This window comes from Streptomyces sp. ITFR-6, from assembly GCF_031844725.1.
Lineage (GTDB): Bacteria > Actinomycetota > Actinomycetes > Streptomycetales > Streptomycetaceae > Streptomyces.
Map to the genome: position 1 here is coordinate 1 of NZ_CP134612.1, position 57,671 is coordinate 57,671.

General features: G+C 70.8%; 26 protein-coding genes and 6 pseudogenes (1 of these 32 running past the window's edge). 12 read left to right on the top strand and 20 right to left on the bottom strand.

Annotated elements, in window-relative coordinates:
- Positions 1 to 612: 612 nt before the first annotated feature.
- Positions 613 to 1,242, top strand: coding sequence for a DEAD/DEAH box helicase family protein (locus RLT59_RS00005; protein WP_399124536.1), 630 nt, complete (start codon positions 613 to 615; stop codon positions 1,240 to 1,242).
- A gap of 368 nt (positions 1,243 to 1,610) precedes the next feature.
- On the opposite strand, the pseudogene RLT59_RS00010 reads toward RLT59_RS00005, so the two are convergent.
- The 5 genes and pseudogenes from RLT59_RS00010 to RLT59_RS00030 form a co-directional block, all read right to left on the bottom strand.
- Positions 1,611 to 1,998 (bottom strand): annotated as a pseudogene (locus tag RLT59_RS00010) (MerR family transcriptional regulator).
- 990 nt (positions 1,999 to 2,988) lie between these two features.
- A complete protein-coding gene (locus tag RLT59_RS00015; protein WP_311301422.1) occupies positions 2,989 to 3,900 on the bottom strand; it encodes an NAD-dependent epimerase/dehydratase family protein in 912 nt (303 codons plus the stop codon).
- On the bottom strand, positions 3,897 to 4,793 hold the full coding sequence (locus tag RLT59_RS00020) for a carbohydrate ABC transporter permease (RefSeq protein ID WP_311301423.1): 897 nt from the start codon (positions 4,791 to 4,793) through the stop codon (positions 3,897 to 3,899). Before RLT59_RS00020 ends, RLT59_RS00015 begins: the two co-directional genes overlap by 4 nt.
- Positions 4,790 to 5,803: a carbohydrate ABC transporter permease gene (locus RLT59_RS00025; protein WP_311301424.1), complete on the bottom strand. Its 1,014-nt coding sequence runs from the start codon at positions 5,801 to 5,803 to the stop codon at positions 4,790 to 4,792. Before RLT59_RS00025 ends, RLT59_RS00020 begins: the two co-directional genes overlap by 4 nt.
- Positions 5,800 to 7,035 (bottom strand): ABC transporter substrate-binding protein, encoded by a 1,236-nt coding sequence (locus RLT59_RS00030; RefSeq protein ID WP_311301425.1) that lies wholly within the window; start codon positions 7,033 to 7,035, stop codon positions 5,800 to 5,802. The genes RLT59_RS00025 and RLT59_RS00030 overlap by 4 nt, the downstream gene beginning before the upstream one ends.
- A 297-nt stretch (positions 7,036 to 7,332) precedes the next feature.
- Here RLT59_RS00030 and RLT59_RS00035 point away from each other — a divergent pair, with 297 nt between their 5' ends.
- Complete coding sequence (locus RLT59_RS00035) at positions 7,333 to 8,697, top strand: enolase C-terminal domain-like protein (RefSeq protein WP_311301426.1); 1,365 nt, start codon at positions 7,333 to 7,335, stop codon at positions 8,695 to 8,697.
- A gap of 73 nt (positions 8,698 to 8,770) precedes the next feature.
- Here RLT59_RS00035 and RLT59_RS00040 read toward each other — a convergent pair whose 3' ends face one another.
- Positions 8,771 to 9,982 (bottom strand): ROK family transcriptional regulator, encoded by a 1,212-nt coding sequence (locus RLT59_RS00040; RefSeq protein ID WP_311301427.1) that lies wholly within the window; start codon positions 9,980 to 9,982, stop codon positions 8,771 to 8,773.
- Between the two features lie 291 nt (positions 9,983 to 10,273).
- A complete protein-coding gene (locus RLT59_RS00045) occupies positions 10,274 to 11,860 on the bottom strand; it encodes a GH39 family glycosyl hydrolase (RefSeq protein ID WP_311301428.1) in 1,587 nt (528 codons plus the stop codon).
- Between the two features lie 354 nt (positions 11,861 to 12,214).
- Between RLT59_RS00045 and RLT59_RS00050 the strand changes: the two genes are divergently transcribed.
- Complete coding sequence (locus RLT59_RS00050; RefSeq protein ID WP_311301429.1) at positions 12,215 to 13,477, top strand: glycoside hydrolase family 99 protein; 1,263 nt, start codon at positions 12,215 to 12,217, stop codon at positions 13,475 to 13,477.
- 672 nt (positions 13,478 to 14,149) lie between these two features.
- The gene (locus RLT59_RS00055) at positions 14,150 to 14,473 is read left to right on the top strand and encodes a squamosa promoter-binding protein 15 (protein WP_311301430.1); all 324 of its coding nucleotides are present in this window, start codon (positions 14,150 to 14,152) and stop codon (positions 14,471 to 14,473) included.
- Positions 14,474 to 14,632: 159 nt separating this feature from the next.
- Here the strand turns inward: RLT59_RS00055 and RLT59_RS00060 are convergent.
- The 5 genes and pseudogenes from RLT59_RS00060 to RLT59_RS00080 all read right to left on the bottom strand — a co-directional run bounded on the left by RLT59_RS00060 (position 14,633) and on the right by RLT59_RS00080 (position 40,815).
- Positions 14,633 to 16,381 (bottom strand): annotated as a pseudogene (locus RLT59_RS00060) (thiamine pyrophosphate-dependent enzyme).
- 13 nt (positions 16,382 to 16,394) lie between these two features.
- Positions 16,395 to 17,978 carry an FMN-binding glutamate synthase family protein gene (locus tag RLT59_RS00065; RefSeq protein WP_311301431.1) on the bottom strand — a complete coding sequence of 528 codons (1,584 nt, stop codon included), beginning with the start codon at positions 17,976 to 17,978 and terminating at the stop codon, positions 16,395 to 16,397.
- A gap of 120 nt (positions 17,979 to 18,098) precedes the next feature.
- Positions 18,099 to 25,646, bottom strand: a complete 7,548-nt coding sequence (locus RLT59_RS00070; protein WP_311301432.1) for a non-ribosomal peptide synthetase — start codon at positions 25,644 to 25,646, stop codon at positions 18,099 to 18,101.
- On the bottom strand, positions 25,643 to 40,192 hold the full coding sequence (locus RLT59_RS00075) for a non-ribosomal peptide synthetase (protein WP_311301433.1): 14,550 nt from the start codon (positions 40,190 to 40,192) through the stop codon (positions 25,643 to 25,645). The genes RLT59_RS00070 and RLT59_RS00075 overlap by 4 nt, the downstream gene beginning before the upstream one ends.
- Positions 40,193 to 40,596: 404 nt before the next feature.
- Positions 40,597 to 40,815, bottom strand: a complete 219-nt coding sequence (locus tag RLT59_RS00080) for an MbtH family protein (protein WP_311301434.1) — start codon at positions 40,813 to 40,815, stop codon at positions 40,597 to 40,599.
- A 797-nt stretch (positions 40,816 to 41,612) separates the two neighbouring features.
- Here RLT59_RS00080 and RLT59_RS39230 point away from each other — a divergent pair.
- Positions 41,613 to 41,858, top strand: a pseudogene (locus RLT59_RS39230) (SDR family NAD(P)-dependent oxidoreductase); the annotation flags it as partial.
- Positions 41,794 to 42,435, top strand: coding sequence for an SDR family NAD(P)-dependent oxidoreductase (locus RLT59_RS00085; RefSeq protein ID WP_399124542.1), 642 nt, complete (start codon positions 41,794 to 41,796; stop codon positions 42,433 to 42,435). The pseudogene RLT59_RS39230 and the gene RLT59_RS00085, both read left to right, overlap by 65 nt.
- Before the next feature lie 89 nt (positions 42,436 to 42,524).
- Here the strand turns inward: RLT59_RS00085 and RLT59_RS00090 are convergent, their stop codons facing one another.
- The 3 genes and pseudogenes from RLT59_RS00090 to RLT59_RS00100 all read right to left on the bottom strand — a co-directional run bounded on the left by RLT59_RS00090 (position 42,525) and on the right by RLT59_RS00100 (position 45,652).
- Positions 42,525 to 43,064, bottom strand: a complete 540-nt coding sequence (locus tag RLT59_RS00090) for a hypothetical protein (RefSeq protein WP_311301435.1) — start codon at positions 43,062 to 43,064, stop codon at positions 42,525 to 42,527.
- Positions 43,065 to 43,237: 173 nt separating this feature from the next.
- Positions 43,238 to 44,635, bottom strand: coding sequence for an IS1380 family transposase (locus RLT59_RS00095; protein WP_311301436.1), 1,398 nt, complete (start codon positions 44,633 to 44,635; stop codon positions 43,238 to 43,240).
- Positions 44,636 to 44,713: 78 nt separating this feature from the next.
- Positions 44,714 to 45,652: pseudogene (locus RLT59_RS00100) on the bottom strand (LysR family transcriptional regulator).
- 94 nt (positions 45,653 to 45,746) lie between these two features.
- Here RLT59_RS00100 and RLT59_RS00105 point away from each other — a divergent pair.
- Positions 45,747 to 46,478 (top strand): SDR family oxidoreductase, encoded by a 732-nt coding sequence (locus tag RLT59_RS00105; RefSeq protein WP_311301437.1) that lies wholly within the window; start codon positions 45,747 to 45,749, stop codon positions 46,476 to 46,478.
- A gap of 36 nt (positions 46,479 to 46,514) precedes the next feature.
- On the opposite strand, the gene RLT59_RS00110 is transcribed toward RLT59_RS00105, so the two are convergent.
- Positions 46,515 to 47,057 carry a hypothetical protein gene (locus tag RLT59_RS00110; RefSeq protein WP_311301438.1) on the bottom strand — a complete coding sequence of 181 codons (543 nt, stop codon included), beginning with the start codon at positions 47,055 to 47,057 and terminating at the stop codon, positions 46,515 to 46,517.
- Between the two features lie 159 nt (positions 47,058 to 47,216).
- On the bottom strand, positions 47,217 to 47,900 hold the full coding sequence (locus RLT59_RS00115; protein ID WP_399124545.1) for a TetR/AcrR family transcriptional regulator: 684 nt from the start codon (positions 47,898 to 47,900) through the stop codon (positions 47,217 to 47,219).
- A gap of 257 nt (positions 47,901 to 48,157) precedes the next feature.
- Between RLT59_RS00115 and RLT59_RS00120 the strand changes: the two genes are divergently transcribed.
- A complete protein-coding gene (locus RLT59_RS00120) occupies positions 48,158 to 50,062 on the top strand; it encodes an RICIN domain-containing protein (RefSeq protein WP_311301439.1) in 1,905 nt (634 codons plus the stop codon).
- 121 nt (positions 50,063 to 50,183) lie between these two features.
- Here RLT59_RS00120 and RLT59_RS00125 read toward each other — a convergent pair whose 3' ends face one another.
- From RLT59_RS00125 to RLT59_RS00135, 3 genes are all read right to left on the bottom strand, one after another.
- The gene (locus RLT59_RS00125; protein ID WP_399126794.1) at positions 50,184 to 51,320 is read right to left on the bottom strand and encodes an IS30 family transposase; all 1,137 of its coding nucleotides are present in this window, start codon (positions 51,318 to 51,320) and stop codon (positions 50,184 to 50,186) included.
- A 121-nt stretch (positions 51,321 to 51,441) separates the two neighbouring features.
- Complete coding sequence (locus RLT59_RS00130) at positions 51,442 to 52,077, bottom strand: carbohydrate ABC transporter permease (protein ID WP_311301441.1); 636 nt, start codon at positions 52,075 to 52,077, stop codon at positions 51,442 to 51,444.
- Positions 52,074 to 53,390 (bottom strand): ABC transporter substrate-binding protein, encoded by a 1,317-nt coding sequence (locus RLT59_RS00135; protein WP_311301442.1) that lies wholly within the window; start codon positions 53,388 to 53,390, stop codon positions 52,074 to 52,076. The genes RLT59_RS00130 and RLT59_RS00135 overlap by 4 nt, the downstream gene beginning before the upstream one ends.
- Before the next feature lie 270 nt (positions 53,391 to 53,660).
- On the opposite strand from RLT59_RS00135, the pseudogene RLT59_RS00140 reads away from it, so the two are divergent.
- The 4 genes and pseudogenes from RLT59_RS00140 to RLT59_RS00155 all read left to right on the top strand — a co-directional run.
- A pseudogene (locus tag RLT59_RS00140) lies at positions 53,661 to 55,370 on the top strand (class I mannose-6-phosphate isomerase).
- Positions 55,367 to 56,290 carry an ROK family protein gene (locus RLT59_RS00145; RefSeq protein ID WP_311301443.1) on the top strand — a complete coding sequence of 308 codons (924 nt, stop codon included), beginning with the start codon at positions 55,367 to 55,369 and terminating at the stop codon, positions 56,288 to 56,290. The pseudogene RLT59_RS00140 and the gene RLT59_RS00145 overlap by 4 nt, the downstream one beginning before the upstream one ends.
- 55 nt (positions 56,291 to 56,345) lie before the next feature.
- Entirely contained in the window at positions 56,346 to 57,362 is a 1,017-nt protein-coding gene (locus RLT59_RS00150) for a LacI family DNA-binding transcriptional regulator (RefSeq protein ID WP_311301444.1), read from the top strand.
- 82 nt (positions 57,363 to 57,444) lie between these two features.
- Positions 57,445 to 57,671 (top strand): annotated as a pseudogene (locus RLT59_RS00155) (alpha-mannosidase); it runs 2,859 nt beyond the window's last position.

Below are 57,671 nucleotides of genomic sequence, written 5' to 3' on the forward strand. Positions count from 1 at the left end.
TTCATCGCTGCGCGACGGGAAAGTGGAACCGGGCTGCTTCGCAGCCCGGCTGAAGCGATGGAAAGCCGCTTCGCGGCTTTCTGATTTCCGCTTCGCTCCGATCCACGGGCCTCCGCTTCGCTCCAGCCCGAACAGCGGGGCGGGTCCGCTTCGCTCCCCACCCGGGTTCCGGCTCCGCCGGAACGGCTGGCTACAGGGTGACGGTGCATCACCGCTGGTCTGTGTAGCATCCCGAGAACACATCTACCCCCGAGCCATGACACCCCATCACCCTGGACCGAGTGCCTACCCCGGACCTGAGGGGTGGCGGATTCCGCCCGCTCCACCCGCACCAGACAGACCATCACTCCCCTGCTCGGGGCGACTCCATCGCCAGGACGAGATCGCCTGAAACTCCCTCTGGTGAACACCGACCCGCTACGATGATACCCGTGCATCAACCTCACATGCGTCACATCATGCATCATCGATGTGCTGTGTAGTATCCCGAACAGATTGCCACTGCCTTTGATGGCCGACCGTTCATTCCTGGATTCTCGGAGATCCGATATGGCGAGTGCAGAGAGAGATTCACGCTCCGACCCTCACCAGATCGAAGCTGTGGATGCTGTCGTGCGCGGGCTTGATATCCCGCCGGGGAAGAAGATCCCACCCGCCGGGCTGCGGGCCACCGTGGTGGCGGCGTGCGGCACGGGCAAGACGTTCATCGCCGCGCACTCCGCGCTCCGCCTGGCCCGCAACGGACGGGTCCTGGTCCTCCTGCCGACCCTGGATTCGCTGACGCAGACCGTGCGGGAATGGCGGGCGGGCGGCCACCACGGCCCGGCAGTCACCGTCTGCTCGCTGGAAGACGACCCGCATCTGTGGGACCTCAAGGTTCGCTCCACCACCAGTGCCCTGCAGCTGGCGCTGTGGCACGGGCGAGGGCCGGTGACCGTCTACGCCACCTACGCCTCCCTGCCCGTCCTGGCAGAAGCCCACGAGGGGACCTACGGGCTGCCCATGGACGTCTTCGACCTCGTGGTCGTCGACGAAGCCCACAGAACAAGTGGATCGGCAGGAAAGGCGTGGGCCGCCGTCCACGACCAGGACGTCATCCTCGCGATGCATGCTGCTCTATATGACCGCTACGCCCAGGATCTGGAAGGAGCGGCCGCCGCGGCTCTCCTGGGCGGAGCGGCAGGACAGGGCAGGGGTGCTGCGGGACCGGTTGCCGCAGGAGCTGGCCTGCTCGATGGATGATCCCAAGGTGTTCGGCCCGGTCGTCTACGTTGTCGAGGACGTAGAAGACAGCATCGAGCATCTGGCGGCGGCAGTGGCCCTCCGGACGTCCGCCCCGGCCCTCCAGCCACCCCGGCACCGGCAGCAGCGGACGGATCTCGCGCCACTCGATGTCCGTCAGATCCGTGCTGTATGCCGGCGCCCGGCCAGGCTGATCGGCCGCGTTCCCGAACCGGTGAGCGAGACAATCGCACGACACGACCGCCGAGTTGAGATCCTCGCCCTCGACCGCGTACAACATAGACAACAGGGCCTCCTGGCGTACTCGGCGTCTCGACAACTCCGAACTGCACCAGAGGCCCTGTCCTCATGCACGGACACGACCAGATTCACCCGCCTCGGCAGCCACTTTCGATCACACCGCACTCAAGATCGATAGGACAACGGCTTCTGAGGCCACCGGCCGGCTTGACGCCCCGGTGGGATTCGGCGTTGATGCGCTGGGCTTCTTCGAGCTGATCCTCAAGGATGACGAGCGGCAGACGGCCCCGATGGGGGGCCGGCATCGACGAGTTCACGGGCGCGGGCAGCGAGACGCAGTTGGTAGCGCGAGTAGCGGCGGTGGCCGCCGACGGAGCGGAGCGGGGTGATGAGGCGGGCTTCGCCTATGGCGCGGAGGAAGCCCTGGGTGGTGTTGAGCATCTCGGCCGCCCGGCCCATGGTGTAGGCGGGGCAGTCATCATCATCGAGACGGCCGAAAGAGTCGTCTGCTGTCATCTGTACCTTCCTGTGGAACACGCGTTAGAGGGGCCCTGGTGCCATTGGCACCAGGGCCCCGAAGGAACTGCTACACCATCTGCCGGCCGTGGAACTGCGCCGACCTTCTGTTTCCGCCGCCCCGACCTGAACTCTGTCGGGGGTGCGGGGATCGCGGTTGCTTGACCGGAGACCACCTCGCTATCGATGTCCTGCGGTACCCGGGCTCAGCACTCCGCCCAGGCGATCCTGATGGCGCTCAACTCCTCCGTTCTTCCCTCGGCTGATCAACTGCGAACTGATCGTGGCTTGATGCAGCCCACGTTCCGGCAGCCAGCCCCGTCGCCCGTCCTGCTTCTGCTCTGGCTTAGAACCCCACTGCCGAACTTCCCGGTAGCGCGCCCGCAGCCTGACGCCTTTACCGAGGGCCCACTGGTACTGCGCACTGCACTTGCGTACTGCGGTACTGCGGTACTGCTGGTGGTGGCCCCTGATCACTGCGGGCCACCCGGTCCGGGGGCAGTCCCGTCGCCTCCTGCAAAAAACCTGGCTTCGGAACTCCACCACCGCACCGACCTGCACCTACGTGTACTGCTTTCCGGCAGTTCATCTCTGCCGGGCCTGGTCGATCTCTTGACTACGGACAAGACATTAGCCCTGGCAAGTCCACATGTCTATCTCCGTCATGACAGATTTCCTGTGATGACGGAGAGTGATGTCCTGCCGTGTGTGGGAGCTGGAAACTGCACTGGACACGTTCGGTGTGAGGGGCGAGGGGCTACCGGAGCGGGCAGGCGGGGTGAACGCGTATGAACAGCACGCCAATCAGCATCAGCTCGACGCCCCCGTACCGGCTGTGGTGCAGGGCGACAGCGCGGTCGGTATCCGTCAGGCGCGGCAGGCCGCCAGTGCCTTCACACCTGGGGCGGGTGGCCGAGATGGCCCTCCCTCAGCGCCGCGTCGGGCGTGGCATCGTCGCGTGAAACTGACGGGCCAGGGGGCGGCCGGTGTTCAGCGCCAGGTGTGGCGAGCCGTGAATCCCAGCCGTTTCCGGCTGCGCGTCGTGTCGAAGAACGCATCGTGGCCGCCGAAGCCTTCGCGCACCCGGGCGTCCGGGTGGTGTGCGGCGAGCAGGCTGAGGCTCGGCTCCAGGGCCGCGCTGTCGGGCGCGCAGACGTTGATGACGTGGTGGCCCTCCAGGTCCGCGTTCAGTGCCGCCGCCACGGAGGCCGCCGCGTCCTCGGTGTGCAGCCAGCCCCATAGTTCGCGGCGGTTGCCCGCCGGGTCGCGGTGCACCTCGTCGAGGCGTTCGCGCAGCCGCTCGCCGGCGCCGACGAAGGGGAAGCGGAGCATGACGGTGGTGGTGCCCCAACGGCGGGTGGTGAACGCTGCGGCCTCCTCCGACATGACCTTGGACAGGCCGTAGGAGTCGACGGTGAGGTTCGGGTGTTCCTCGTCCACCGGCACGTAGGCGGGGTGCAGGTCGCGGTCGGCCCAGGCGAGGCCGACGGCGGAGGCGCTGGAGGCGGCCACCACGCGGGGCACTCCGGTGCGGCCCGCCTCCTGGTACACCAGGTAGGCGGCGAGGACGTTGGCGCGCAGCGTCTCGTCCTCGGCGACGATGCCGGGTGCCGGGTAGGCGGCGAGGTGGACGACTCCGGCGAGCCCCGCCTCCCCGGCCGTCTCGCGGGCGGTGGTGAAGCACTCGGTGACGGTCTTGGCGTCGGCGAGGTCGCCGGTCACGAAGGCCGCGCAGCCTTCGTCCGCCTCCCCACGGTCGCGGTCGGCGCCGACGACGCGGTGGCCGGCGCCGACGAGGTGGGCGACGACCGTCCGTCCGATTCCGCCGGCCGCCCCGGTCACCAGGACAGTTGCCGGCGGGGCCGTGCCGGCCGTTGCTGTCCGTTCGGTTCGCTCGCTCATCCCTTGACCGCTCCCATCAGTCCGTTCACGAAGTAGCGCTGTGCGCAGAGAAACAGGGCGATCACCGGTACCACCATGATCAGTGCCGCTGCCATCAGCGAGTTGTACTGCACGACGTTGGAGGACTGCATCGTCTGGAGCGCGATCGGCAGGGTGTAACTGTGCGGATCGTTCAGCGAGATACGGGTGAGCTGGTACTCGTTCCACGTCGGAATGGCCGTGAGCAGCGCGATCGTGACGATCGCGGGGCGGGCCAGGGGCAGGTAGATGCGGCTGAAGATGCGCAGTTCGCCCGCGCCGTCCATGCGGGCCGCCTCGCGCAGTTCGGTGGGGACGGAGTTGAAGGAGCTGGTGAGCATGAGGATCGCGAGCGGGGCGCTGCCGTTGACGAAGGGCAGGATCAGGCCCCAGTGGGTGCCGAGGATGCTGAGCTTGCTCTCCAGCAGCACGATCGGCAGCAGGGTGACGACGCCGGGGACGAAGAGCAGTACGAGGAAGAGCCGGTACAGCCATTTCTTGCCCGGGAACTCCAGCACCGAGAAGGCGTAGGAGGCGGCCGCGTAGATGACCACGACGAGGACGGTCGTGAGGACGGTGACCTTGACGCTGTTGAGGAAGTAGTCGAAGAAGTCAAGTTTGTTCCAGGTGTCGCTGAAGGTCTGGAGGGTGGGGTGGTGCGGGATGAGGTGCCCGCCCTCCTGGACTTCCGCGTTGGTCTTGAAGGCGGCGGACACCATCCACAGGAAGGGGTAGACGCTGACGGCCGCGTAGGCGGCGAGGATGATGCCGACGACGATGCGGCCGATGGGCCTGCGGCTTTTGGTGCGGCTCTTGTGGGCGGTGCGGCCCGGGGCGCCGGCGCGGCGCGGGGTGCTGAGCGCTTGGCTGCTCATCCCATCCTCCTCATGGCCCGCTGGTTGATGAAGGCGACGACGAGGGCCGCGATGAACAGGAGCCAGCCAAGGGCGCTGGCCAGACCGAGTGTCGGGGACAGCTCGTTGAGGAAGGCGAGGCGGTATGTCTCCAGGCCGAGCACGCTGGTGGAGTCGCCGGGGCCTCCGTTGGTCATGATCAGGAAGGATTGGAAGCCCTGGAGGGAGTCGCGGACGTTCAGCAGGATCACGACGACGGTGATGGGCTTCATGAGCGGCCACACGATGGTCGTCGTGGAGCGAAGCCAGCCGGCGCCGTCGATCTGGGCGGCTTCGAGCAGGGAGCCGTCCAGGGACTGGAGGCCGGTCAGGTAGAGCAGCATCGCGACCGGGACTGCGGACCAGACCATGACGACGATCATGGTGGGCAGGGCGGTGTGGGGGTTGCCGAGCCAGCCCTGCGGTTCCTGGAGGGAGCCGAGGCCGACGGTCTTGAGCAGCAGGTTGATCGCGCCGCCCGGCTCCAGGATGTAGTTCCAGGCGAAGTACACGGCGATGCCGGTCGTGACGTACGGCAGGAAGTAGATGGAGCGCAGGACGCCCTGGAAGCGTTTGACGGAGTTGAGGACGAGGGCGAGGGGGAAGGCGACGAGGACTGTGAGGAGGGGGACGCCGATGACGACCCACAGGGTGTTGGTCGCGGCCTTCTTCACGATCGGCCAGTAGGTGGGGCTGCCGCCCAGCAGGTCGGTGTAGTTCTTGAAGCCCTTCCAGTGCCATTCGGGCCAGAAGCCATTCCACTGGGCGAAGCTGAGCGAGAAGCCGTAGATGATCGTGTAGACGCCCATGAGGGCGAACAGGAGGATCGCGGGGGCGATGAAGAGATAGCCCCAGGCGGCCTGCTTGCGCTTCTCGCGCATTCTGCCGAGCGGTCCGCGCCCGCGGGGCGCCCCGGCCGCAGGGCCGTTGCCGTCCCGGGGTCCGTTGCCGGCGGGGCGCGCGCCCCGCACCGTACCGGTTTCTGTGGTCATTTCTTCTGCTCCGCCCAGTAAGACTTGATCATCGAACTCATCTGGGCACCCGTGCTTTTCGCGGTACGCGATTTCAGCGGGGTGTACTGGGCCAGTACGGCGCCGACCTTTCCGGGGTCGTACAGGCTGGGCCGGTAGGCGGTGTATCCGGCGTTGTATGCTTTCGCGCCGGAGCCGAATGCGGTTTCCATGGAATTCAGGACGGGTCCGAGTGTTTTGCTCTGGTCCTTGTCGAGAGCGTTCGGTGGCACGTCGAGTGCTTGCTTTCCGAAGTCGGCGGCGATTCCGTCACGAGAAAGGAATTTGAGCCACTTCAGAGCCTCGTTCTTGTTTTCCGACTTCTTGGTGACGGAGAGGCCGGTCAGGGAGAACGGGGAGAGCTGGAGGTTGGGAATCGCGGCGTCCTTGGGCGGGGGCACCGGGAAGGTCATGAGGTTGTCGGCGTCGTAGCCGTTCTCGGCGAGGAAGGCGAGGGTGTAGGTGCCGCCGATGTCGAAGGACGCCTTGCCCTGGGCGAAGGCGAGGTCGGCCTCGTCGATGCCCTTGGACTGGGTGCCGGGCACCCAGTACGGGGTGACCTGGTTGTAGGTGTTCAGGACCTTCTGACCGTCTGCGGAGGACCAGCCCTTGGCGGCGCCGGGGCCGAAGAGCGCCTCGAACCTTTCCTTGCCGAGCATCCCGTAGGCCATGGGCTGCATCAGCCATTCCAGGGCGGTCGAGGGCTGCTTGATACCGATGGTCATCCCGCCGTTGGCCGGGTGGGCCTTCTTCATCTTGGCGAGCGCGTCGACGAAGTCCTCCCAGGTGGTGGGTGCCTCGGTGATGCCGGCTTGTTCGGCGCGGCTCTTGTTCATGTAGACGACGCCCTGGGTGCCGACGGTGAGGGGGACGCTGAAGCGCTGCCCCTTCTCGACTCCCTGGGTCTTGGAGCCTTCGGTCAGCGAGTTCCGGTAGACGTCCTCTGTGACGGTGCCGTCGGCCAGGACCTGCGGGAGGTACTGGTCGAGCCAGGTGCGGTCGACGTCCTTGGAGAGGTCCTCCAGGATTCCCGCGCCGCCGAAGGCCAGGTCGTCGCCGTTGGCGTGCACTTCGAGCACGTCGGGGAGGTCGTTGGTGCGGGCGGCGGCCTGGATCTTGGTCAGGAACGCGTCGTCCGGCGTCACCGCCTGGATGTTCACCTTTGTCCCGGTCTCGGCGGTGAACTTCTTGGCGGCCTCCTGCAGGGCGGCCACATGGGACTGTTTAAAGGTCCACATGGAAAGTTCACCACGCCCGGAACCATTCCCGTCGCTCGTCCCGCACCCCGCGAGCAGTACGCCCGTGACGGCGACCGAAGCAAGAATCGAGGAGCGGCGCGTGGTCGGGAGAAATCGTTTCACGTTCCCAGCGCCTTTCTTGAGAGCTGTCCGTTCAGCTCCTGCCGTAGCAGCACATGGAATCTAAATCGACTTGATGTACGATGTCAATAGACGTAACTGCACGGAAAACATTCAGAAACCACAGCCGTGTCACCTTCGAGGAGGACCTCCATGACTCCACCGGAACGAGCAGCGGACGCGGTGACTCCGCACTCCCCCTCGTCCCCCTCACCGGACGCCGGCACCTTGTCCGGTGCCGCCCCGGAGCAGAGTGAGGTGCTTGCGCCCGCCCCGTGGGCCTCTGCCGACTCCGACGCGCTACGCGTTACGGCCGTACGCACCTTCCTGTGTGCCCCGCAGGGCTGCCCGTACGTCATCGTGCGCGTCGAGACCAACCAGCCCGGACTGTACGGTCTGGGCTGTGCGAGCGATCCGCAGCGCACCCGGGCGATCCGCTCGGTGGTCGACGACTACTACGGGCCGATGCTCGTGGGCCGCGACCCCTCGGACATCGAGGACCTGCACCGGCTGCTGCTCAACAGCGGCTACTGGCGGGGCGGTTCGATCGGGCAGAACGCGCTGGCCGGGGTGGACGTCGCGCTGTGGGACATCAAGGGCAAGGTCGCGGGCCTGCCCCTGTACCAGTTGCTCGGCGGCCGGGCCCGACAGTCCGCGGACGCGTACACCCACGTCGACGGCTTCGAGGCCGGGGAGATCGCCGAGAAGGTACTCGCCGCGGCCGAGGACGGCTACCGCCACGTCCGCGTCCAGGTCGCCGTCCCCGGCACCGACACCTACGGCACCGCCCCGCGCGACGAGGCCGAACGTCGGCGCCGGGAGCTGCGCTCGGGCAGCTGGGACTCGCTGGGCTACTTGCGTCACGTGCCGCCCGTCCTGCGGGAGATCCGTGAACGGGTCGGCCCCGACGTCGAGTTGTTGCACGACGCGCACGAGCGGCTCACGCCCTCGCAGGCCCGCGAGCTGGTCCACGAGGTCGAGGACGCGCGGCTGTTCTTCCTGGAGGACGCGCTGGCACCCGAGGACGCGGCCCACTTCGGGCAGTTGCGGGCGGCCGGCTCGGTGCCGCTGGCGGTCGGGGAGCTGTATCACGACATCGGGATGTATGTGCCGCTGCTGGAGGCTCGGGTCATCGACTTCGCGCGCATCCGGATCCCCACGCTGGGCGGACTGACCCCGACCAGGAAACTGGTCGCGGCGGTCGAGCTGTTCGGCGCGCGGACGGCGCCGCACGGTCCCGGCGACGTGAGTCCGGTGGGCATGGCGGCCAACCTGGCGCTCGACATCAGCTCCCCGGCGTTCGGCGTCCAGGAGGCGGCGGCCTTCAGGGAGGCGACGCGCGAGGTCTTCCCGGGCACCCCGGTGCCCGGGAGGGGGCGGCTGCATCCCTCGTCGCTGCCCGGTCTCGGCGTGGATTTCGACGAGTCGGCAGCCGCGAAATACCCGGTGACGGCGCCACTGGAACACGACCGCTGGGCGCTGCTGCGCAACACGGACGGCAGTGTGCAGCGGCCGTAGTACGCGCCCGCACACGAACCCACGGCCCATACAGGTCCGTGGGTTCGTGTGCGTACGGAAGGCGACGGCGGGCTCAGCGCAGCAGCAGGGACATCGGCTGGGCCGACAGGCTGCGGTCGAGGACCAGGGAGGCCGCGCCGACGGCGGCGACGTTCTCGCCTATGGCCGTCGAAGTGACCGTCGTGGGGTGGCTCTGCTTGACGAACGGGGACTGCGCGACCATCGGTTCGATCACAGCGAGCAGCCGGTCGGCCAGCAGTGTCCAGATGGGGCCGCCGAACACGATGGTGTCGGAGTCCAGCAGGGTCGCCGCCGCGCTGACCCCGCGTCCGATGCGTACGCCCCAGCGGTCGATGATGCTGCCGGCGCGCGGCTCGCCACCGGCCGCGAGGGACGCGAGGTGCTGCAGGCTGCGCTGCGCGTCCTGCGGGTCGGTCGGCGTGAACTCATGTCCCAGTACGGCGAGTTCGATGGCCTCTTCGACGAGGGCGCGGGTCGAGCAGGCGGCGCCGAGCCCACCGACCTCACCGACGTTCCCGGAGGAGCCGCGCAGCACCGTGTCGTCGACGACCAGGCCCATGCCCGAGCCGGTGCCGAGGTAGAAGAAGAGGAAGTTGCGGCTCTCGGTGGCCGCGCCCGACCAGCGTTCCGCGACGGCGGCGGCGATGACGTCCTTGTCGAGCAGGGCGGCGTAGCCGGTCTCCTCGCTGAGCCGGTCGCGCAGCGGGACGCTGCCCCAGCCGGGGAGTTCGGGCGGGTCCACGACGAGCCCGCGGGTCACGTCGATGGGACCCGGCGCCGCGATGCCGAGGCCGAGGACCCGGTCGCGGTCCACGCCGGAGTCACCGACCAGTCCGCTCACCGAGGCGGCCATGCCGGCCATGACGGTGTCGGTGTCGCCGCCGCGCGGGGTGGGTTCGCTGCGCTGGGCGACGACCGTGCCGAGCAGGTCGAGCAGGACGTAGGTGATGACCGCGGGGTCGAGGTGCACGCCGATCGCGTAGCGCGCGCCGGGCGCGACCTGGAGGAGGGTGCGGGGTTTGCCGCTGCCGCTGCTCTGCTTGCCGGTCTCGTGGGCGACGCCCTGGTCGATGAGGCGGCGGGTGATGTTGGAGACGGTCTGCGCGGACAGCCCCGTGGCCTCTGCGAGTTCCACGCGGCTGAGGCCCGCGCGGTCCCGGCGGATCGCGTCGAGGACGACGGATTCGTTGAAGTCGCCCATGCGGGGCAGGTTCGTGCCGCGCCGGATCGACGCCTTCCCGGCACTCGCCCTTTTGCTCGTCACTGTGGTGTCTCCTGGACGTCTCCCGCTCCCGAGGAGGACCGCGGTCGTCCGTGCTCTCGTCCCCCGGGTGCGTCGAATCGGTGGATTCTACCGGTCATCGGCCGGTAGCCGTCGCCGTACGCGCGCCGGGGCGGGGTCGGTCCCGGGGGTTCAGCCGCGTACGGCGGCCGGTGGGTGGCGCAGAGGAGATGGCACGGGCCGGTGCCGCCGTCCCGTTGCGTGCCGCCTCCCCTGCGCCCGTCTGGGGTGGCGCGTCCCTGTCGGGGATCGCGCCCGTTCGCGGCCTCGTCATCAGAGCTGCTCGATCAGTGCGAGCGACCAGGGGGCGAGGACGGTGTCGAAGCGCAGGACGCCGTCCTGGCCGGCGAGGACGGTGCGCACGTCGGTGGCGCGGGCCTGCCGGTCGATGTGGGCGAGCTGTTCGCGGGTGGGTGCGGCCGGGGAGCCGAGCGCGTGCCAGGCGCCGATCGCGTTGCCGTGCTCGGTGTCCAGTACCTCCACCCGGAAGGGGGCGCCCGCGGACAGTCCGCCCAGTTCGACGGCGAGTCGGCGGGGGGTGCCCTTGGCCTGGGTGGTCCCGGCCACTTCGCGGCTGTCGAAGGAGGCGGGCACCGACTTGGGTTCCTCCCGCGGGTAGTGGTGGACGAGCGCGGTGAGCCTGCCGCTGGCCGCGTGCCGGGTCAGGATGTGGTCCTCACCCCGTTCGATCAGCTCGTCGCCTAGCGCGTGCAGCATGCGGTAGGCGTGGAAGGTGGGCTTGGGGATGCCGGGCAGCGTGATCATGCCGAAGCCGCCGTGGAACAGCTCGTCGCCGACCCCGCCCTCCTCGAACACGTCCGTGAAGGTCCAGTACGACAGTGAGTGCACGGTGTCGAGGGAGTGCAGCAGCGAGCGCGTCACGTAGGTGGCCGCGGGCAGCGTGTCGTGCGTGTGGTCGCGCGGCGAGGAGGACGAGGACCACTCGGTGAGGTGGATCTCGGCGTCCGGGTAGGCGCTCTTGGCGATCAGTTCGCGCAGCAGCGCGAGATCGACCGGGGTGGCGTCCTTGCCGCGGGTGAGTTTCTCGCCCTGGCCGTGTTCGTCGAGCGCCCAGTCCGTGGGGTACGGGTGGGTGGATACGAAGTCGACGGGCAGCTCGCGCTCGACGCAGAAGTCGAGGAAGGCCTGCATCCACACCGGGCGCCAGTCGAGGTCGTCGATGTCGTCGCGGCCGGCCACGATGCGCCGGGAGACGTCCTCCGACTCGCCACCGAAGCGTTCGTCGGGTACGAAGTTGGAGGTCGCGGGGCCTCCGACGCGCAGCTGGGCGTCCACGTCCTTGACCGCGCGCGCTGTCACCTCGTACAGCTCGAAGTACTCGGAGCGGGTGCCGTGGAAGAAGCCCCAGAGGTTGGCCTCGTTCCACACCTCGAAGTACCAGGAGCGGACCTCGTCGAGGCCGTAGCGGGTGATCCAGTGGCGGGTGATGCGCGCGATGAGGGCGCTCCACTTGCCGAGGTCCGTGGGTGGGGAGCCGTGCGCTCCCCACCAGAAGACGGTGTTGGTCTCGCGGGCCAGGGCGCGCGGGCTGAAGCCGAACTCGACGAAGGGGCGGACCCCGAGGTCGAGCAGGAAGTCGAAGAGCGCGTCGACGTACTGGAAGTTGTAGACGGGTTCGCCGTCCTCGGTCTCCGTGTAGACGAACATGTCGTCGTGGAAGAGGCCGTGGAAGCGGATGTACTCGAACCCGCAGGCTTCGTGCGCCTCTGTGAGCTGGCGCTGCCAGTCGGCGCGCAGACCCTCGTTGGCCCGGCCGGCACCGACGACGCGGCTCCAGTAGTGCGGCAGCGGCGTCGAGGGGGCGTGCGCGAGGGCGCTGACGGAGATGTCGCCCGGCATGATGGTCCTTCCGTCCTGGCGTGCGGGTTTCTCATTAAATCAAAATGATAGACATAAGGCCAGTGAGGTGCGTCGCCGCGACGAAGCGCCCCGCAATGTCGCCAGCGCGCCGGTGACATTGCGGGCAGGTGTGCCGCGGCGGCGCGGGAGGGGTGCGGCAGCAGTTGCCGGTGTTGTGGTCCTCGGGGGTCTTGTCGTGCCCCTGGCGACCCGACTATGTTGCCGGGGCGCCTGTTGACGGAGGGGCGGACTGCCGCCGCCATACCTCTCCCATCCCAGCAGGCGCGGAATCCGTGCGCGGCCGCGCCTCTGGGGACGGCCGTGCCGATGAGGCAGACCGAGAGGGCATCCCCCATGAGTATCTCCCGACGTTCCTTCGTCCTGTCCGGCGCCGCCGTGGCGGCCGCGGCGGCAGGTGGTGTCGCCGCGACGCAGGCGGGCGCGTCTCCCGCGCCTGCCGCGAGCCCGGCCGCCTCCCCCGTGGGTGACGTGGTCGGCAAGATAACCGTCGGCTACCAGGGCTGGTTCGCGTGTAAGGGCGACAGCGCCCCGATCGACGGCTGGTGGCACTGGAGCCCCGACATGAGCAAGGCGCCCGCGCAGGGTGCGAGCAGCGCCAGGTCCTGGCCCGACGTGGCGGACTACACCCACACCTACCCCACCGCGATGGCGGACCTGAACGGCGGTGGCAAGGCCGCTCTGTTCTCGTCCTGGGACCAGCAGTCGGTGGACACCCACTTCCGCTGGATGCAGGAGAACAACATCGACACCGCCGCGCTCCAGCGCTTCAACCCCTTCAGCCCGGAGGGCCCCACGCGCGACGGCATGGCGCAGAAGGTGCGGCAGGCAGCGGAAGCCAACGGCCGGAAGTTCTACATCATGTACGACGTCACCGGCTGGACCTCGATGCAGTCCGAGATCAAGCAGGACTGGACCGAGAAGATGAGGGCCCACACCTCATCCAGTGCCTACGCGCAGCAGAACGGCAAGCCGGTGGTGTGCGTGTGGGGCTTCGGGTTCAGCGACGACGCCCGCCCCTTCGATCCGGCCCCGTGCCTGGATGTCGTCAACTGGTTCAAGGATCAGGGCTGTTACGTCATCGGCGGGGTGCCCACTCACTGGCGCACCGGCACCGAGGACTCGCGGGCCGGCTTCGGGGACGTCTACCGCGCCTTCCACATGATCTCGCCGTGGATGGTGGGACGTATCGGCAGCGCCGAGCATTCCGACCAGTTCTACCGCGACATCAACACCCCCGACCAGCGGGACTGCGACGCGCACGGCATCGACTACCAGCCGTGTGTGATGCCCGGTGACCTCCAGGAGGGGCACCGGGCCCACGGGGACTTCATGTGGCGGCAGTTCTACAACATGAAGCGGGTGGGCGCGCAGGGCATCTACATCTCGATGTTCGACGAGTACAACGAGGGCAACCAGATCGCGAAGACGGCGCCGACCGCCGCCGACGTGCCGTCCGGCTCCGGTGTCAAGGCGCTGGACGAGGACGGCACCACCTGCTCCTCGGACTACTACCTGCGGCTGACCGGCGACGGCGGGCGCATGCTCAAGGGTGAGCTCGCTCTGACCGAGACCCGGCCCACCCCCACCACGGTGTAGTCGAACGGCGATTGTGGCACGGGGCTGACGGCTGGACAGACACGGCGCCCTTGCGGATCTTGAGGAGTAGACACCTTCATGATCCGCGAGGGGTCGTGTTCGTCCGGCTTCGGGGCACCACGCCGGAGCCTGGCTTCACTCCTCCCGACGCGAAAAGCAGGGCTGCTTCGCGGCGTGAGAGAACGGCGGCCCGGGGGGTTCAATGCAGGTATGGAGAAGGCTCTGTGGGACCGACTGCCGGTGGAGACGCGACGGGAGGTGGACAGACTAATTTCGGCCGGGCGGAACGTACAGGCCATTGCGCTGATGCGTGAGCATGCCGGTCCGCCAACGCCTCATCTGCATGAGTGCGTCGATGTGGTGAACCAGCGGTTCAGCGGCACAGGCCGGCGAGTCCGTGACAGTCCCTCGCGTGATGGTGCCGCGTCGCGCCGGTTCGGGGCGCTTAGTGCATGAGCCGGCCGAAGGTTCTCTCGACGGCCCATCGTCGCGGGCTCGCCTTGAAGCCCTTCCGGCATCTGCCCCACCTCGACACAACGGACGTACACTCACTCAGTTGGCCCAAGCGACCCGCTGCCTGAACCCGCGCGCAGCATGGTGAAGCTGCGGGTAGGTGCTGCGTCCTGGAAAAGACCAGGCACGGATGCTCTCTGCCGCAGTACAACAATCGGTATGAGCTGGGTAACGAACGTGATGATGTCGGTCGACGGGGCCGACACCGCGAGTGTGGAGGCGTTGAGCGAGTGGTTGCGGACAGATGCTCCTCGTCGTGCCCAACCGCAGTCCTATGGGGTCGGCTTCCTGAAGCTGCTCACCAGCCCTGAGACAAACCAATGGGGTGGTTGGAAGCACCCTGAGTGCGAAGTGTGGGCGGGTGCCCTGAACCATGCGGACCTCGACGCCTTCAAGCAGCGAGTGTTTGAGACGCCGTGGCGCGAACCGAAGCTGGTGCAACTTCTGGTGATGGATCAGGAGGAAGGGTTCTTTCGCATGTGAATGATCCGAGACAACGGACTGCTTCAGTTCGCCCCGCTGCAGCCCAACGAGGAGGACGCAGGCTTCTACATGGACTGACGAGCTCGCCCCCTGACTCACGCCGACCGCCACGGAACCCCGCTTCCCCATGACGTCACCCATCGCGTCCGTCACGGGCTCTCAGCTCCGGTCCGGCTCGCCCTGGCCGCGTGCGATCTCCTTGACCTTGGCGACGGCGTACCCCCAGCCCTGCGCCACCGTCGGTTTGGCCGGTACGGCGATCTCGTCGGGGTTCGTGAGTACGTCGAGGAGAACGGGCCCCGGTGTGTCGAGGGCTCGTCGTACCGACTCCTCCAGCTCGTCGGGGTCCGTCACCCGGATGCCGGTGATGCCCATGGCCGTGGCCACGGCGGCGAAGTCGGGGTTGTCCAGCTCGGTGCCGAACTCGGGCAGGCCGGCCTGTTCCTGCTCCAGCTTGACCATGCCGAGGCGCCGGTTGTCGAAGACGACCAGTTTGACGGGGAGCTTGCCGGTCTTGAGTGTCATGAGGTCGCCGAGCAGCATGCTCAGGCCACCGTCGCCGCAGAACGCGACCACCTACCGTTGCCGGTCCAGGCGCTGGGCGCCGAGTGCGTGCGGCATGGCGTTGGCCATGGAGCCGAGGTTGTACGAGCCGAGCAGCCGGCGCTCACCGCGCATCTCCACGAACCGTGAGAGCCATACCGTGGCCATGCCGGTGTCGGAGGTGAAGACGGCGTCATCGGCGGCGAGCCGGTCGACCGTCGCGGCGAGTGCCTCGGGCCTGATCCCGTGTTCCGGGTTGTCGAACGCGGCGCGGAGGCGTCCGGCCGTCGGCTCGTCGTGCTTGGGGTCGGCCAGCCGGGCCTGGCCGTCACGCCAGGTTTCGAACTCCTTGCGGGCCTTGTCCAGGTGCTTGCGGTCGCGGCCCTCTCCGGCTCCCAGGCACGTGAGCAGGTCGCGGACCGTGGCGGCGACGTCGCCGACGAGGCCGGCCCGGACCGGGACGCGGCGGCCGATATGGGTGGGTTCGGTGTCCACCTGGATGACCGTGCGCCCCTCGGGATACCACTCGCGGTACGGGAAGTCCGTGCCCAGCAGGAGGAGTGTGTCGGCCTCCTGCATCGCGGAGGCCGCTGCCGGGTTGCCGATCAGCCCGGTCTGGCCCACCTGGAAGGGATTGCCCTCGCCCTCGAACCCCTCCTTCGCCTTCAGGGTCAGCACCATCGGAGCGGCCAGACGGTCGGCCAGCGCCAGGACGTCCGCACGGGCCGCACGGGCTCCCTGGCCGACGAGGAGGGTCACGCGCCCGCCGCCCTCCAGCAGGCCGGCGGCGTTCCGGACGGCGGACTCCTCCGGTCGCGTCACCGCCCCGCTCAGGGAGAAGCGGGCCTCGCGGTCCGTGCTCAGCTTCCGGTCTCCGATGTCACCCGGCACAGTGAGCACGGCAACGCCCTTGCGGCCCACGGCGTTGCGGACGGCCGCCTCCAGTAGCTGCGGCAGCTGATCCGGGGAGGAGACCGTGGCATGGAATACCGCGACATCGCTGAAGAGGGCGTCGTTGTCGACCTCCTGGAAGGACTCGCTGCCGATCTCCGCCAGCGGCACCTGTCCCGCGATCGCCAGGACGGGAGTGCGGCTCTTGGCCGCGTCGTAGAGCCCGTTGAGCAGGTGGATCGAACCCGGGCCGACGGTTCCCATACAGACGCCGAGGCGGCCGGAGAGCTGGGACTGGGCGCTCGCGGCGAACGCCGCGGCCTCCTCGTGGCGGCATCCCACCCATTCCACGTCCTCGGTGAGCCGGATGGCTTCTGTCAGTGGATTGAGCGCGTCTCCGACGACGCCGAACACCTGGCTCACGCCGAGTTCGCTCAGTGCGTCGACGATGACACGGGCAACGGTACGGGGCACAAGGTCCTCCTGGTCAGACTGCGAAGTGGTCGGGGTCCGCGGCTTTCCAGTCGGTGGCCCAGGACGAAGGGGGCGCGGCAAGAAGCTGTCCCGGCGCAAGTAATTCGTACATTTCGTCGAAGGAACGCAGTGTGTAGGGATCGACGCGTCGCTGCAGCATGTGCGGACGCAGGTCGTCGGGGTCCGTGACGCCCATGGAGCCCATGATCTGGAGGGCGCCGGCCACCGTCGCCTCCTGAAACCTCTGGACCCGCACCGACTTGTCGGCGACGTTCAGGGCGCGGGCACGCCGGGGGTCCTGTGTGGTGACGCCCGTGGGACAGGTGTTGGTGTGACAGCGCTGCGCCTGTATGCAGCCCACGGCGAACATCATCGCGCGGGCCGAGTTCGCGTAGTCGGCGCCTTGGAGGAGCCTCTTGACCAGGTCGGACCCCGTGGCGATCTTGCCGCTTGCGCCGATCCTGATCCGGTCCCGCAGTCCGGTGCCGACCAGGGCGTTGTGCACGGTGAGCAGGCCGTCGGTGAGGGGTGTGCCGATGTGGTCGGCGAACTCCAGCGGCGCCGCGCCCGTGCCGCCCTCGGCGCCGTCCACGATGATGAAATCCGGTGTCGTCCCCTCCTCCACCATGGCCTTGCACACGGCGAGGAACTGCCGCCGCGAGCCGGGGCAGAGCTTGAATCCGGCAGGTTTGCCCCCCGCCAGTTCCCGCATCCGTGCCACGAAGCGGACCAGTTCACGCGGTGTGGAGAACACCCGGTGATACGGGGGCTCGGTCACCGTCTTCCCCTGGGGCACGCCTCGTACCCGGGCGATCTCCGCGTTGACCTTCGCCCCCGGCAGCACACCACCGATGCCGGGCTTGGCGCCCTGGGACAACTTGAGCGAAACGCACTTCACATGGTCGTGTGCCGCCTTCTCCGCGAACATGCCGGCGTCGAAGCCGCCGTCCTCCGTCCTGCATCCGAGGTCGCCGGTGCCGATCTCCCAGACGAGGTCTCCCCCGGGCCTCAGGTGGTAGTCCGACATCCCGCCCTCACCCGTGTCGTGCGCGAAATTCCCGCGTGCCGCACCGGTATTGAGTGTCAGGACAGCGTTTGCCGAGAGTGAGCCGAAGCTCATGGCGGAGACGTTGAGCAGTGCCATGTCGTACGGCTGGGTGCAGTCAGGGCCGCCGATCCTGACCCGCGGTGGTGTCTCGGGAACCTCGCAGGGCACCATCGACGGTACGAGGAATTCGTGTCCGGGCCGGTAAACGTCCCGCTCCGTACCGAACGGCTCCTCCGCGTCCGTACCCTTCGCACGTTCGTACACGAGGCTGCGCACGTCCCGGTCGAAGGGGCGGCCGTCGTAGTTCCGCTCCACGAAGTACTGCTGGAGTTCGGGGCGGATCTTCTCCAGGAGGAAACGCGCGTGCCCGATCACGGGGTAGTTGCGCAGCACCGAATGTCCGCGCTGCGTGAGATCCCACGTCCCGAGCAGGCCCAGGAGTGCGAGGAGCACGCAGGCGGTCCACCACCACGGTGAAATCCATACCGCCGCGCTTCCTGCCCCCAGAGCCGCGAGCAGTGTCAGGCCAACAGAAACGATTCGTATCACTGCAGTCGGATTGCCCGGTCCTGGCAGCTCACGCCACCGGGCTTCCCCAAGAGAGTCCAAAAGATCTCCGGGCGGTCCGTGCCGCCCCGGCCGGGTGCCGAGGCGGCGTCCGGCCGCCCGCTACGACCTGGCAGGTGTCCGTGGGACGGGCAGGTAGCCCGTTCCGTGGAAGTACGTCAGGTAACGGATCAGGATCTCGTCCGTGAGGGGTGTCCGGTGGATGCCCACGGCCGCCACGGCTGTGGCTGTCCGGCGGGAGTCGAAGCGGCGGAGGTCCTTGGCCTCCGGCCTGCTCCGTCCTTCGTCGCCGAGGAACAGTTGTGCCGCGTTGTCGGGCTGCGCGGCCACGCGGGCCCGCCACTGCGGGGCGGGTACGGTTCGCAGCTCGTGCCCGAGCCGGGCGGCCGCTTCGAAGACGCGGTCCAGGCCCGGCGCGTCCGGATTGGTGAGGTGATACGTCCGCGCGCCGGCCGGTCCGGACAGGGCGAGGGCCACGACCGCGGCGCTGACGTAGTCGACGGGCACCCAGCCCGTCGAACCGTGGGGCAGGTCGGGCACCGCTCCCGCCTGGAGGCAGCCCTTGATGAGCTGCCACAGCAGGTCGCGGTCCTGGCAGGCCCCGGTGGTGGTGTCGCCGCTGATCCGGCCGGGGCGGTGGATGGTCACCGGCAGGCCGCGTTCGCGGGCGAGGCCGACGAGTCCTTCGGCGACCCACTTGCTCTGCCCGTACCCGTCGGGCAGTCCGGGTGCGGGGCCCGTCGGCGTCGACTCCGTGATGGTGACGGGACCGGGTGCGGGGGCGTATACGCCGGTGGTCGAGATGTAGTGCATTCCGGGTGAGGCGGAGTCGGCGAGCAGACGCAGCAGCTCTTCGGTGCCGGCCACGTTCGCGTCGCGCAGATCACCGTACGCGGCGGCGAAGTTGACGCGCGCGCCGTTGTGCAGGACCGTGCCGAGGCGGCGGACCAGGGCAGTCCTGTCCTCGGGTGACAGGCCCAGGCCCGGGGCGGCGAGATCGCCCGGAACGGGGTGGACGAGGTTCTCGTACCGGGGGCGCCACAGGCCGTAGCGCTCCAGGTTGGCGCGCAGCCGGTGGGCGGCGCTGTGGCTGTCCCGCGCCCTGACGAGGCAGTCGACGGGCCCGTCCGTCGTCTCGATGAGGTCGCGCAGCAGGAACGCGCCGAGGAAGCCGGAGGCGCCGGTCAGCAGGGGCCGGGCGGACGGGCGCAGGGGGCGGCGGGAGGTCGCCTGGCGGCGGGTGCCCGAGATGTCCTTGGCCAGCCGGACCTCGGAGGCCAGGTCCGGTGTGCTGGTGTCCGCCTGGTCCTCCTCCCCCGTTGTGCGTCCCAGCAGACGGTCGATCCCTTCGACGGTGGGTGCGGCGAACAGGGCTCGCAGGGAGGGGCGCCGGCCGCATCGCTCGTCGATGCGCCGGGCCAGGGTGACGGCGAGCAGGGAGTGGCCGCCCAGGGCGAAGAAGTCGTCGGTGACACCCACCTCCGGCACGCCGAGTGTCTCCGCGAACACCTCGCACAGAGTGCGTTCGCGGGCGGTGCGCGGTGGGCGGCCGCCCGCCGGAGCGGCGCGATGAGGGGCGGGCAGTGCGCGCCGGTCGGTCTTCCCGTTGGGGGTGACGGGCAGGGCTGTGAGGCTGAGGTGGGCGGCGGGGATCATGTGGTCGGGCAGGCTCGCCGCGAGGTGTGCGCGCACCTCGTCCTCGTCGGGGCCCGGCGTGCCGTCCGCGGGCACGGTGTAGACGACCAGGCGGCGGTCGCCGGGCCGGTCCTCACGGACGGCGGCGCAGGCCGCGGCCACACCGGGCATCGCGGAGAGGACCGCCTCGATCTCGCCGAGTTCGATGCGGAAGCCGCGGAGTTTGACCTGGTCGTCGACGCGGGAGACGTAGACGAGCTCCCCCTCGGCCGTCCAGCGCACCAGATCGCCTGTGCGGTACATGCGGCCCCCGGTGCGGTCGAACGGGTTGGCCAGGAACCGGGAGGCGGTGAGCGCGGGCCGGCCGTGGTAGCCGCGGGCGACCCCCGCCCCGGAGACGTACAGCTCACCGACCACGCCGGGCGGCACGGGTGCCAGCCGGTCGTCCAGGACGTGGACCGTGGTGCCGTCGACCGGGGCTCCGATGGACACCGTGCGGTCGGGTGCCAGTGGCCCGTCCGCGTGCTGGCGGCCGCTCATGGTGGCGCAGACGGTGGTCTCGGTGGGTCCGTAGGCGTTGACGAGGAAGCGGTCGCGCGCCCAGGCGTGTACCAGGGTGGGCGGGCACGCCTCACCGGCCAGGACCATGGTGGTGCCGGCCGGCAGCGAGTGCGGCGGCATCACGGCGAGTGCGGCGGGTGGCAGGGTGAGGTGGGTGATGCCGCGCTCGCGGACCAGCGCCGCCAGGTTGGGGCCGGGCAGCAGTGCGTCGCGCTCGTCGATCTCCAGGCAGGCTCCGGAGAGCAGCCCCATGCACAGTTCCCAGAACGCGGCGTCGAAGCTGACGGACGCCATGTGCAGGACCCGGCTGCCCGGGGTGACGTTCAGCCGGTCGCTCTGGGTCCGTGCCATGGCGCCGACGCCCCGGTGGGTGACGACGACGCCCTTGGGCCGGCCGGTGGAGCCGGACGTGTAGATGACGTAGGCGGGGTGTGCCGGTCGCGGAGCGGTGCCGGTTCGGACGGTCGTCGGGGCGCCGTCTGCGAGCTGGTCGGCGTACAGGTGCGGCACGGAGGCCGGGGGAAGGCGGCGGTGGATCGCGGGGGTGGTGAGGAGCAGGCGTGGGGCGGCGTCGTCGAGCATGTACGACAGGCGCTGGGCCGGGTAGTCGGGGTCGAGCGGTAGGTAGGCTGCTCCGGTCCTGAGGACGGCGAGCAGGGCCACCACGAGGTGGTGGGTGCGGGGCAGGGCGACAGCGACGCGGTCCTCGGGGCCGATGCCCTGTGCGGCGAGGTGGTGGGCGAGGGTCTCGGCGCGGGCGTCGAGTTCGCCGTAGGTGAGGGTGGTCGTGGCGTCGCGGACGGCCGGTGCGTCGGGAGTGCGCCGGACCCACCGCTGGAAGAGTTCGGGGACCGTCGGCGCGGTGTGGTGCTCGGCGGGCCCGGTTCCCCAGTCGGTGAGGCGGGTGCGCTCGGCGGCGGTGAGTACGTCGTAGGTGTGCAGGGGGCGCTCGGGGTCCGCGGTGACGGCGTCGAGCAGCAGGACGAGCCGGTCGGCGAGGCCGCGGACCGTCGCCTCGTCGAAGAGTTCCGTCGCGTAGTCGGCCGAGGCCCGCATGCCGTCCGGGGCGCCGCTGTCGTCGTACGTCTCGGTGAAGGTGAACGACAGGTCGAACTTGCTGACCCCGGCGACGACCGGTACGCCGCTCACGGTCAGGTCCGGCAGGTCGATGGCGGCGGCGGGCGCGTGGTTCTGCAGGACGAGCATGGTCTGGAAGAGGGGGTGGTGGCTCTGTGAACGCGTGGGGTTGAGCAGTTCGACCAGTCGCTCGAAGGGGACGTCCTGATGTGCGTACGCGGAGAGGTTGGAGTCCTTCACGCGGTCGAGCAGTTGGAGGAACGTCGGGTCGCCTGTCAGGTCCGTGCGCAGCACGAGGGTGTTCGCGAAGAGTCCGACGAGGTCGGAGGCGGCTTCGTCGGTGCGTCCGGCGACTGCCGTGCCCAGCGGGATGTCGTCGCCGGCGCCGTGCCGGGACAGTACGGTCGACAGGGCGGCCTGGAGGACCATGAAGGCGCTGCATCCGCTGGTCCGGGCGAGTTCCGCGATCCGCCTGGAGGTGGTGGGGGCGACGGCGAAGTCGTAGGTGGCTCCGGTGTGCCGGGGTACGGCCGGACGCGAGCGGTCCCACGGCAGCTCGATCATCTCCGGAAGGCCGTCCAGTGCGGCTTTCCAGTAGTCCAGTTGGCGCGATACGACACTGTCCGGGTCGTGCTCGTCGCCGAGGAGGCGGCGCTGCCAGAGGGTGTGGTCGGCGTAGTCGACGGGCAGTGCGGGCAGTGCGGGTTCCTCGGTGCGGACCCGGGCCCGGTAGGCGGCGCCCAGGTCGTGGACGAGAGGCGCGAGGGAGGATCCGTCGGCGGCGATGTGGTGGATCACGAGCACCAGGACGTGGGCGTCGTCGGCCAGGCGCAACAGGGTCGCCTGGAGCGGGAGGCGGTGCTCGATGTCGATCGGCTCCGCCGCGGCGGCTCTGATCCGGTGGCGGATCTTGTCCTCGTCGATCGCCTCCCACGCGAACGGCAGCCGGACGTCGTCCGGTGCGGTGATGTGCTGGTGCGGTCCGGTGTCGCCTTCGGGGAAGACCGTGCGCAGGGCGGCGTGCCGGCTGACGACGTCGTGCAGGGCCAGGCGCAGCGCTTCCGTGTCGAGCGGTCCGCCGATGCGTACGGCGAAGGGGATGTTGTACGTGGCGGAGGGGCCTTCGAGCCGGTGGAGGAACCACAGGCGCTGCTGGGCGTACGAGAGCGGAATGGTGGCGGGTCGTTCCTGCGGGGTGAGGGCGGGGCGGGGCGGGTGGCCCGATTCCGCCAGAGCGGTGGCGAGTGCGGCGACGGTGGGGTTCTCGAAGAGGGTGCGGATCTCGGTCTCGGTGTCGAGGGCGGCGCGGACGCGGCCCACCAGTCGGGTGGCGAGCAGGGAGTGGCCGCCCAGGGCGAAGAAGCTGTCGTCGATGCCGACGCGTGGCACGCCGAGCACGTCGGCGAAGAGACCGGCGAGGATCTCCTCCACCGCGCTGCGCGGCGGACGCCCCTGCGCGACGGGCGGGCCGTCCGGCCTGGGCAGGGCCGCCCGGTCGAGCTTGCCGTTGGAGGTCAGCGGCAAGGTGGCGACCGGCTGGATGACGGAGGGCACCATGTAGGCGGGCAGGTGGTGTCCCACGTGCGCGGCGAGCCGGTCCGGGTCCGGGGCGGGCAGCCCGGGTGCGGGGACGACGTAGGCGGTGAGGGTGCTGTCGCCGGGCAGGTCCTCGCGGACCAGGACGCAGGCGGCGTGCACCGACGGATCGGTGCGGAGCACCGTCTCGATCTCGGCGGGCTCGATGCGGTGGCCGCGGAGTTTGATCTGCTGGTCGGACCTGGCCATGTAGTGGAGGAGGCCGTCGGTGTCCCGGCGTACGAGGTCGCCGGTGCGGTACATGCGCTCCCCGGCTTCGGTGAACGGGTCCGCGACGAATCGGGTGGCGGTGAGGCCGGGCCGCCCCAGATAGCCGCGCGCCACTCCGGTGCCCGCGATGTACAGCTCGCCCTCTGCGCCGGCCGGTACGGGTCGCATCGCCGTGTCCAGGACGTAGGCGCGCACGCCGTCGAGCGGCCGGCCGATCGGGGCCGCACCGGTGGGAGCGTCGGCGGGGTGGACGGGGTGGACGGTGGCGAAGGTGGTCGTCTCGGTGGGTCCGTAGACGTGCAGGACGGTGGTGCCGGGGTGGGCGGCGGCGACGCGTTGCAGGACGCCGGGTGCGGCGGCCTCGCCTCCGGTGGCGACCGTACGCAGCAGGCCGAGGGCGCCCCGGTCCGCTTCTGCGAGGACGTTGAACAGGGCCGTCGTCAGGAACGCCGACGTCAGGCCGTGGCTGGTGACGAGGTCCCTGAGCACGGCGGGCTGGAGTGTGCCCTCGGGTGCCACGACGACGCGGCCCCCGTTGAGGAGCGGGGCCCAGATCTCGAAGGTGGAGGCGTCGAAGACGTACGCCGAGTGCAGCAGTACGGCGTCGGCCGCGCCGTCCTGCCAGGCCCGGTGCGAGGCGAGGGCGGTCACGTCGGCGTGGGTGACGCCGACGCCCTTGGGGAGGCCGGTGGAGCCGGAGGTGAACATCACGTACGCGAGCCGGGCGCCGCCCGTGACCGCGGGGAGGGTGCCCGGCCCGGCCGGGTTCCCTTGCCTGACGCGGCCGGCGGCGTCGACGCTCAGCACGGCTGTGTCCGGGCCGAGTTCTCGTACCCAGGGGTGCGTGCGCGTGCTGTCGTCGACGATCAGGACGCGCACGGCGGCCACCTCCGCGACCCGGCGGAGCCGTTCCACCGGCCAGCGTGGGTCGAGGGGCACATAGGCGGCGCCCGCGCGCAGGGCGGCCAGGGAGGCGGTGACGGTGGCGGCCGAGCGGGCCACGAGGATGCCGACGCCGTCCTCCGCGCCGGTCCCGGCCGCTGTCAGGGCGCCGGCGAGACCGTCCGAGAGGTCACAGAGCCGCCGGTAGGTGAGCTGCTCGCCCGCGCCGGACACGGCCACCGCGTCCGGGTGCCGGGCGGCGTTCCTCGCCACGGCGTCCGGAATGCTCATGTCCGGTGCTTCGGAGGCCAGTTCGGCGCCGCGCCCCTGGGAGAGCAGGGTCTCGCGCTCACCGTCCAGGAGGACGGGCACGGCGTCGGCGGGGCGGTCGAGCCCCTGTGCCATCGCCGTCAGCAGGCGCCGCGTGCGGGCGACCGTCCGGGCGACGTAGTCGTGGTCGAGGACGGCGGCCCGGTAGCCGAAGGTGATCCTCAGGGTGTCGCCGGGGGCGATGGTGAGGGTGAGCGGGTAGTGGGCGGCGTCCGTACCGCTGAAACCGGTGACGGCGAGGCCGGGCAGTCCCCGTTGTGCGGTGCGCAGGGCCTCGTCGTCCATCGGGTAGTTCTCGAACACGGTGAGGGTGTCGAAGAGTTCGTCCAGTGCGGTGACGCCCCGGATCTCGCTCAGGCCCAAGTGCTGGCTGTCGAGGAGCCGGCCCTGTTCCTCCTGGAGCCGGGTCAGGAGCGCGGCCAGGGTTTCGCCGGGCTCGGGGCGGAGCCGTACCGGCACGGTGTTGATGAACAGGCCGATCATCGACTCGATGCCGGGGATCTCCGGCGGGCGGCCCGACACGGTGGCGCCGAACACGACGTCGGGGCGTCCGGTGAGGTGCCCGAGCAGCAGGCCCCAGGCGCCCTGCACCAGGGTGTTGAGGGTGAGGCGGTGGGCGCGGGCCGTGTCGCGGAGCCGGGCCGTCGTGGCCGCGTCCAGTTCGAGCGCCAGGGTTTCGGGCAGCTCGGCGGAGTCCGGCGCGCCCGCGCGGCCGGGTCCGGCGACCAGGGTCGGCGCCTCGATCCCGGCCAGGGCGGTGGCCCAGGTGTCCAGGGCGGCCGCGCGGTCCTGCTGGGCGAGCCAGCCGAGGTAGGTGCGGTAGGGGGTGACGCGCGGCAGGGTGCTGTCGTCGCCCCCGGTGGCGTACAGCTCGAAGAGCTCCCGCACGAGCAGGGGCATCGACCAGCCGTCGAACAGGATGTGATGGCTCGTCATGACGAGGCGGTGGCGCTGCGGCGCGGTGCGCACCAGGGTGAACCGCAGCAGGGGCGGGGTGGTCAGGTCGAAGCGGCGGGTGCGGTCGGCGGCGAGGAACGCGGCGAGGCGTTCCCCGGTCGTGGCCGTGTCGACCCCGCCGGTCAGGTCGAGCTCCTCCAGCGGCACCGGCACCTCGGCGGCCACGGCCTGCACGGGCTCGTCGAGGCCCTCGTGGAGGAAGCCGACCCGCAGGTTGGCGTGCCTGCGCAGCAGGCTGCCGATGGCGGCGCGCAGTGCGGGGACGCCGACGGGGCCTTCGAGGTCGAAGACGAACTGCGCGGTGTAGACGTCCACGGCGTGCGAGTCGTACAGGGCGTGGAAGTGCATGCCTGCCTGAAGCGGCGTCAGCGGTAGTACGTCCTCCAACTGGAAACCGGTCACTTGCGTCCACCCCACTTGTTCTGCAGTCGGTCGATCTGGGCCTGGTTGAGCGACACCAGGGGAAGGTCGGACGGTGTGTAGCCGCCCGCGTCGGGCCGTTCGGCGTGGTCCGCGATGGCACGCAGTGCCCGGGTGAACGCTTCGGTCAGGGCCCCCACGTCCTCCTCCTTGAGGAGGTCGCTGGGCCAGGTCCAGCGGGTCACGAGTCGCGGGCCGTCCGGCAGGTCCTCGGTGTGCGCGTTGATGTCGAGGGCGTGGTGCACGGGCATGTCCGGGTCCTGGCTGCGTGGCCCGCCGCCGTCGAGCAGTACGTCCCAGTCGGCACCCGCCCCACCCTCGGGCGTGCCGTGTGAAGCGGCATACCGTCCCAGGTAGTTGAAGCCGATCTGGGGGTCGGCCCCGGTGGTCAGGTGGGGGCGGGTCGCCGGGTTGAGGTGGCGCAGCATTCCGTGGCCGACGCCGTGGTCGGGCACGGCCCGCAGCTGTTCCTTGACGCGTTTGACCGCGCGTTCGACCAGTGCGGCGTCGAAGCCTCCTGGCCTGCGGGCGTCGATGGGGCCGGGGTCGAGCCGGACGGGGTAGAGGCTGGTGAACCAGCCGACGGTGCGGGAGAGGTCGATGTGGTCGGCGATGTGCTCGCGGCCGTGGCTCTCCAGGTCGATGAGGACGCCGGTGCCGGTGGGCCGGGGGGCGCCGGGGGGCGCGTCCCGCTCCGCCCGCCAGGTGCGGACGGCGAGGGCGAGGCCGGTGAGCAGGATGTCGTCCACACCCGCGTGGAAGGCGCCGGGGGCGGTGGTGAGCAGCGACTGTGTCCAGGTGGCGGGCAGGTGGGTGACGAGGGTGCGGGTGCCGTCGGCGGTGTCCAGGTGGGGGTCGAGCGGCCGGTATCCGAGTTGGGGGTCGGGGGTGCTCAGTACGCCCTGCCAGAGGGGCAGTTCTGCTTCCCGTTCGGTGCTCCGTGCCTGGGACGCGAGGAGGTGCGCCCAGCTTCGGTAGGACGTGGTGACGGCGGGCAGGGCCGTGGCAGGGCTCTCATCCGTGGGGCCGGTTTCGGTGACGGCCTGCCATGCGCGGGCCAGGTCCGCGGCGAGGATGCGCCAGGAGACGGCGTCGACGGCGAGGTGGTGCACGACGAGCAGCAGGCGCCCCCGGGCGTGCGGTCCGGCGTCGCACCAGACGGCTTCGACCACGTTCCCTTCGGCGGGCCGCAGCCGTCCGCGTACCTGTTCGCCGGCCTCTGTGGTGGCGGCGCGTGCGGCTTCGGCGTCGAGACCCGCGATGTCGACGCGGGTGAAGCGGTCGCGGGCCGGGACGGTGCCGGGCGGCAGGGCTTCGAGGACGGGTTCGCCTCCCGCCGGGCGGGTGATGCGCAGGCGGAGCATGTCGTGGTGGTCGATGAGGAGTTGGAGGGCGGCGATGAGGGTGTCCTCCTCGGCTCCCTCGGGCGTGGTCAGTACTCCGGACTGGTTGTAGCCGTCCGTGGTGCCCGGCCGCTCCAGGAGCCAGGCGGCGATGGGTGTCGGCGGCATCTCGCCGGTGCCCTGGTCGGCCCGCGCGGTGGTGTCCTGGCCGAGTGCGGTGGCGGCGGCCGCGATGGCCTCGGGGGTGCGGTGGACGAAGACGTCGCGGGGTGTGACTCCGAACCCCGCCTCCCGGATCCGGCTGACGAGCTGGATCGAGAGGATGCTGTCGCCGCCGAGCGCGAAGAAGTCGTCGTCGGTGCGGACGGCCGGGGTGCGCAGGACGGAGGCGAAGACGTCGCACAGGGCGCGTTCCCGCTCGGTGCGCGGCTGCCCGCCCGGCCGGGTGGCGGTGGGGCGTTCCGGGGCGGGCAGGGCCCTGCGGTCGGTCTTGCCGTTCGGCAGGAGCGGCAGCGCGTCGAGGGCGATGAAGACGGCGGGCACCATGTAGGGCGGCAGGGCGGAGGTGAGCCGGGTTCGCAGTTCGCTGTCCGTGAGGGGCTCATTGTGCCCGCGCCGGCCGGGAACGGTGTAGGCGACCAGGCGCCGCTCCCCCGGCCGGTCCTCGCGGACGAGGGCGCAGGCGGCGGCGATGCCGTCGATCCGGGTGAGCGCGGCCTCGATCTCACCGAGTTCGATGCGGAAGCCGTGCAGCTTGACCTGGTGATCGGCGCGCGAGACGTAGGTGAGCAGTCCGTCGGCGTCCCGTTTGACGAGGTCGCCCGTGCGGTACATGCGGCTGCCGGCGGGGCCGTAGGGGTCGGCGACGAACCGGGTGGCGGTCAGCCCCGGGCGTCCCAGATAGCCGCGGGCGAGTCCGTCCCCGGCGATGTGGAGCTCTCCGGTGACGCCCGGCGGCACGGGCCGGAGCCCGGCGTCCAGGACGTAGGCGCGGGTGTTGTCGACGGGGCGGCCGATCGGCACGCCCGCCTCCCCCGCCGTGGCGGCCCGCTCCCCGCTCCGGTGCTGGTGGGCGGTGGCGTCGATGGTGGTCTCTGTGGGTCCGTACAGGTTGTGCACCTCGACGTGCCAGTCCTGTCCGGCACGCTCGGCCAGGGACGTGGGCAGGGGTTCGCCTCCGCACAGGACGGCTCGCAGCGTCTCGGGCGCCTCCTGCGGGCGGGTCTCGGTGAGGACGACCGAGAGGTGCGAGGGCACGAACTGCGCGAGGGTCACCCCGGCGTCGCGCATGCGGGCGAGCAGTGCGGAGGGGTCGTGGTTGGCGGCGGGCGGTACGGGGCAGGTGGTGCCGCCGTGGAGCAGCGTCAGCCAGGTCTCCCAGACCGAGGCGTCGAAGCTCGGGGAGGTGCGTGCCAGGACCCGGTCGTCGTCGGTGAGCGCGAGGTGGCCGGCCAGCCAGGCCATGTGGTTGGTCAGGGACGCGTGGGTGACGACGACGCCCTTGGGCCGGCCGGTGGAGCCCGAGGTGTAGATGACGTACGCCGCGTCGAGCGGGGCCGGTCCGGCGCCGGGCGGGGCCCCGCGCCCCGTGGACCAGGCCGGCCGGTCGTCCAGCGCGAGGCAGGGGACGTCCGTGGTGTACCGCGCGGCGCGGGTGGTGCCGTGGGTGAGGAGCAGCGCCGGGCGGGCGTCGTCGAGCATGTAGGTGATCCGCGCCTGCGGGTACTCCAGGTCGACCGGCAGGTAGGCGGCCCCGGCCTTGGTCACCGCCAGCATGGCGACGGCCTGGTCGGCGGTGCCTTCCAGGGCGAGGGCGACGAGGTCGCCGCGGCCGATGCCCCGGTCGTGCAGATGGTGTGCCAAGTCGTCCGAGAGGGCGTCCAGTTCGCTGAAGGTGAGCCGGTGCGCACCGTCCCGTACGGCGATCGCCGCAGGGGTTCTGGCGGACTGCCCGCGGAACGCCTCGGGGGCGGTGCGCGCGGTCAGGGTCCGGGCGGGGCCGTGTGCGGCCCGCTCCAGGCTCTGCCGCTCTGCCGTCTCCAGGACCTCGACCGCGTGGACGCGCCGTCCGGGGTCCGCGGCGAGTGCGGTGAGGAGACGGGTCAGTCGTGCGGCCAGGGCGTGAGCGGTGGCCGGGACGAAGAGTTCGGTGGAGAACTCCAGGCTGCCGTCGAGTCCTGCGGGGCGGCCCTCGGCGTCGCGCGTCTCGGTGAAGGTGAAGGTCAGGTCGAATTTGCTGATGCCGGTGTGCACGGGCTGCCCGGTCACCGTGAGACCGGGCAGGTCGACGGTGGTGTCCGCCTGGTTCTGGAGGACGAGCATGGTCTGGAACAGCGGGTGGTGGTTCTGGGCCCGCACCGGGCTGAGGGCATCCACCAGCCGTTCGAACGGCACGTCCTGATGGGCGTAGGCGGCGAGGTCGAACTCCCTGACCCGGTCGATGACTTCGACGAAGGTGGGATCTCCGGACAGATCGGTGCGCAGGACGAGGGTGTTGACGAAGAAGCCCACCAGATCGTCGAGTGCCTCGTCGGTGCGTCCGGCGACGGCGGTGCCGAGCGGGATGTCGTCTCCGGCACCGTGCCGGGAGAGCAGGACGGACAGCGCGGCCTGGAGCACCATGAAGAGGCTGCTTCCGCGGGACCGGGCGAGTTCTGCGAGGGCCCGGTGGGTGTCCGCGTCAACGGGGAAGGCGAACGCGTCTCCGCCGTACGCCGTGACAGCGGGGCGCGGCCGGTCGCACGGCAGGTCGAGCAGGTCGGGGGCTCCGGCGAGTGCGCTGCGCCAGAAGTCCAGCTGGCGGGCGGCCTGGCTCGACGGGTCGTCCTCTACGCCGAGCAGCGCGCGCTGCCACAGGGTGTAGTCGGCGTACTGGACGCCGAGTTCTGTCCAGCCCGGCTCCTCGCCCTCGGCGCGTGCCCGGTAGGCGACGCCGAGGTCGCGGGCGAGCGGGGCGAGGGACCAGCCGTCGCCCGCGATGTGGTGGACGAGCAGCATGAGGACGTGGGATTCGGTGTCGAGCCGCAGCAGCCTTGCGCGCAAGGGCAGTTGGGTGCCGATGTCGAAGGTGTGCGCGACCTCTGCGGTCAGTACCTCGTCCAGGCGGCCGGGGTCAGTGTCCCGGGGACTGAGGTCGAGGTCGGCTCCACTGGCGTCGAGGACCAGCTGGCGCGCCACGCCGTCGGTCTCGGGAAAGACGGTGCGCAGGCTTTCGTGGCGTTCGACGACGTCCGCGAGGGCGCTCTCCAGGGCCTCCGCGTCGAGCGGGCCGTCCAGGCGCAGCACCAGCGGCACGTTGTATGTGGCGCTGGGTCCCTCGAACCGGTTGAGGAACCACAGGCGCTGCTGGGCGAAGGACAGCGGCAGCGGATCGGGGCGGTGCGGAGCGCGCTCCAGCCGGTTCCTGGCCTTCTCCGCGCCGTCCAGTGTGGCCGCGAGCGCGGCCGGCGTGGGGTGCTCGAAGACGGTCTTGACCTGGACCTCGACGGCGAGCGCGGTGCGGATGCGTGCGGCCAGCCGGGTGGCGAGCAGGGAGTGGCCGCCCAGGGCGAAGAAGTCGTCGTCGGCGCCGGCCCCTTCGAGGCCGAGCACATCAGCGAAGAGTCCGCAGAGGATCTCCTCGCGCGCGGTGCGGGCGGCCCGTCCGCGGACCGGTGCGTGGTGCGCGGGGCGGGGCAGGGCGCCTTGGTCCACCTTTCCGTTGACGGTCAGTGGCAGGGCCTCCAGCGGGACGAACGCGGAGGGCACCATATAGGCGGGCAGGGAACGGCCGACGGCTCGGGCGAGATCGGCGGGTTCGGGACGCGCCCCCGCCGCGGGCACCACGTACGCGACGAGCCGCCGGTCGCCCGGGGTGTCCTCGCGGACGACGGCGAAGGAGTCCGCGACGCCCTCGCAGCAGGCCAGCACCCCCTCGATCTCACCGAGTTCGATGCGGTAACCGCGCAGCTTCACCTGGCTGTCGGCGCGGGTGACGTAGGCGATCTGTCCGTCGCGGGTCCACCGCACGAGGTCGCCGGTGCGGTACATGCGGCCGCCCGACGGGTCGAACGGATCAGCGACGAACCGGGTGGCGGTCAGGCCGGGGAGGCCGGTGTACCCGCGTGCCACGCCGCGTCCGGCGAGGTACAGCTCCCCCGTGACGCCCGGCGGGACCTGGCCCAGGGAGCTGTCCAGGACGTACAGCCGCATGCCGTCCAGGGCGCGCCCGATGGGTGGCGGACCGGAGGGCAGGCCGGCCGCCACGTCGTAGCGGGTGGCGAAGGTGGTCGTCTCGGTGGGGCCGTACACATGGAGGACGCGTGTGCCGGCCGCGGTGCCCGCGACCCGCTGCATCGCGTCCGGTGAGGCCAGTTCTCCTCCGGCGCAGACGAGCCGGAGGCCGGTGAAGGCACCCGGATCGGTCTCCGCGATCACGTTGAACAGGGCCGTCGTCATGAAGACCGCGGTCACTCCGTGCTCCTGCACGGCATCGCTGAGGGCGCGGGCCTCCAGGACGCCGTCCGGTGCGACGACGATCGTCCCTCCGTGCAGCAGCGGGGCCCAGATCTCGAACGTCGAGGCGTCGAAGACGTACGCCGAGTGCATCAGGACGGCGTCGTCGGCGCCGCCCTGCCAGGCGGAGTCGGCCGTCAGCGCCACCACGTCGGCGTGCGTGACTCCGACGCCCTTGGGCAGACCGGTGGAGCCGGAGGTGAACATGACGTAGGCGAGGGCGCCGGGGCTCCGGACGGTTGCGGGGTGTCCGGGTTGCTCGGGCGCGCCGCGGAGGATCCGGCCGAGCCGGTCCACGACCACGACCGGGATCCGGCGTGCGGTCTCCGCCACCCAGGGGGAGGTGAGGGCGTCCTCGTCGACGACGAGGACCCGCACGGCGGCCACGTCGGCCACCTGTTCCAGCCGCTCCGCGGGCCAGCGCGCGTCCAGCGGGACGTACGCGCCGGCCGCGCGGACCGCGCCGAGCGACACCGTCACGACCGCGGGTGACCGGGAGAGCAGTACGCCGATCCCGGTCTCGGGGCGGACGCCCAGGCCGGCCAGGGCGCGGGCCAGGTGGGTGGAGGCCAGGTCGAGTTCGGTGTAGGTGAGGGCGCCGTCGTCGCCGGTGACGGCCACGGCGTCCGGTGCGCGGTGGGCCTGGGCCGCGAAGAGCGCGGGCAGGGTGGCGTCCTCGGTGTGCGCCGGCAGTGCTCTGCCGGTGCCCCGGCGGGTGACGTGGGCGTGCTCGTCCGGTGTCATGAGGTCGTAGCCCGTCAGGGGCAGGGCGGGGTTCGCGGCCGCCTGCTCCAGGAGCCGGACCAGGCGGTCCGCGAGGGCTTCGACGGTGGACCGGTCGAAGAGGGCGGTGGCGTACTCGATCCCGGCGCTGAGGCCGCCGTCGTCGCGCTCCTCGTCGAAGGCGAAGGTGAGGTCGAATTTTCTGAGCCCGTTGTGGACGAGCCGGCTCTCGACGGTGAGACCGGGCATTCCGGGCAGGGCGGTCTCCTGGTTCTGCAGGACCAGCATGGTCTGGAACAGCGGGTGATGGTTGCGCGCCCTGACGGGGTTGACGCTCTCGACGAGACGCTCGAAGGGCACGTCCTGGTGCGCGTAGGCGGCCAGGTCGAATTCCCGTACGCGCAGCAGGAGTTCGCGGAAGGTCGGGTTGCCAGAGAGGTCCGTGCGCAGGACCAGTGTGTTGACGAAGAACCCGACCAGCTCCTCCAGTGCCTCGTCCGTGCGGCCTGCGACGGGCGAGCCGAGCGGGATGTCGTCGCCCGCGCCGTGCCGGTGCAGCAGAGTGGCCACCGCCGCCTGGAGGACCATGAAGAGGCTGGTTCCCGACTCCCGTGCCAGGAACAGGAGCCGGGCGTGGAGGGCGGGCGGTACGTCGAAGGTGTGGACGGCTCCCGCGGGGTCGGTGGTGACCGGGCGCGGCCGGTCCAGCGGGAGGTCGATGATGCCGGGCAGGCCCGCGAGGGCGGTGTGCCAATGGTCGAGTTGCTGCCGCAGGACGCTCTCGGGCGCGTGCCCGTCGCCCAAGGCGGCGTGCTGCCAGAGGGTGTAGTCGGCGTACTGGAGCGGGGTGCCGGCCGCCGGTTCGGGCTCCCGGCCCGTGAGACGGGCGGCGTAGGCCTCGCCCAGGTGCCGGGCGAGCGGGGCGAGGGACCAGCCGTCGCCCGCGATGTGGTGCAGGACGAGCACCAGGACGTGGTGGCCGGGCGCGGACCGCAGAAGCAGGGCGCGCAGCGGCGGGTCCGTGATGACGTCGAACGGCTCACGCACGGCGGCCAGGACGGCGGCCTCCAGATCCGCGGGTGCGGTGCTCACGACAGGCAGCCGGGGTGTGGCGGTACCGGCGGGCAGAACCACCTGATGCGGTACGCCGTCGCGTTCGGGGAACAGGGTGCGCAGCGCCTCGTGCCGCTCCATGACGTCACGGAGCGCGGCGCGCAGGGCGTCGGTGTCCAGGGCACCGTCGAGTTCGAGGACGAGCGGGATGTTGTAGGCGGAGCTGGGTCCCTCGAACCGGTTGAGGAACCACAGGCGCTGCTGCGCGAAGGACAGCGGCAGCGGATCGGGCCGCCGCGCCGCGGGTACGACCGGCAGGTGGGCCCGGCTCCGGGTGTCCAGGACGCGGGCCAGGCCCGCGACGGTCGGGTGCTCGAAGAGGGTGCGTACGGCGATCTCGGCACCGAGGACGGCGCGGACGCGGCTGACGACGCGCATGGCGAGGAGCGAATGCCCGCCCAGCTCGAAGAAGCTGTCGTGCGAGCCCACCAGGGGCCGTCGCAGGACGTCGGCGAAGATGCCGGCGAGCAGGCCTTCCTGGAGGGTGTGCCGCCCCGCTCCGTCGTTGTTGTCCGAGCTGCGCGGGGGCTCCGGCAGGGCGCGCCGGTCCACCTTGCCGTTGGGCAGGAGCGGGAGGTCGTCCAGGATGACGACGGCGCCGGGCACCATGTAGTGCGGCAGGTTCTCGGCCAGGGCGTCGCGCAGGGTGACGGGGCGCTGGGCGGGGTCGCCGGTGACGGCGTAGGCGACGAGGCGGCGCACGCCCGGGGTGTCCTCACGGATCACGGCGCAGGCGGCGGTGACGGCGGGCATCGCCAGCAGCGCGGCCTCGACCTCGCCCAGTTCGATGCGGAAGCCTCGCAGTTTCACCTGGTCGTCGGCGCGTGCGACGTAGTCGAGCAGGCCTTGGTGGTTCCACCGCACGAGGTCGCCCGTCCGGTACATCCGTGCGCCCGCCCCGTCGAACGGGTCGGCGACGAAGCGCGCGGCGGTCAGGCCGGGGCGGTCGAGGTAACCGCGGGCGAGGTTGGGACCCGACAGGTACAGCTCGCCGGTGACGCCCGGCGCGACGGGCCGCAGCCGGCCGTCGAGGACGTAGACACGCATGGTGTCGACGGGGCGGCCGATCGGCACGGCCTCGTACGGTGTGCCGGACTCCGCGTGTCCGGCGGCTCCCGGCGCGTCGGTCCGGTGGGCGGTGGCGTCGATGGTGGCCTCGGTCGGCCCGTAGAGGTTGTGCACGTCGGCCCGCCACAGCTCGGCGGCCTCGGCGGCGAGAGCGCGCGGCAATGGTTCGCCGCCGCACAGCACGGCGCGCAGGCCGGGCAGCGGCGCGGCGTGTGCCGCCTCGGTGAGCACGAGGGCCAGGTGGGAGGGGACGAACTGGGCGAGTGTGACGTCGAACCGGCTCATCCAGGAGACCAGGGCACGGGGTTCGGTGTTGGCCCCGTCCGGCAGCAGACAGACTTCGGCGCCGTTCATCAGCGGGAGCCAGAGCTCCCACACGGAGGCGTCGAAGCTGGAGGAGGTACGGGCCAGCACCCGGTCGTCCGGAGTGATCGCCAGGTGCCCCGCCATCCAGGCCATGTGGTTGGCCAGTGCGGCGTGCGAGACGACCACGCCCTTCGGGCGGCCGGTGGATCCGGAGGTGTAGATGACGTACGCGGGGTCCGCCGGGTGGGGTGTGTCCAGGGTGTGCCCGGCACGCGCCGTGGCCGGGGTGTCGAGGGCAAGCCAGGGGACGTCGCAGTCGGACAGCTCCGCGTGGACGTCCGTGGTGCCGAGCAGCAGGACGGGGCGGGCGTCCGCCAGCATGTGGCGGATGCGGGCGGCCGGGTACTGCGGGTCGACCGGCAGGTAGGCGGCGCCGGCCCGGAGCACGGCCAGCATGGCGACGACGGTGTCCACGGAGGGCGGCGCTGCGATGGCCACCCTGGTCTCGCGGCCCGCGCCGCGTTCGCGCAGGAGGTGGGCGAAGGTGTCGGCGCGCGCGTCGAGCTCGGCGTAGGTCAGGCTCGTGTGGGCGTCGCGCACGGCGACGGCGCCGGGTTCGCGCGCGGCCCGTTCCCGGACCGCTTCGGTGACGGTACGGGAGGGCAGGGGCCGCTCCGTTCCGCGTCCCTGCGCCAGGAGGCGGTCCCGCTCGGCCGGGGTGAGCGGGTCCAGGTCGCTGATGGGCCGGTCCGGGTCTGCCACGGCCAGGGTGAGGACGTGGGCGAACCGGGCGCACAGGGCGCGAGCGGTGGCGGCGTCGAAGAGGTCGGTCGCGTACTCCAGGTAGCCGCGGATGCCTCCGCCCGCGTCCGCGGCGCCGGGCAGCGGGTCCTGGGCGGCGCCGCGCGGTGGGCCGGCCTGTCCGCCGGTCCCGGCGGGTCTGGTGACCTCGGCGGATCTGGTGCTGCCGGCTGCTTCGGCGGGTCCCGTCACTTCGGTGAGCGAGAACGTCAGGTCGAACTTGCTGCCCCCGCGGTGCCGCGACCGGTCGTGGACGGTGATGCCCGGCAGTTCGAGACTCGTGCGCTCCTGGTTCTGCAGGACCAGCATGGTCTGGAAGAGGGGGTGGTGGTCGCCGGACCGCTCGGGGTTGACGGCCTCCACGATCCGCTCGAAGGGGATGTCGCCGTGGCTGAGCGCGGCGATGTCGAACTCCTTGACCCTGTCCAGCAGTTGCCGGAACGGCGGGTCGCCGGACAGATCCGTGCGCAGGACGACGGTGTTGACGAAGAACCCGACCAGGTCGTCCAGGGCCTCGTCGGTGCGTCCGGCCACGGCGGTGCCCAGCGGGATGTCGGAACCGGCACCGTGGGCCTGCAGCGTCACGGCGAGGGCTGCCTGGAGCACCATGAAGGGCGTGCAGCCGGCGGCGCGGGCGAGCCGGGTGAGGCCGGCGTGCGCGGCGGCGGGCAGCTCGAAGGGGACGGCGTCGCCCCGATGGCTGGGCACGGCCGGGCGGGGCCGGTCGAGGGGCAGGTCCAGCAGGTCGGGAGCACCGTGCAGCGCCTCCTTCCAGAAGCCGGCCTGTCGGGCACCCAGGCTGTCCGGGTCGCTGTCGTCGCCGAGCAGCCGGCGCTGCCAGAGGGCGTAGTCGGCGTACTGCACGCGCAGGGGAGCCCAGTCGGGGGCGCCCGTGCCCTCGATCCTGGCGCGGTAGGCGGCTGCGAGGTCGCGGCTGAGCGGGGCGAGGGACCAGCCGTCCGCGACGACGTGGTGCAGGACGAGGACGAGGATGTGCCGGTCGGGTCCCGGGCGGAGCAGATGGGCACGGACCGCGGTGTCGCCCGCGAGGTCGAAGGGGGCGGTGGTCAGGTGACGCACCGTCTCCTCGGCCCAGCTGCCCGTGTTCTCCCCGGCCCCGGGCTGTTCGACAGGGAGGGGGACGAGCGTGGCGGCGGTGTCCGCGTCCAGGACTTCCTGGCGGGCGACACCCTCGTGCTCGGCGAAGACCGTGCGCAGGCTCTCGTGCCGGGCGACCACATCGGCGAGGGCGCCGCGCAGGGCGTCCGCGTCCAGGGGGCCGTCGAGTTCGAGGACGAGCGGGACGTTGTAGCTGCTGTCGGGGCCCTCCGAGCGGTTGAGGAACCAGAGTCGCTGCTGCGCGAAGGACAGCGGTGCCACTTCGGGCCGAGGCTTCGGGGAGAGGACGGGCCGGGTCGCACCGGTGGTGTCCAGGGCCGCGGCGAGGGAGGCGACGGTGGGGTGGTCGAAGAGGGTGCCCAGGCCCAGTTCGGCGCCCAGGGCCGTCCGCACCCGGCCGGTGAGGCGGGTGGCGAGCAGTGAGTGGCCGCCCAGGGAGAAGAAGTTGTCGTGGATCCCGACCGCCGCTACGCCGAGGACGTCGGCGAAGAGACCGGCCAGGACCTCTTCGTAGGGGGTGCGCGGGGCACGGCCGCCGGACGTGACGGCGCGGGGTGCGGGCAGAGCGCGCCGGTCGACCTTGCCGTTGGGGTTCAGGGGCAGTGCGTCCAGTGTCACGAACGCGGACGGCACCATGTACGCGGGCAGTGCGCGGCCTGCTCTGCGGGCCAGGGCGGATGCGTCCGGCCGGGCACCGGGAGCCGGTACGACATAGGCGACGAGCCGGCGGTCGCCCGGTAGGTCCTCGCGGACCACGACGCAGGCGCCTCGGACGTCCGGGTCGGCCAGCAGGACGTTCTCGGTCTCGGCCGGCTCGATACGGAACCCTCGGAGTTTGATCTGGCCGTCCGCACGCCCGACGTACTCGATGTCGCCGCTCGCTGTCCAGCGCACGAGGTCGCCCGTGCGGTACATCCGGTGGCCCGACGCGCCGTGCGGGTCGGCGACGAAGCGGGTGGCCGTCAGCGCGGGGTTGCCCTGGTAGCCGCGGGCGACGCCGTGGCCGCCGACGTACAGCTCCCCCACGACGCCGGGCGGCACCATGGCGAGGGTGTCGTCCAGGACGTACAGACGCATCCCGTCGAGGGGCCGGCCGATGGGCGGCACGCCCGTGGTGCCGGGGACTACCGGATGGCGGGTGGCGAAGGTCGTGGTCTCCGTGGGGCCGTAGACGTGCAGGAAGCGGGTGCCGGGCGTCGCGGCGGCCACTCGCTGCATCAGGTCCGGCGTGGCCGCCTCACCTCCGGCGGCGACCATGCGGAGCCCGGCGAACGCGGCCGGGTCGGCCTCGGCCATCACGTTGAACAGGGCCGTCGTCAGGAACAGCGCGGTGACGCCGTGCCGCTCGACCGTGTCGTGGAGGACCCGTGCCTCCAGGACCCCGGCGGGCGCGACGACCACCCGGCCGCCGTTGAGGAGCGGTGCCCAGATCTCGAAGGTGGCGGCGTCGAAAACGTACGCCGAGTGCATCAGCACCGCGTCGGACACGCCGTCCGTCCAGGTGCGGTCGGCGGCCAGTGCGAGGACGTCGGCGTGGGTGACGCCGACGCCCTTGGGGAGGCCGGTGGACCCGGAGGTGAACATCACGTACGCGAGCCGGTCGCCGCGGATCGTGCGTGGCAGCGGTCCCGGCCGCGGCGGGGCGCCGCTCAGGACGCCGCCGAGCGCGTCGAGGACGACAAGGGGCAGACCGGCCGCTGTCCGCTCCCGTACCCAGGGCTGCCGGGCAGTCGCCTCGTCGGCCACCAGGGCGCGTACGCGGGCCGCTTCCGCGACTCGGTCGAGGCGTTCGCCGGGCCAGGACGCATCAATCGGTACGTACGCCGCTCCGGCGCGGACCGCGCCGAGCGTGGCGGACAGCACGGCCGCCGAGCGGCCGATGAGCACGCCGACGCCGTCCTCGGCCCCGATGCCCCAGCCGGCCAGGGCACCCGCGAGATCCTCCGCCGCTGCGGCCAGCTCCCGGTACGAGAGTGTGGCGGCGCCGTCCACCACGGCCGGGGCGTCGGGCGTCCGGCGTGCCTGCGCCCCGAACGCCTCCGGCAGGCTCGATGCCACGGTCTCCGCCGGCATGGCGGCTCCCCGGCCTTGTACGCGGAGGGCCTCGGTGGCGGTCTCGTCGAGGAACGGCAGGTCGCGCAGGGGGAGGTCGTGGTCCGCGTCCGCGAGAGCGGACAGGAAGGAGACAACGGCCTGCTGGAGCAGCCGCACGTCCTGCGGCGCGTAGAGCTCCGGACTGGCGTCGAATCCGATCAACGGTCCTTTGTCATCGGCCCGTTCCGAGACGAAGAAGGACACGTCGTCGGCCGGTCCGACGGACAGCACGCGGGAGGCGCCGGGGCTGCCGGCGAAGTCCATGTCGTAGTCGTAGCCCATGATGTTGACGACGACGCCGGTGAGGCGGGTCGCGTCGTCGGCCATGTTCAGCTCCCTCGCCAGCTGTTCGCGGGAGAACCGGCGGTGCCGCAGGGCACCGCGCATCTCGGCGGCGACGGCACGTACGAGGGAGCCGACCGTCATCTCGGGGGTGACGGTGAGGCGCAGCGGCAGGATGTTGGAGGTCATGCCGACGATGTGGCGGAGTCCGCTGTGACGGCCGTTGGAAGCGAGGCCGACGGTGACGTCCTGTGTTCCGGTGGCCCGGCCGATGTAGGCGGCGACCGCGCTCACGAGGACGGCGCTCCAGGTGGTGCGGTTGGCGGAGGCGATCGTGCGCAGGCGGTCGAGGACGGCGACGGGCAGCGCCTCGCCGGTGTGCAGCCGGACCTCCGGTGCGTCGAGCGTGGCCGGCGGCGGGGTGTCGGTGCGCCGGCGGATGAGTGCCCGGCCGGCGTGCGCGTCCGCTCCGTCGCCCGGTCCGTGCGTGTCAGCGGTGCCGGGTGTGTCCGATGCGGCGCGATCGGCGGCCAGGTCCGCGAATCGGCCGGTCCAGTAGGCGCGGTCGGCCTCGTAGCGGTCCGATTCGCGGTAGGCCTCCTCGTCGGCGACGAGATCGCGCAGGGACGCGGCGCGCACCTCGGCCGTGTCGAGGTTCTCGCCCCGCACCGCGCGCCCGTAGAGGTCGGCCACGGTGCGGGTGAAGACGGAGCCGCCGAGGCCGTCGACGGCTATGTGGTGGAACCTGACGTACCAGTAGTGCAGTCGGTCGCTGACGCGGAGCAGCGCGAAGTGGTGGGACGGGGCCTCGATCGTGTCGACGGTGGCCATGTCGTCGGCCAGGTAGCGTTCGAGCGCGCCGATGGGGTCGTCGGCGTCGGACAGGTCGACCCGGCGGAGCAGGCTGGTCCCGTCCGGGGAGCGGCGGACGACACGCTGGCGGACCGCGCCGTCCTCGGTGACGAACACGGTGTTGAGGCTGTCGCACAGCGCGGCGGCCCGGTCGAGCGCGGCGGCGAATAACACCTCGTCGAGGGCGCCCCGGACCTCGATGCATTCCCCGATGTTGTATTTCGGGCTCTGCGGATCGACCAGTTGCCCGTACCAGACCCCTTGTTGAGCCGTGGTCATCCCGAACAAATCTTCGGGAACAGAGTCTGAGGAGTCTGAGTTGTTTTCGCGCATGCCGGATCACACCTTTGGGGAGAGATTTTACGGGGGGACGAAGAGGGCGCGACAAAACGGCCCGCGCCGGCGCATCGCCTTCAGCCGATCGCGGGCAGATGAAATCACAGAGAAGCGTTGCCGAACCCATGGCATCAACACAGGTGGTGCCGCCTGCCGACCCGGCAGGCCGGAAGGCACTCCACCGACTTCACGTATCGAGGACGATCCGCGAGGCGGTCCATCAATGATTCACGAAAGCCATATAAAGGCAACATGATCGCTCATGAGCCAGGCGTGAATGATTGCCGCTCCAGTCTGATCGATTCTGCTCGATTGCGAGCGAAGGCGATCGGACTGGAGCGCCAGAACCTGCCCCGTCCTGGGTGGCCGTCTACGGCGGCATCAAGGGCTCGACCGCGCCGCTACCCGGCGTCCGCCTCCATCATCCGCACCAGGCTGGTGGGCCGCATATCGGTCCACCCAGCCTCGATCGCGTCCAGACACTCCTGACGCGATCCTTCCGGGCCGCCCACACTCCAGCTGCCCGGGATTTCGATGTGCGCCGGCCACAGCGAGTACTGCCCCTCGCCATTCACCAGCGTCACGAACCGCCCCGACTCGTCATCGAAAGGATTGGTCACGACCGTCCCCCCACTTGTTCTCGCACTTTCCACGGCATGTTCATCAGCCTTTTTCGGGCGCACCGCAAATCGATGTCCGCAGCGAGCCGCCGAACCGCTCACCCCATCACGGTGCGATATCTCGACCACGCGGGGCGAAGATTCGTTACGCCTCGGGATACAACGTCACACCGATGGCCGAGCGGGACTCCCCCGACTTGGCTCGCTCACGCCAATCACAATAGAGGACTTTCGACGGCCGAAGACGCAAATTCAGCCCATTGCCCGCGATTACCCAAAGGGCCCGCAACGACCGAGACACCCCGGAGACATATGCCAACCGGGCCGCAACGGAGACATTCAGCCACTCCATGTCCCTATTGTGCAAGTATCGCCGAATACGACCCGTTCAAATTCGGATAGCCGGTGGCGTACGCCCGCTGACGTTCTGGCACACCGAGATCACACCGCGCTCCCGTACGCCGGGCACGCGCCCCGCCTGCGCCCCGTCCCGCCCGGCCAAGGAGAGGCAGACGGGGTGTCCGTCGCACGGCGTGAGACCGGCCGCGCCACACGCGTCAGTTCGCCGTACCTCCGGGCCGTACCTCCGGAGAGCCAACGTCCCCGGGAGTGCCGAGGACACGGCCCCCGCCCCGCTATGACGCCCCGGCCGGCAGGGGCTGCCGGCCGGGGCGCAGCCGACACGGCGTTTTCGGCGGCCGCCACGCGTCGAACGACTTGTCTTCGAGTCCACTCGAAGGTGCTGGCTGGCGGGAGATGTCGTCCGAGCGGATGACGGGTTTCTGGAGGAGCACACCATGACGCAGAAGATCTGGTTCATCACCGGTGCCTCGCGCGGCTTCGGCAGGGAGTGGGCCATCGCCGCCCTCGGACGCGGCGATTCGGTGGCCGCGACCGCCCGCGACCTCTCCACACTGGGTGACCTTCGCGAGAAGTACGGAGAACGGCTGCTGCCTCTGCGTCTCGACGTGACGGACCGTGAAGCCGGCTTCGCCGCCGTGCAGCAGGCACACGAGCGGTTCGGGCGTCTTGACGTGGTGGTCAACAACGCCGGTTACGGCCACTTCGGCTTGGCCGAGGAACTCACCGAGGCCGAGGCGCGCGCAACTGGACACCAACCTGTTCGGCGCCCTGTGGATCACCCAGGCCGCGCTGCCGCTGCTGCGCGAGCAGGGCAGCGGCCACATTCTCCAGGTCTCCTCCATCGGAGGCATCAGCGCCTTCCCGCTGGTCGGGATCTACCACGCGTCGAAGTGGGCGCTCGAAGGCATCAGCCAGGCGCTGGCCCAGGAAGTGGCGCCGTTCGGCATCAAGGTCACGCTGATCGAGCCCGGAGGCTTCGCCACCGACTGGGCGGGTTCGTCGTCGAGCACGTCCGAGCCGCTGCCCGCTTACGCCGACTTCCACAAGGAGGTGCAGGAGCAGCGCCGCAAGCGTGTCGGTACACCGGGCGACCCGGCGGCGTCCGCCGCTGCCGTGCTGGAGATCGTCGACGCCGACGAGCCGCCGCTGCGCTGCTTCTTCGGCTCGGCGCCGCTGGGCATCGCCAAGGCCGACTACGAGCAGCGGCTCGCCGTGTGGGAGAAGTGGCAGCCCGTGGCGGAGCTGGCGCAGGGCTGAACCGGCGACGAAGACCCGGCCCACCGGTCCTCGCTCCCACCTCACGATGTGAGACGGCGTCCCAGCAGGGGCAGCGGTTCGCGTCCCCGCTATGCGTCTTCGGCTACGGGGGCCGGGGGCGCAGCCGGTCGTTCGATGGTGAACGCGCGGGTGACCGGGTTGACCCGGGCCGGCAGGACAGTCCCCCGCGTGGTGCTGCCGAACCGATACGCCGGGACTTCGCTGCCGCACTCGAAGGGTTCGAAACCGGGGCCGCTGATACGCATCAGGAGCCGGACCTGGTGGTGGTCGTCGTTGGTCGGCGGGGCTGAGGCGACCGCCAGAACCAAGGCGGTCGCCTGGACGCCGAAGGCGGCGAGCTGGAGCGTGGCCCGCCGTTCCTCACGGGCGGAGAGGATGGTGGACAACCCGACGCAGGCGATGAACGCCGCCGCCAGGGCGAGGCACGCACCGGCCCACGCCCACCCCGTGCCGGTCTCACCGAGGTCGGCGACAGTGCGGACGGTGACGTAGACGAAGGCCCCTCCCGCGCCGAGGAACAGGACCGCGCCCACGGTGAACGCGATCGCTGTGATCACCGGGCCCTTGGGGTCCAGCAGGGCGGGTTCGTGGGTGCGGGCGATGGCCATGGTCGCACCCTAAGCCTCGATTCACCGACGTGGTTTCGAAATGATCTGCGAGGGTTTTTGGGGCGGGGTCTCGGACTGTCAGCTGAGTGCGGACAGGGTGTATCCGCTGGTCTGCCCAGCTTTTCCACGATTCGGCTTGGGTCGGGCCCTGGCGGGCGGGGTGGGGAGTGGCGTCAGGGTGTCTCGGGCGGCGCGTGGACGGTGGCAAACAGTTGTGCCCACGCGTCTTGCCAGGGCCATCGCTGCGGTAGGTGCAGGGTGAGGCGCCGGGCGGAGCGGGCGATCCGGGCGGGAACGTGGACCAGGTGAGCACGCAGGGTGGCGGTGGTGGCCTTGGCGTGGAAGGCGTCGGCCAGAGCGCCTGCGGCGCGCAGCAGGTTGTAGGCCATCGCCCACAGGGTCAGCCAGGCGGCGTTGGCGTGGAAGTGTGCCGAGGGCAGGTGGGCCAGGGCGGAGGCTTTGCTGTCGGCGATGACCTGCTCGACGACGGCGTGGTGGCGGTGTTCCCGCTCGGCCTGGAGGGTTGGGGCGGGGTTGTCGGTGAAGAACGGGTGGTAGCGCCAGGTGGGGAACAGCTCGCCCTGCTCGCCGGTGGTGGGCGGTTTGGCCAGGTCGCGTACCCGGCGCACGATCAGCCGGGCCGTTACCTGCTCGCTCTTCTTGCGCCCGGTGAACGCGGTGTATGCGGGGATCTCGGCGACTTCGGCGTCGGAGATGAGTTCTCCGGTCTCTGGGTCGGGAACTGCGGTGGGGTAGGTGATCTGCTGCCACGTGGTGTCGGGGATGCTGTGGATGGCCCGCTTGATGGAGGGGTTCATGCCCGTGGTGATCGAGAAGTGGGCGCCGTTGCGGCGGCAGGCGGCGATGACCCCGGCGTTGTAGGACTGGGAGTCCGCGCGCAGGACGCGTAGGCCGGTGCAGCCGGCCTCGGCCGCGGTGGCCAGGGCCTCGGCGGCGAATTTCGGGGCGCCGCGGGAGTCGGCTGCTTTGCCGCGGCGCATCCGCACGGTGGCGATCACCGGCCGCGAGGTAGGGGTGCAGATCGTGGAGAGCAGGGGGTGCAGGGTGCGGATGCCCTTGAACCGGCCATACTCGGCGCCCCGCTTGGTGCGGCCGTAGACCCGTTTGTGGGTGGAGTCGACGTCGATGAACGCCTTCTCGCCCGAGCCGGGCAGCAGCGGGGTGTGCGCGGCCAGTTCGCCGAGGAACCTGCGGTGCACCGCGTGCAGTTGGAGGGCGTGACCGTGGGTGAACGCGCGGAGGAACGTGCCCAGTGTGGACGGGGCACGGACCTCTCGGAACACGGTCGGCATCGCACCGTGGCGCAGCATGTCCAGGTCATCGATGCTGTCGGCTCCTGCGGCCATGCCTGCCACGATGCTGGTGACCTTGGCGTCGGCTGCTGCACCCGCACCGTTTGCCGCCCCGGTCAGCATCACCTTCTCCGACACCAGGCGCGAAAGCCCGCACCGTTCGGCCAGCCGCATCACCGGGACCAGCCCGGCATCCGCGATGAGATTCTGATCGTCGAACGCGGCCGACACCGCCGAAGCGGCATGGGAAGATTGCATCTCGCGGGTGCTCTCTTGCTCTGTGGATATGGAACCGTAGGAAGTCCCATCGTCCCAGCTCAGAGAGCATCCGCGCCTTCATGTCCAAGCCCTGGACCGGCTGTTCATCGGTGGATCAAGGCTAAGGGCTGTCCCAGCGGGAACGCCGTGCTCGGCGTCCGCCGACCCCTGGAGACCTGTCGCGGTCCGGACAAGGTCGGCGACGGCTCTGGACCGGCTGTGCGGCAGCCAGGCGATCACCGTGGTGACTGCCGGCGCGTCCAGCACGGGCACGGCCGCGAGGTCACTGGGCAGTTGGGCTCGGCACGACTCCGGTGAGACCGCGCAAGCACGGCCGAGTGCGACGAGCTGCAACAACTGCGCGTGGTCGCGGACCTGCGGGCCGGGGCCGGGCGGGTAGGTGCCGTCGGGGTCGGGCCAGCGCGGCAGCGGCAGGCCCGGCAGGTCGGTGATATCGGCCATGCGCACATGGGGCCGGGCGGTGAGCGGGTGTCCGGACGGCAGGACCACAACCTGGCCCTCCGTGCCGAGCTCTTCCGCGTCGAACCCGGCCGTCGAGTCGAACGGCCGGTGCAGCAGGGCCACATCGGCCCGGCCCTGGCGCAGAAGTCCTTGCTGCTCGGACGGGCCGCACAGGATGACGTCGATGGGAACCGCGCCGGGTTCGGCGGCATACGTGTCGAGCAGCTTCGCCAGCAGTTCTCTGGACGCACTGGCTTTCGTGACCAGGACCAGGCCGGGGCCGCCGGTCGAGGAAAGTGCGGCGCGGCGGGCCCGGCGTTCGGCGGCGTCGACCGCGTCGAGGGCCGCCCGGCCCTCCACCAACAGCACCGAGCCGGCCTCGGTCAGCGTAACGGTGCGGCTGGTCCGATCCAGCAGCGCTGCCCCGAGGCGGCGTTCGAGCTGCTGGATCGCCCGTGACAGAGGCGGCTAGGCGATCCCGAGCCGCCGCGCGGCGCGCCCGAAGTGCAGCTCTTCTGCGACGGCGACGAAATAGCGCAGTTCCCGGGTCTCCATATCGCCACGGTACCCGGGATCAATACCCTGACGGTATCGGTGTCCACCCTATGGGTCTTGGACTCCGCCTGGCTACGCGGGCAGCATTGCCCCCATGAGCGAACGAACAATCGCGCTGGTCACCGGCGCGAACAAGGGAATCGGCTACGAGATCGCAGCGGGCCTGGGCGCCCTCGGCTGGAGCGTCGGTGTCGGCGCCCGCGACGATGAGCGCCGCGGGTCCGCGGTGGAGCGGCTGCGCGCGGCCGGTGTCGACGCGTTCGGCGTACCGCTGGACGTGACCGACGACGCGAGCGTGACCGCCGCCGCACGGCTGATCGAGGAGCAGGCCGGGCGCCTTGACGTGCTCGTCAACAACGCGGGCATCACCGGCGGTATGCCGCAGGAGCCCACCCAGGTCGATCCCGACATCATCCGGACGGTCGTGGAGACCAACGTGATCGGCGTCATCCGCGTGACCAACGCGATGATGCCGCTGCTGCGCCGCTCCGCCTCGCCCCGGATCGTGAACATGTCCAGCAGTGTCGGCTCCCTGACCCGGCAGTCGGGAGCCGCCGCCGAGCAGGCGGCGGGGCCGGTGGCCGTGGCGTACGCGCCGTCGAAGTCGTTCCTGAACGCTGTCACCCTCCAGTACGCGCGGGAGCTGAACGGCACGAACATCCTGATCAACGCCGGCTGCCCCGGCTACGTCGCGACCGACCTCAACGGCTTCCGCGGTGTGCGTACCCCGAAACAGGGCGCCGCCATCGCCATCAAGCTCGCGACCCTGCCCGACGACGGCCCGACCGGAAAGTTCTTCGAGGACGCCGGTGAAGTGCCCTGGTGATGACCTGCGTTGTCGGCAGGTTTGGGCAGGGTGCGGTCAGAGAGTGAGGACGGCCCAGATGCGGCGCCCGTCCGGTCCGGTGTCCGTTCCGCACCCGGACACGGGCGGGTGTGCGGTGATGCTGCGGAGAACGTCCTCACCCGCTTCGTCAAGGCTGGTGGTGAGCCCGGGACAGTGGGAGAGGGCGAGGACGCAGGCCTGCCCGTCCTGATCGGACAGGTGTACGGACACGGTGGTGCCGCCGTCGGCGACCGCCGCCTCGACGAGGAGTGAGGTGACCTCCTCCACCGCGTTCAGGACGGCCGCGGCCGGCCGGTAGCCCCAGGACTCCAACTGCTCCACGACCGCGGGCCGGGCCTTGCCTGCCGCCCAAGGGGCGGACTCCAGTACCCAGTTCCTGCCACGCCGGTTCCGCATGCCCGTGCCGCGCCGCGCCGTCGGCACCACCGTGTCGGCCGCGGTCTGCTTCTTCGGGTCCTGCGGATTCGGCCGGGGCGGGCTCGGCGGCTTCTTCGGTGGCGGCGGGGTTTTCGGCGGATACGACGGCGGGGTCGGGCCGGCTTCCACGGGCTGTGCCACAGAGGTCTCCCAGGGTCCGGGGGCGGTGAGGGTGCGCCCCCGGACCAGCGTAGGCCCGGCGGAGCCGGCTGGAGGCGGTTCGGGCGGGACGGACACCCGCACGAGCGGCCATGCCCCGGGCGGCTACGGGCCCGGCACCGTCGCGGTGGCCGGAATGGATCACTGGAACCCGGCCCGGTCCCGCTTCGGGGCGTCGCTCGGGCCGAACTTGTGGGGCGCGAGCGCCGCCAGGAGGGCCGTGACCACCAGGTCGGTCGACGCCGCCATGTTCACGGCATCGGGCGCCAGCAGCCACTGCACCTGCAGACCGTCCATCACGGCGATGACGGCGTTGGCCGCGTTGTCGGCCTTCTCCGCGTCCTCGTCGGACACGTCGCACGCCTCGCGCAGCGCGTCGGCGACGAACGCTCGCAGCCCCTCGTAGCGGTCACGGAAGTAGTCCTGCGCCGGATGGTCGTCCGTGACGGACTCCGCCGACAGAACGGCGTAGAGGCGGACGATGCCTTCGCGTTCGGCGTTGCGGAGCGCCGTGTCGACCAGGTGGCGCAGGAAATCCAGTCCATGGGGACGGTCGGGGCCAAGTTGCTCGATGTCCGTCTGGTCGCGGAGTTCGAGGACGCTGGTGAGCAGGAGCGACTTGGAACGGAAGTAGTGCAGGACCCCTGCCTGGGTCAGACCGGCCCGGTCGGCGATCTCGGCGAGCGAGGCGTTGTTGTAGCCGCGGGCGGCGAAGGCGTCCGTCGCGATGTGCAGGATGTCCCGCTGCCGCTTCCGGGCTTCCGGGCTTCGGGGCGTGCGGGGCGTGGCCGCTCGGCCTGCCCCGCCCGCTGACTGGTTGCTCACCGGCACAGCTTAAGGGCTGGGATTTCGGTGCGGGGGGCTGAGCCCGCGCCGCTGACCAGGGGCCCGTCAGGGCGGAGGAGGAAAGCCGCACCAGCCACTTACTAACCACTTAGTAGGTGTGCTTCTATATCGCCGTCATCCCAAGGAACACGCCCCTCCACGGCCGGAAGGGATGCGGCATGGCCTCCCCGTTCCTGCCGTCACCGCTCCCGGCAACGCACACAGGCACGAGCGACACGACCGAAGGAGAGCCGCACATGTTCCACGCCAGTCCCCTCCGCCCACGGACACGCGCCGCGGGCGCCGCCCTCGTGATGGCCGTGGCGGCCATCGGCCTGGCCGGCAGCGGTACAGCCGCGCAGGCCGCCGCCCCCACGGCACAGGTATGGGTCACCACCCCCGACGGCGGAAAGAAGCTCTCCGCCGAGGGCGCCGTTCCGTTCGACGGATCGGCGCAGCCCGTCGACATACGCATCGACGGCACGAGCAAGAGCCAGCGGTTCACCGGGGCCGGCGCCTCGGTCACCGGCGCCTCCGCGCACCTCATCCAGGGTCTTCCGCAGGAGAAGCGCGACGCGCTCATGGCCTCGCTGTTCTCCACCGGCGGCGACGGCATCGGGCTCACCTACCTGCGCCAGCCTCTCGGCAGCAGCGACTTCAACGCCGACAGCAGCCTCTACACGTACGAGGACACGCCCGGGTCGTTCTCCATCGACCGGGACAAGGCCGAGATCATCCCGGTCCTCAAGCAGGCCACGGCGGTCAACTCCTCGATCCGCTTCATGGGCACCCCGTGGACCCCGCCCGCCTGGATGAAGACCAACAACGCCCTCAACGGCGGCAGTCTCAAGCCCGAGAGCTATCAGGCGTACGCCGACTACCTGGTCAAGGCGATCCAGGCATACGGGCGGGAGGGCATCACCCTCACCGATCTGAGCGCGCAGAACGAGCCGGAGTTCGCGGCGAGTTACCCGTCGATGACCATGACGTCGTCGGAGCAGGCCGAATTCTTCAAGGTGCTCGACCGCGCTCTCACCTCGGCCGGCCTGCCCACGAATCTCCTGGCGTTCGACCACAACTGGGACCACCCCGGCTACCCGATCGGTGTGTTCGACGGGACCCAGGGCATCAGCCGGGTGATCGGTGCGGCCTTCCACTGCTACGGCGGAACTCCCGCCGCGCAGCAGCAGGTCATCGACGCGGGGAAGCGCGTCTTCTTCACCGAGTGCTCCGGCACCGAGAGCGCCGACCGGTCCACCACCTTCGCCGACACCCTCAAGTGGCACGCCGAGAACCTCGTCGTGCAGAACATGCGCAACGGCGGCGAGACGGTCGTCGACTGGAACCTCGCTCTGGACCGGAACGGCGGGCCGCACCAGGGCGGCTGTGCCGATCGCTGCAACGGTGTCGTGGAGATCGCGGGCGGCAACGTCACACGCAACGCCGAGTACTACGTGCTCGGCCACGTCAGCAAGTTCGTCAGGCCCGGCGCCACCCGCATCGGGTCCACGAGCCAGGGCAACGGCGGGGTCGAGAACGTCGCCTTCCAGAACCCGGACGGCTCCCGCGCCGCGTACGTCGTCAACACGGCTTCGGGCGCGCAGCGGTTCTCGCTGACCGACAACGGGAAGTCCCTCGTCTACACGCTGCCCGCCGGCGCGGTCGCCACCTTCGTGTGGAGCGGCACCGACGGCGGCACGACCGTACCGCCCGCCGAGGGCTCCATCGATCCGGCCGCCTGGTACCGGGTCAGGAACATCGGCAGCGGTGGCTGCCTCGACGCCGCCGACTGGGGCACCGTGGACGGGACCGCGCTCCAGCAGTGGAGCTGTGGCACCGGAGCCAACCAGAGCTGGCGGTTCCAGCCCGTCGGGGACGGTGCCTACCAGGTCGTCAACCGGCACAACACCAAGGTGTGGGACGTCGACGGCGGCCCCGGCGCCACCGCGGCGGGCACCAGGGTTCACCTGTGGACGTACGTGGGCGGCGCCAACCAGCAGTGGAAGGCGGAGTCCGCCGGCACGGCCGGGCGGTACCGCTTCGTCGCGGTCAACAGCGGCAAGTGCCTGTCCGTGGACGGCGCCTCCACCGCCGACGGGGCCAGGCTGTCGCAGCGGAGTTGCGACGGTTCACCGGCGCAGACGTTCTCGCTGGACGGCTGAGGCGTTCGGTCCGGGCGGGCCACGGCCATCGGGCCACGCCCGGCGGCCGCCGGAACGGAAGGGCCCCCGCGAGCAGGACGACGGCGCATTCGAGGGGTCGTTGCAACACGTGGTCGGTTGTTCAGGCCGCGGGTAGTTTATGCAGGTGCTCGGCTGGGGTTTCCCAGCCGAGCGTTTTGCGTGGGCGGCTGTTGAGTTCGGCGGCGGCGGCGTCGAGGTGGTCGCGGCTGTGGGTGGCGAGGTTGGTGCCTTTGGGGAAGTACTGGCGGAGCAGGCCGTTGGTGTTCTCGTTCGAGCCGCGTTGCCAGGGGCTGGCGGGGTTGCAGAAGTAGACCGGGATGTTGGTGGCGATGCTGAAGGCGTGGTGGGCGGCCATCTCGGAGCCCTGGTCCCAGGTGAGGGACCGCAGCAGGTGGGGCGGCGGTGTTTTCACGGTGTCGGTCAGGGCGTCGCGCATACTTTCGGCGCTGTGGTCGCCGGGCAGGTGGACCGGCATCAGGTAGCGGGTGCTGCGTTCGACGAGGGTGCCGATCGCCGATCCGCTGTTCTTGCCGATGATGAGGTCCCCTTCCCGGTGGCCTGGGACGGCCCGGTCTTCGGCCTCTGCCGGGCGGTCGCTGATCATGACCATCGGGGTCGTGAAGCGGGGCTGGCGTTTGGCTGCCTGGCGGTGGGGGCGGCGGCGGGCGCGGCCGGTCCGCAGGGCCCGGGTGAGTTCGCGCCGTAGTTCGCCGCGTCCTTGGACGTAGAGGGCTTGGTAGACCGTCTCGTGGGTCACGTGCGTCTCCGGCCGGTCGGGGAACCGTCTGTGGAGAGCGTGGCAGATCTGCTCGGGGCTCCAGCGCAGGGTCAGGTGGTCCTGGATGAAGTCCCGCAGTTCGGGGTTCTGGCCGATCTTCCCCGCCTTGGGGCGGGGCCGGCGGGTATCGGCGCGGGCCTGGGCGGCGTGCGGCCGGTACTGACCGTTGCCGGGGTGCCGGTTGCGGCGTATCTCACGGCAGACTGTCCACGGGCTGCGGCCCAGCTCGGCGGCGATCGCGCGGACCGTGGCCTTCTCCCGCAGCCGGTCGGCTATGTGGATACGGTCGGCCTCACGCAGGTAGCGGGACGGGCCAGAAGACGGCGCATCCTGGTGGACCGGAGGCGCCGCCTTCTTCTTGCCGATGTGCGCGTGTGACCCGTCGCGCCACTTCCTGCCGGTCCGCAGGTTGATACCGACGATCCGGCAGGCTTCCCTGCTGCTGCAGCCCTGCTGCATGAGCTGGAAGCATGCCGCCCGCTCACGGGTCAGCTTCCGCGGCCCCTGCGGCCCCCGGTCCTTGCGTATCTCGAAGTCCATCGCATCCCCTGAGCTGGGGTGTTGCAACGACCACTAGAACTCAAGCGACTCGCGGGGGCCCTTCCCGGTATATACGACACAGGATGTCGGGTTTCCGGTCGAGCATGGCGGGACGGGTCGGCGTCCACGACGGAGCGCGGGCCACGCCATGCGGACAGACGGGCCACGCCATGCGGACAGACAGGGAACTCCATGGGCCGAGCGCCTGGAGTGCCTGGTTGGCCGCGCCGTCCGTGGTGAGGATGAAGTTCCACACGACGGCCACGGCGGATCCGGAGATCGCGTACGGCAGGACCACGAGCAGCCGCGCCACTCTGGACCACCCCGACCCGTTGGTCATGACGGCGATGCCCAGGACCAGCGGCAGGGCGACCGTGCCGACCACCCACATCAGGGTGTTCTCGATGGATTTCGCGAGGACCGGATCGCTGAGGAAAAGCCCGTAGTTGGTGAACCAGGTGAAGCCGGAGACCCGGCCGTCGCTGAAGAAGCTCCGGTACACCGTCACCGCGAACGGCGTGAGGAGCAGGGCCGCGACGAACAGGACGGCGGGCGCCAGGAAGCCGGCTCCGGCCAGCCTGTCCTTCAGCCTGCGCGGGGGTGTGCGCACCGGGGGTACGGGCGGCGGCACGGATGAGGGGGCCGCCGTGGGGCGCCTGTCGACTGCCGATGTCATGATTCGTCCTTGTTCCAGGCTGCCCACTCCTTGGAGGCACGGCTCGCCATACTGCGCAGCGTCGCCTCGGGTGACATGGCCTGCATCACGAAGGCTCCCAGGTCATCGGTGTTTCCCTGCATGAGGTTGGGCAGCCCGGACTGTCCGTAGCGGGGCAGTTCGGTCCAGTGCTCGCGCAGCGCCCTCTTCCTGAGTCGGGCGAGCACCGGATTGGAGGTGACCGCCTGCGGGTTGGCCGAGCCGTCCTGGAGGAAGTCGGTCCAGACCCGCTGGACCGAGGGGTGCAGCCAGTGGCCGGCGTTGGCCATCGCGGCGTCGTGCGACACGGCCTTCTCCGGCACGGCGAGGACGCCCGCCTCGGTGATCACGGACCGCTTCGTGGAGGCGTCGACCGGAGGCAGGACGAAGGCGTCGAAGCCCTCTCCCGGTTTCATCCCCGCCGCCGCGAGTCCCTGCGACTGCCAGGAACCGTGCAGGAACATGCCGACCTTGCCGGTCTTCGGAGCGGCGGGGCCGTTGTTCTGGTCGAAGTCGGCCGGGGTCATCCAGCCCTTCTTCATGAAGTCCTGCCAGATCTGCATGGCCTTGTGCGCCTGCGGATCGGTGTACCGGGCCCGGCCCGCGATCAGGTCGGCGTAGAAGGCCGGGTCGACCTTGCTGACGAGCTCCTCGAACCACTCGTACGCGGGCCAGTTGCCGCTCTGCGTGGCGACGAACGGGGTGACGCCGGACCTCTTGAGGACCTCCGCGTTGTGCAGCAGCTCGTCCCAGGTCTCCGGCGCCCGCAGCCTGTGCTTGTCGAACACTTGCCTGTTGTAGAACAGCACGTAGTAGGACTGGTAGAGGGGCACCCCGTACACGGAGCCCCGGTAGGACATCGCTTCGCGCAGGGATTTGGTCACCCAGCCCTTGCGCTCGTAGGCCTCCCACACCCGCGTCAGATCGCTGAGGCTGCCGGTGCGGGCGAGCTGCTTGAGGTTGTAGCCGGACTGCCACTTGATCAGGTCCGACGCCTTGGTCGTCTGCAGGGAGATCTGCGTGACCTGGGTGTAGGCGGTGGGGTTCGGGTTGGACAGCGGGCGCAGCGCGTAGCCGGTGAGCTTCTTCAGTTCGTGTCCGGCCGCGACGTAGCCCGCGTCCCAGGTGGCGTTGTCGTTGGCCAGTGACGTCGTTCCGGGTATGGAGGCGGTGCTGTCGCCCCGCGCGCAGCCGCCGGCCAGCACGGTCGCCGCGCCGGCCCCGAGGCCCGCCAGCACGGTGCGTCGGCGGAGCGGGGGAGACGACTGCTCTGTCGTCCCGCCGGTTGATCTCATGGGTTCACTTCCCTCTGGACCCCGCCGGGAATCCGTGGCTCTGGGGTGCGGTGTGGAGATCCACCGGATGCGCGTACGCCGTTCGTCTCCGCGCTCCGGATTGCCAGGATGTTAACGACACCATGAGTTCGAAACAAGGGTCTCTCTTGCGATTCGACAGATCTGCACCTCAGTGCGGGTGTTCATGGGATGCCATCTTGCAAATCTTGTCTACGTGTAGTGTTATCGATACCATTTACCCGCTTGCCGGTCCCGTCCTCAGGAGCATCTGTGCATCAGCCCCGTCCCTACGAACGCAACCCTCGGTACACCGCCACCGGCGGAACCGTCGTCACCGGCTGGGCGGCCGCCGCGGCGGGCGTGCCGACGGCCTCCACCGTCCTCGCCCTCGACGGGCCCGCCGCACTGGACTGGGAGGGGGCCGCCGGTTCCCTCGCCGCCGCCGTGCCCGGGGTGCAGAGGTCGCCCTGTGCGACGTGCGTGACCTCTGGTCCGCGGCGGCCGTCGAACGGCTCTGCGTCTCGGGCCCGGACGCGGACCCGTTCTTCCTGCCCCTCGCCGAGTTCTCGATGGGCGACCTCTTCGAGACGCCTCCGCTCCAGCAGCGCCCGCGGGCCGGCGTCCTGCTGATCTTCGGCCCGGGGGGCGGCACTGGCAGAGCCCGATCTGCTGTGGTGGGCCGACCTGCCCAGGCGGTACGCCGAGGAAGCGGTGACCCGGGGAGAACTGCCGCTCGCTGCCAACCTCGGCCGGCCCGGAACCCCCGGTGAGCTGCGCAGCCTCTTCTACACCGACTGGCCGGTCGCGGACCGGCACCGCGACGCCGTCGCCCACCGGGTGGACCGATGGGTCGACCTGCAGGGCGAGCAGGGCCCCGCCTCACTGGACGGCGACGCCGTGCGGGCCACCCTCGCCACACTGGCGACCGGGCCCGTCCGCACCCGCCCCTTCTTCAACTCCACCCCGTGGGGCGGGCAGTGGGCCGTACGGGAGCTGGGCTTCGAGCCACGGGGCGGCAACACGGCCCTCGGCTACGAGCTCATCGCCCCGGAGGCCGGGATCCTGGTCGGCCAGGACGAGGCGGCCCAAGTCGAGCTCCCCTTCCAGCTGCTCTGCGAACTCCACCCCGAGGAGTTCCTCGGCCCGGACGTCCACCGCCGCTTCGGCACGTCCTTTCCCATCCGGTTCGACTACCTCGACACGGTCGGCGGCGGCAACCTGTCCCTGCACCTGCATCCTCGGGAGCAGTACATGCGGGAGACGTTCGGCTGGCCGTACACCCAGCACGAGACGTACTACGTGACCGCGAGCGAGCCCGGCGCACAGGTCTATCTCGGCCTGCGGGACAGTACTGACGTGGACGTCATGCGCAAGGAGGTCGAGGCGGCCGCCGCGGACGGGCTTCCGCTGCGCGTCGAGGAACACGTCATGAAGCACCCGGCGGACGCGGGCCAGCTGTTCATGATCCCGGCCGGCACCCCGCACTCCTCAGGCGAGGGCAACCTCGTCCTGGAGATCAGCGCCACGCCCTACCTCTACTCGCTGCGCTTCTACGACTGGCTGCGCAAGGGGATCTCCGGTGCGCCGCGGCCGCTCTCGTACGCGCACGCCTTCGCCAACCTCGACACCTCCCGGCGCGGCGACGACGTCCTGAAGGACCTCGTCCAGCGGCCGCGGACCCTGCGCGAGGGCCGGGGCTGGCGCGAGGAGGTCGTCGGCGCGCTGCCCGGCATGTTCTACGCCGTGCACCGCTTCGTGATCGAGGGACCGGAGGCCGCGGAGGACGACACCGCGGGCCGCTTCCACATCCTCAACGTCTCGGCCGGTGACGGCATCGTCGTGGAGACCGCCGGCGGTCTCCGTCACGACCTCGTCTTCGCCGAGACCCTCACCGTGCCCGCGTCCGTCGGCCCCTACCGGCTGCACCCGGTCGGCAGCGGCCCGGTGCATGTGGTGAAGTCCCTGGTGACGCGGGTATGAGCCACGTTCCTGTGCTGGAGATCGGCGGCACACATGTGACGGCCGCCGTCATCGACACCGAGGCTCAGCCGCCCACCCCTTTCCCGGCCGTACGGCAACCGGTCCCCGCCGACGCGGCGGCCCCTGAACTCCTCGACGCGATCGCCGCGGTCGCCCGCCGCGTGGATGTCCCGGAAGCCGCTCACTGGGGTGTGGCGATACCCGGTCCCTTCGACTACGTCACCGGGGTCGGGCGCTTCCGGGGAATCGGCAAGTTCGAGTCGCTGCACGGTGTGGACGTGGGCGCGGAGCTGCTCGGCCGGCTCCCGGGGGCCCCGAGCGGCATCAGTTTCGTCAACGACGCCGATGCCTTCGCCATGGGCGAGTACCGGGCGGGCGCGGCAGCCGGCCGGCGCCGGGCCCTGTGCGTCACGCTCGGCACCGGCGTCGACTCCTCCTTCTTGGACGCCGGGCACCCGGTCGTGGAAGGCCCCGATGTGCCGCCCGGCGGCAGGGTGCACCGGCTCACCGTCGACGGGCTCCCGCTGGAGAAGGTGGTGTCACGACGGGCGATCCGCTTGTTCTATGCCCGGACCGCCGACTTGCCGGGCACCGGGCGGCTCCCGGATGTGCACGACATCGCCGGCTCGGCCCGCGCCGGGGACGTCCACGCCCTGCGTACGGTCCGGCACTGCTTCGGCGCACTGGGACGGGCGCTCGCTCTCTGGTGCGAGCGGTTCCGGCCCGACCTCATGGTCGTCGGCGGCTCGATGACCGGCTCCTGGGACCTCGTGGGGCCGGCCGTCAGGGAGGGCTTCGAGTCGTGGGCACCGGGGACCGCGCCCCCGACTGTCACGGCTGTGCGTCCTGCCGACGCACCGCTCATCGGCGCCGCCCACTGGGCTCTGCACAGGTCCGCCACTCCCCCGGTACCGACCTAGAATGACGGCGTTCGCGACCCACCGGCCACCCGACGACCCCGCAGGAGAACCGCCCATGGCACAGCACCGGTCGGGCGACGGCGCCGCCCCGACGATGCGCGACGTGGCCGCCAGTGCCGGTGTCAGCGCCATGACCGTCTCCCGGGTACTCAAGAACGACGCCCGGGTCAGCGAGACGGCGCGCGAGCGTGTGCTCGCCGCCGTCGAGACACTCGGTTATCGGCGCAACGAGACGGCGCGCAGTCTGCGGCTGGGCGGCAGCGGGATGATCGGACTGGTCGTCACCAACCTCGCCAACCCGTTCTACTCGCGCCTGGCGCTCGGTGTGCAGGAGGTGGCGTCCGAGCACGGTCTGCGGGTGCTGCTCGGCAACACCGCGGAGCAGGTCGACAAGGAGCGCGGACTCGTGGAGGACCTGGCGTCCCGTCAGGTCGACGGCATGATCGTCGTCCCGGCGGGCAGCAGTCACCGTCATCTCGCGCCCGCGGCGCTGCGCGGCATGCCGATCGTGCTGGCGTCCCGGCCGCCCGCCGGAATGGACGCCGACTGTGTACTGGTCGACGACTTCGGCGGCGCCGAGCAGGCCACCGGACAGCTGATCGCGGACGGCCACCGCCGGATCGGTTTCCTGGGCAACCCGCCCGCGCTCTACACCGGAGCGGAGCGGTTCCGCGGCTACTGGGCCGCGCACGAGAGCGCCGGACTCGAACCGGCGGAGAGCCGGGTGCGGCGCGGGCTCACCGATGTCGCCACCGCACGGGCCGCCGCCCTGGCGCTGCTCGACGCACCCGACGCGCCGACCGCGCTGTTCTGCACCAACAACCGTCTGACGCAGGGCGCCATCCGCGCCGTGCGGGAGCTCGGCAGGCCGGTCACTCTCGCCGGCTTCGACGACTTCGACCTCGCGGACGTCCTCGGCCTGCCGCTGACGATCGTCTCGTACGACGCCGACGAGATCGGCCGGCGGGCGGGCCAGATGCTCATCGACCGGATCAACGGTACGCCCACCGGGCCGATCCCCGCCCGCAGAACCGTCGTCCCCACCCACGTCATCCGCTACGGGACGCACTGACCCGGCCCAGCCACCCCACTGCCGCCCCTTCCACGGCACCGGCATGCCCTTTCGCCTCCCCGCAATCCCTCATGGAGCACCCATGCACCACGACCGAACCGTCACAGAACGCCGGCTCGCCCGCGTACTGGACCAGCGCCTGCGGCCCGCGGTGTACCGCGAGAGCCTGCCTCTGGACGTCGCGATGTGGAACGTCAGCGGTGAGCCCGTTCCCGTGTCCGAGGGGATCGCCGCCCCTTACGAGCCGGTTCGCAGCGGTGCGATGTTGGGGGCCCGCCTGGTCCACCAGCTGGTTCCGGATCAGCGGCA

Coding starts and splice junctions, on each gene's coding strand:
- RLT59_RS00015 (WP_311301422.1), bottom strand. CDS start 3,900: ATGAGCGAGCGAACCGAACGGACAGCAACGGCCGGCACGGCCCCGCCG.
- RLT59_RS00105 (WP_311301437.1), top strand. CDS start 45,747: ATGAGCGAACGAACAATCGCGCTGGTCACCGGCGCGAACAAGGGAATC.
- RLT59_RS00050 (WP_311301429.1), top strand. CDS start 12,215: ATGAGTATCTCCCGACGTTCCTTCGTCCTGTCCGGCGCCGCCGTGGCG.
- RLT59_RS00090 (WP_311301435.1), bottom strand. CDS start 43,064: ATGGCCATCGCCCGCACCCACGAACCCGCCCTGCTGGACCCCAAGGGC.
- RLT59_RS00045 (WP_311301428.1), bottom strand. CDS start 11,860: ATGCCGGGCGACATCTCCGTCAGCGCCCTCGCGCACGCCCCCTCGACG.
- RLT59_RS00025 (WP_311301424.1), bottom strand. CDS start 5,803: ATGACCACAGAAACCGGTACGGTGCGGGGCGCGCGCCCCGCCGGCAAC.
- RLT59_RS00145 (WP_311301443.1), top strand. CDS start 55,367: ATGAGCCACGTTCCTGTGCTGGAGATCGGCGGCACACATGTGACGGCC.
- RLT59_RS00095 (WP_311301436.1), bottom strand. CDS start 44,635: ATGCAATCTTCCCATGCCGCTTCGGCGGTGTCGGCCGCGTTCGACGAT.
- RLT59_RS00035 (WP_311301426.1), top strand. CDS start 7,333: ATGACTCCACCGGAACGAGCAGCGGACGCGGTGACTCCGCACTCCCCC.
- RLT59_RS00055 (WP_311301430.1), top strand. CDS start 14,150: ATGAGCTGGGTAACGAACGTGATGATGTCGGTCGACGGGGCCGACACC.
- RLT59_RS00150 (WP_311301444.1), top strand. CDS start 56,346: ATGGCACAGCACCGGTCGGGCGACGGCGCCGCCCCGACGATGCGCGAC.
- RLT59_RS00120 (WP_311301439.1), top strand. CDS start 48,158: ATGTTCCACGCCAGTCCCCTCCGCCCACGGACACGCGCCGCGGGCGCC.
- RLT59_RS00135 (WP_311301442.1), bottom strand. CDS start 53,390: ATGAGATCAACCGGCGGGACGACAGAGCAGTCGTCTCCCCCGCTCCGC.
- RLT59_RS00130 (WP_311301441.1), bottom strand. CDS start 52,077: ATGACATCGGCAGTCGACAGGCGCCCCACGGCGGCCCCCTCATCCGTG.
- RLT59_RS00075 (WP_311301433.1), bottom strand. CDS start 40,192: ATGCGCGAAAACAACTCAGACTCCTCAGACTCTGTTCCCGAAGATTTG.
- RLT59_RS00125 (WP_399126794.1), bottom strand. CDS start 51,320: ATGCAGCAGGGCTGCAGCAGCAGGGAAGCCTGCCGGATCGTCGGTATC.
- RLT59_RS00020 (WP_311301423.1), bottom strand. CDS start 4,793: ATGAGCAGCCAAGCGCTCAGCACCCCGCGCCGCGCCGGCGCCCCGGGC.